Origin of the sequence: Kitasatospora acidiphila, from assembly GCF_006636205.1 — a bacterium.
In the GTDB taxonomy this organism is placed as follows: Bacteria; Actinomycetota; Actinomycetes; order Streptomycetales; family Streptomycetaceae; genus Kitasatospora; species Kitasatospora acidiphila.
On sequence record NZ_VIGB01000003.1, the window covers coordinates 6,345,123 to 6,402,793 of the forward strand.

Annotated in this window: 40 protein-coding genes and 2 pseudogenes (2 of these 42 cut by a window edge); 21 read left to right on the forward strand and 21 right to left on the reverse strand. The window is 72.6% G+C overall.

Annotated features, from left to right (window positions below):
* Window positions 1–791: the 5' portion of a site-2 protease family protein gene (locus E6W39_RS30055; protein ID WP_141636166.1), read on the reverse strand. It extends 16 nt beyond the left edge of the window; 791 of the gene's 807 nt are visible here — the first part of the coding sequence; it begins with the start codon at window positions 789–791; its stop codon lies off the left edge, out of view.
* 112 nt (window positions 792–903) lie between these two features.
* Here E6W39_RS30055 and E6W39_RS43745 point away from each other — a divergent pair, with 112 nt between their 5' ends.
* Both E6W39_RS43745 and E6W39_RS30060 read left to right on the forward strand, forming a co-directional pair.
* Window positions 904–1,710, forward strand: a complete 807-nt coding sequence (locus E6W39_RS43745) for an AfsR/SARP family transcriptional regulator (RefSeq protein ID WP_323809107.1) — start codon at window positions 904–906, stop codon at window positions 1,708–1,710.
* A 74-nt stretch (window positions 1,711–1,784) separates the two neighbouring features.
* Window positions 1,785–4,256 (forward strand): ATP-binding protein, encoded by a 2,472-nt coding sequence (locus E6W39_RS30060; protein ID WP_323809164.1) that lies wholly within the window; start codon window positions 1,785–1,787, stop codon window positions 4,254–4,256.
* A gap of 7 nt (window positions 4,257–4,263) precedes the next feature.
* Here E6W39_RS30060 and E6W39_RS30065 read toward each other — a convergent pair whose 3' ends face one another.
* The 3 genes from E6W39_RS30065 to panB all read right to left on the reverse strand — a co-directional run bounded on the left by E6W39_RS30065 (window position 4,264) and on the right by panB (window position 7,206).
* Window positions 4,264–5,076: an ABC transporter permease gene (locus E6W39_RS30065; RefSeq protein ID WP_141636167.1), complete on the reverse strand. Its 813-nt coding sequence runs from the start codon at window positions 5,074–5,076 to the stop codon at window positions 4,264–4,266.
* A 73-nt stretch (window positions 5,077–5,149) separates the two neighbouring features.
* On the reverse strand, window positions 5,150–6,187 hold the full coding sequence (locus E6W39_RS30070; RefSeq protein ID WP_141636168.1) for an ATP-binding cassette domain-containing protein: 1,038 nt from the start codon (window positions 6,185–6,187) through the stop codon (window positions 5,150–5,152).
* 107 nt (window positions 6,188–6,294) lie between these two features.
* Window positions 6,295–7,206 (reverse strand): 3-methyl-2-oxobutanoate hydroxymethyltransferase, encoded by a 912-nt coding sequence (gene panB, locus E6W39_RS30075; protein WP_141636169.1) that lies wholly within the window; start codon window positions 7,204–7,206, stop codon window positions 6,295–6,297.
* Between the two features lie 348 nt (window positions 7,207–7,554).
* On the opposite strand from panB, the gene E6W39_RS30080 reads away from it, so the two are divergent.
* The 3 genes from E6W39_RS30080 to E6W39_RS30090 all read left to right on the forward strand — a co-directional run bounded on the left by E6W39_RS30080 (window position 7,555) and on the right by E6W39_RS30090 (window position 11,029).
* Complete coding sequence (locus tag E6W39_RS30080) at window positions 7,555–9,168, forward strand: MFS transporter (RefSeq protein WP_141636170.1); 1,614 nt, start codon at window positions 7,555–7,557, stop codon at window positions 9,166–9,168.
* A 23-nt stretch (window positions 9,169–9,191) separates the two neighbouring features.
* The gene (locus E6W39_RS30085; RefSeq protein ID WP_141636171.1) at window positions 9,192–9,887 is read left to right on the forward strand and encodes a TetR/AcrR family transcriptional regulator; all 696 of its coding nucleotides are present in this window, start codon (window positions 9,192–9,194) and stop codon (window positions 9,885–9,887) included.
* A gap of 107 nt (window positions 9,888–9,994) precedes the next feature.
* Entirely contained in the window at window positions 9,995–11,029 is a 1,035-nt protein-coding gene (locus E6W39_RS30090; protein ID WP_141636172.1) for an endonuclease/exonuclease/phosphatase family protein, read from the forward strand.
* 61 nt (window positions 11,030–11,090) lie between these two features.
* Here the strand turns inward: E6W39_RS30090 and E6W39_RS30095 are convergent, their stop codons facing one another.
* Window positions 11,091–12,818, reverse strand: a complete 1,728-nt coding sequence (locus tag E6W39_RS30095) for an NAD+ synthase (RefSeq protein ID WP_141636173.1) — start codon at window positions 12,816–12,818, stop codon at window positions 11,091–11,093.
* 237 nt (window positions 12,819–13,055) lie between these two features.
* On the opposite strand from E6W39_RS30095, the gene glnA (E6W39_RS30100) reads away from it, so the two are divergent.
* The 3 genes from glnA (E6W39_RS30100) (at window position 13,056) to E6W39_RS30110 (ending at window position 19,691) form a co-directional block, all read left to right on the forward strand.
* Entirely contained in the window at window positions 13,056–14,417 is a 1,362-nt protein-coding gene (glnA, locus tag E6W39_RS30100) for a type I glutamate--ammonia ligase (protein ID WP_141636174.1), read from the forward strand.
* 928 nt (window positions 14,418–15,345) lie between these two features.
* Window positions 15,346–16,461 (forward strand): DUF7927 domain-containing protein, encoded by a 1,116-nt coding sequence (locus E6W39_RS30105; RefSeq protein WP_141636175.1) that lies wholly within the window; start codon window positions 15,346–15,348, stop codon window positions 16,459–16,461.
* A 188-nt stretch (window positions 16,462–16,649) separates the two neighbouring features.
* Complete coding sequence (locus E6W39_RS30110) at window positions 16,650–19,691, forward strand: bifunctional [glutamine synthetase] adenylyltransferase/[glutamine synthetase]-adenylyl-L-tyrosine phosphorylase (protein WP_141636176.1); 3,042 nt, start codon at window positions 16,650–16,652, stop codon at window positions 19,689–19,691.
* 82 nt (window positions 19,692–19,773) lie between these two features.
* Here E6W39_RS30110 and E6W39_RS30115 read toward each other — a convergent pair whose 3' ends face one another.
* Window positions 19,774–20,739, reverse strand: coding sequence for a phosphatase PAP2 family protein (locus E6W39_RS30115; protein ID WP_141636177.1), 966 nt, complete (start codon window positions 20,737–20,739; stop codon window positions 19,774–19,776).
* A 333-nt stretch (window positions 20,740–21,072) separates the two neighbouring features.
* Here E6W39_RS30115 and pulA point away from each other — a divergent pair, with 333 nt between their 5' ends.
* The 8 genes from pulA (at window position 21,073) to E6W39_RS30155 (ending at window position 34,384) form a co-directional block, all read left to right on the forward strand.
* On the forward strand, window positions 21,073–26,574 hold the full coding sequence (gene pulA / locus E6W39_RS30120) for a pullulanase-type alpha-1,6-glucosidase (RefSeq protein ID WP_141636178.1): 5,502 nt from the start codon (window positions 21,073–21,075) through the stop codon (window positions 26,572–26,574).
* Window positions 26,575–26,898: 324 nt separating this feature from the next.
* Window positions 26,899–28,290 carry a helix-turn-helix domain-containing protein gene (locus tag E6W39_RS30125; RefSeq protein ID WP_141636179.1) on the forward strand — a complete coding sequence of 464 codons (1,392 nt, stop codon included), beginning with the start codon at window positions 26,899–26,901 and terminating at the stop codon, window positions 28,288–28,290.
* Window positions 28,291–28,386: 96 nt separating this feature from the next.
* On the forward strand, window positions 28,387–29,508 hold the full coding sequence (locus E6W39_RS30130) for a tetratricopeptide repeat protein (protein WP_141636180.1): 1,122 nt from the start codon (window positions 28,387–28,389) through the stop codon (window positions 29,506–29,508).
* A gap of 92 nt (window positions 29,509–29,600) precedes the next feature.
* A complete protein-coding gene (locus E6W39_RS30135; RefSeq protein WP_141636181.1) occupies window positions 29,601–29,939 on the forward strand; it encodes a P-II family nitrogen regulator in 339 nt (112 codons plus the stop codon).
* Between the two features lie 105 nt (window positions 29,940–30,044).
* Window positions 30,045–31,331, forward strand: a complete 1,287-nt coding sequence (locus E6W39_RS30140; protein WP_141636182.1) for an ROK family transcriptional regulator — start codon at window positions 30,045–30,047, stop codon at window positions 31,329–31,331.
* 244 nt (window positions 31,332–31,575) lie between these two features.
* Entirely contained in the window at window positions 31,576–32,607 is a 1,032-nt protein-coding gene (locus E6W39_RS30145) for an alpha/beta hydrolase (RefSeq protein ID WP_228718413.1), read from the forward strand.
* A gap of 279 nt (window positions 32,608–32,886) precedes the next feature.
* Window positions 32,887–33,546 (forward strand): hemerythrin domain-containing protein, encoded by a 660-nt coding sequence (locus E6W39_RS30150; protein WP_181799505.1) that lies wholly within the window; start codon window positions 32,887–32,889, stop codon window positions 33,544–33,546.
* Between the two features lie 157 nt (window positions 33,547–33,703).
* Window positions 33,704–34,384: a hypothetical protein gene (locus tag E6W39_RS30155; protein ID WP_141636185.1), complete on the forward strand. Its 681-nt coding sequence runs from the start codon at window positions 33,704–33,706 to the stop codon at window positions 34,382–34,384.
* A 51-nt stretch (window positions 34,385–34,435) separates the two neighbouring features.
* Here E6W39_RS30155 and E6W39_RS30160 read toward each other — a convergent pair whose 3' ends face one another.
* Window positions 34,436–34,984 (reverse strand): DUF1697 domain-containing protein, encoded by a 549-nt coding sequence (locus E6W39_RS30160; RefSeq protein ID WP_141636186.1) that lies wholly within the window; start codon window positions 34,982–34,984, stop codon window positions 34,436–34,438.
* Complete coding sequence (locus E6W39_RS30165) at window positions 34,981–35,340, reverse strand: ArsC/Spx/MgsR family protein (RefSeq protein ID WP_141636187.1); 360 nt, start codon at window positions 35,338–35,340, stop codon at window positions 34,981–34,983. The genes E6W39_RS30160 and E6W39_RS30165 overlap by 4 nt, the downstream gene beginning before the upstream one ends.
* Before the next feature lie 475 nt (window positions 35,341–35,815).
* Between E6W39_RS30165 and E6W39_RS42125 the strand changes: the two are divergent.
* Window positions 35,816–36,627: pseudogene (locus E6W39_RS42125) on the forward strand (PP2C family protein-serine/threonine phosphatase).
* Window positions 36,628–36,702: 75 nt separating this feature from the next.
* On the opposite strand, the gene E6W39_RS30175 reads toward E6W39_RS42125, so the two are convergent.
* The 4 genes from E6W39_RS30175 to glnA (E6W39_RS30190) all read right to left on the reverse strand — a co-directional run bounded on the left by E6W39_RS30175 (window position 36,703) and on the right by glnA (E6W39_RS30190) (window position 41,769).
* Entirely contained in the window at window positions 36,703–38,313 is a 1,611-nt protein-coding gene (locus E6W39_RS30175; protein WP_141636189.1) for a DUF2079 domain-containing protein, read from the reverse strand.
* Between the two features lie 508 nt (window positions 38,314–38,821).
* A complete protein-coding gene (locus tag E6W39_RS30180) occupies window positions 38,822–39,175 on the reverse strand; it encodes a glycosyltransferase family protein (RefSeq protein WP_141636190.1) in 354 nt (117 codons plus the stop codon).
* Window positions 39,160–40,065, reverse strand: coding sequence for a glycosyltransferase 87 family protein (locus E6W39_RS30185; protein WP_141636191.1), 906 nt, complete (start codon window positions 40,063–40,065; stop codon window positions 39,160–39,162). Before E6W39_RS30185 ends, E6W39_RS30180 begins: the two co-directional genes overlap by 16 nt.
* Window positions 40,066–40,356: 291 nt before the next feature.
* A complete protein-coding gene (gene glnA, locus E6W39_RS30190; RefSeq protein ID WP_101380010.1) occupies window positions 40,357–41,769 on the reverse strand; it encodes a type I glutamate--ammonia ligase in 1,413 nt (470 codons plus the stop codon).
* A 281-nt stretch (window positions 41,770–42,050) separates the two neighbouring features.
* On the opposite strand from glnA (E6W39_RS30190), the gene E6W39_RS30195 reads away from it, so the two are divergent.
* Window positions 42,051–42,518: an RDD family protein gene (locus E6W39_RS30195; RefSeq protein ID WP_141636192.1), complete on the forward strand. Its 468-nt coding sequence runs from the start codon at window positions 42,051–42,053 to the stop codon at window positions 42,516–42,518.
* 99 nt (window positions 42,519–42,617) lie between these two features.
* Here the strand turns inward: E6W39_RS30195 and E6W39_RS30200 are convergent, their stop codons facing one another.
* From E6W39_RS30200 to E6W39_RS30215, 4 genes are all read right to left on the reverse strand, one after another.
* Complete coding sequence (locus E6W39_RS30200; protein ID WP_141636193.1) at window positions 42,618–43,307, reverse strand: DUF4191 domain-containing protein; 690 nt, start codon at window positions 43,305–43,307, stop codon at window positions 42,618–42,620.
* A gap of 177 nt (window positions 43,308–43,484) precedes the next feature.
* Window positions 43,485–44,438, reverse strand: a complete 954-nt coding sequence (gene lipA, locus E6W39_RS30205; protein WP_101380008.1) for a lipoyl synthase — start codon at window positions 44,436–44,438, stop codon at window positions 43,485–43,487.
* Between the two features lie 133 nt (window positions 44,439–44,571).
* A complete protein-coding gene (gene lipB / locus E6W39_RS30210; RefSeq protein ID WP_141636194.1) occupies window positions 44,572–45,372 on the reverse strand; it encodes a lipoyl(octanoyl) transferase LipB in 801 nt (266 codons plus the stop codon).
* Between the two features lie 76 nt (window positions 45,373–45,448).
* On the reverse strand, window positions 45,449–47,413 hold the full coding sequence (locus E6W39_RS30215; RefSeq protein WP_141636195.1) for a helix-turn-helix domain-containing protein: 1,965 nt from the start codon (window positions 47,411–47,413) through the stop codon (window positions 45,449–45,451).
* Between the two features lie 313 nt (window positions 47,414–47,726).
* Here E6W39_RS30215 and E6W39_RS30220 point away from each other — a divergent pair, with 313 nt between their 5' ends.
* On the forward strand, window positions 47,727–49,505 hold the full coding sequence (locus E6W39_RS30220) for a regulator (RefSeq protein WP_228718414.1): 1,779 nt from the start codon (window positions 47,727–47,729) through the stop codon (window positions 49,503–49,505).
* A 69-nt stretch (window positions 49,506–49,574) separates the two neighbouring features.
* Here E6W39_RS30220 and E6W39_RS42130 read toward each other — a convergent pair.
* A pseudogene (locus tag E6W39_RS42130) lies at window positions 49,575–50,899 on the reverse strand (NAD(P)/FAD-dependent oxidoreductase).
* A gap of 321 nt (window positions 50,900–51,220) precedes the next feature.
* Window positions 51,221–52,144 (reverse strand): TIGR01777 family oxidoreductase, encoded by a 924-nt coding sequence (locus E6W39_RS30235; RefSeq protein ID WP_141636198.1) that lies wholly within the window; start codon window positions 52,142–52,144, stop codon window positions 51,221–51,223.
* Between the two features lie 99 nt (window positions 52,145–52,243).
* Between E6W39_RS30235 and E6W39_RS30240 the strand changes: the two genes are divergently transcribed.
* Window positions 52,244–53,272, forward strand: coding sequence for a DUF2510 domain-containing protein (locus tag E6W39_RS30240; protein WP_181799506.1), 1,029 nt, complete (start codon window positions 52,244–52,246; stop codon window positions 53,270–53,272).
* A gap of 5 nt (window positions 53,273–53,277) precedes the next feature.
* Complete coding sequence (locus E6W39_RS30245; protein WP_141636200.1) at window positions 53,278–53,661, forward strand: hypothetical protein; 384 nt, start codon at window positions 53,278–53,280, stop codon at window positions 53,659–53,661.
* 15 nt (window positions 53,662–53,676) lie between these two features.
* On the opposite strand, the gene E6W39_RS30250 is transcribed toward E6W39_RS30245, so the two are convergent.
* From E6W39_RS30250 to lpdA, 3 genes are all read right to left on the reverse strand, one after another.
* A complete protein-coding gene (locus E6W39_RS30250) occupies window positions 53,677–54,192 on the reverse strand; it encodes a DUF4240 domain-containing protein (RefSeq protein ID WP_141638031.1) in 516 nt (171 codons plus the stop codon).
* Window positions 54,193–54,428: 236 nt separating this feature from the next.
* Window positions 54,429–56,210, reverse strand: coding sequence for a 2-oxoglutarate dehydrogenase, E2 component, dihydrolipoamide succinyltransferase (gene sucB / locus E6W39_RS30255; RefSeq protein WP_141636201.1), 1,782 nt, complete (start codon window positions 56,208–56,210; stop codon window positions 54,429–54,431).
* Window positions 56,211–56,291: 81 nt separating this feature from the next.
* Window positions 56,292–57,671: the 3' portion of a dihydrolipoyl dehydrogenase gene (gene lpdA / locus E6W39_RS30260; protein WP_141636202.1), read on the reverse strand. It continues 9 nt past the right edge of the window; only the last 1,380 of its 1,389 coding nucleotides appear in the window; its start codon lies off the right edge, out of view — the gene reads right to left on this strand; it ends in the stop codon at window positions 56,292–56,294.

Genomic DNA, 57,671 nt, shown 5'->3' on the forward strand with positions numbered 1-57,671 from the left:
CGGAACAGGTGCTGGCCGAAGTAGATGTAGAAGTCGTCCACGCCGAACAGGTTCATGATCTGGTAGACCAGGTTGAAGAACCACTGGTTCACCTGCGACTGCCAGAAGATGATGAAGACCGCCAGCAGGCCGTACGGGGCGAACGGCTCGACCGCCCGCCGGGTCTTCAGCGACAGCCAGGGCTCGATGATGCCGTAGCCGTCCAGGCCCGGGACCGGCAGGAAGTTCAGCAGCGCGGCACTCACCTGCAGCAGCGCCAGGAAGGTCAGCGCCGCCGGGAAGGTGTGCACCAGGTACGGGCCGACCTGCGCGGTGCCCGGAGAGCCGTCCAGCCAGCCGGCGCCCACCGGCACCAGCAGCACGACCGCGAAGGCCAGGTTGACCAGCGGCCCGGCCGCCGAGATCAGGCTGTGCTTCAGCCGCCCGCGGATCCGGTGCCGCTCGATGAAGACCGCCCCGCCGGGCAGGCCGATCCCGCCCAGCAGCACGAAGACCACCGGCAGGATGAAGCTGGTCACGGCATTGGCGTACTTGAACGGGTTGAGCGTCAGATAGCCCTTGGCACCGACCGTGATGTCGCCGCCGTGCAGCGCGGTCCTGGCGTGCGCGTACTCGTGCAGGCAGAGCGAGACCATCCAGCCCGCCACCACGAAGAGGAAGACCCCGAAGCCAGCGGCCCCGTACCCCTGCCACACCGCCCATGCCGAGGTGCCCAGTATCGCGAGCAGCACCCAGAAGACCGGGCTGATCCGGCGCTCGTCGCTGGACCGGCGCGCGTCGGCAAAACTCATCACAGCTCCCTGGAGGATGTCGCCTGCTTCATCCCGCGAGCGTATAGGGCCGCCGCGCCGGGCGGAGCCCCCGTCCGGGACGGCCCGGATCCGCAGGCAGCAGAATGGTGCGGTGCACTATGGGATTCTCGGGACCACGACCGCGCAGCACGACGACGGCACCCCGGCGCCGCTGGGCGGTGCCCGGCTGCGTGCGCTGCTCGCCGCACTGGTGCTGCGCCAGGGGCGGCCGGTGCCGGCCGAGGTGCTGGCCGCCGAAGTCTGGGCCGACGAACCGCCCCAGGACCCGGCCGCCGCGCTGCAGACCCTGGTCGGCCGGCTGCGCCGCACCATCGGCCGCGCCGCGGTCGGCTCCGGGCCCGGCGGCTACTGGTTGACGGAGGATCAGAGCGACCTGACCCGCTTCCAGGAGCTGGCCGCCCGCGGCACGGCGGCGCTCGCGGCGGGCGAGGCGGCCACCGCGGCCCCGCTGCTGCGCGAGGCGCTGGCGCTGTGGCGCGGCCCGGCGCTGGCCGACCTGCCCGACCGGGCGGGCAGCGCGGTGCGGCTGGAGGCGCAGCGCACCGAGGCCCACCGGGCCCGGATCGCCGCCGACCTGGCGCTGGGCCGGGCCGCCGAGCTGCTGGCCGAACTCGCAGGGCTGACCGCCGACCATCCACTGGACGAGCCGCTGCAGGTGCTCTGGATCCGTGCGCTGCACGGCGCCGGGCGCACCGCCCAGGCGCTGGAGCAGTACGAGAAGGTGCGCCGCGCGCTCGCCGAGCAGCTCGGCGCGGACCCGGGCGCCGAACTGCGCGCGGTGCACCAGGAGCTGCTGCGGCCCGCCCCCGCCCCGCCCCGCCCCGCCCCGCCCCGGCGCCGAAGCCGGCGGCGACACCCGCACCCGCCGCGCCGGCTGCTGCCGAGCCCGGCAACCTGAAAGCCCGCCTCACCAGCTTCGTCGGCCGCGAGCAGGACCTCGCCGCCGTCGGCGAACTGCTCGGCAGCGCACGGCTGGTGACCCTCACCGGCCCCGGCGGCTCCGGCAAGACCCGCCTCTCGGTGGAGGCCGGCCGGCTGGCCCAGCACGCCGGCAGCTGGCCGGACGGCGTCTGGCAGATCGAGCTGGCCCCGCTGGAGGATCCGGCCGCGGTGCCCGGGGCGGTGCTCACCGCGCTCGGCCTGCGCGCCGTGCTGCACCACTCGGTCGGCTCGGTCACCGAGGGGCCGGTCGACCCGGTGCGGCGAATAGTCGAGCACTGCGCCCGCGCCAAGATGCTGCTGCTGCTCGACAACTGCGAGCACCTGATCCAGAGCGCCGCCGAGTTGGTCGACCTGCTGCTGGCCGAGTGCCCGCAGCTGACCGTGCTGGCCACCAGCCGGGAGCCGCTGGGTGTCCCGGGCGAGGCGGTGCTGCCGGTCGAGCCGCTGCCCGACCCGACGGCCCGCCGGCTGCTCGCCGAGCGCGGCGCGGCGGCGCGGCCCGGTTTCAGCACCGAGCAGGACCCGGACGCCTGCGCCGAGATCTGCCGCCGCCTGGACGGCCTGCCGCTGGCCATCGAACTGGCCGCCGCCCGGCTGCGCTCCCTGACGCCCCGCCAGCTGGCCGACCGCCTGGACGGCCGCTTCGCGCTGCTCACCGGCGGCAGCCGGGTGCTGCTGCCCCGCCAGCAGACCCTGCGCGCGGTGGTCGACTGGAGCTGGGAGCTGCTGGACGAGCGGGAGCGCGCGGTGCTGCGCCGGCTCGCCGTCTTCGCCGGCGGCTGGACCCTGGAGATCGCCGAACAGGTCTGCGCAGACGGCGAGTTGGTGCGTACCGCTGAAGTGGCCGAGCTGCTCGCCTCGTTGGTCGACAAGTCGCTGGTGGTGGCCGGGCTCGACCAGCCCGAGCAGCCCCGCTACTGGATGCTGGAGACCATCCACGAGTACGCGACCGAACGGCTGGCCGAGGCCGGCGAACCGCAGGCCGCGGACCGGCACCTGACCGCCTACCGCGAGCTGGTCCGGATCACCGAGCCGCGGCTGCACGGGCACCAGCAGCTGCCGATGGTCGGTGTGCTGGAGCGCGAGCAGCAGAACATCCGGGCCGCGCTGCGCCATGCGGTGGCGAGCGGCGCGGAGGCGGAGGCGCTGGCGCTGGTGCTCGGCATGACCTGGTTCTGGGTGCTGCGCGACTTCCGCGGCGAGGCCCGCAGTTGGGTCGACCAGGTGTGCGCGATGGCACCGGACCCGTACGGCCCCCACGCCCCCGCGCCGGTGCCGCTCGCCGAGGAACCGCTCGCCCACCCGTTCCCATGGCCGGAGGCAGTGCGCCAGGAGGCCCGCCGCCAGGTGTGGATCTACCATCTGGTGGCCCGCTTCGAGGGGGACATGGCGGTGATCGGGGACCCCGAACTGGTCGAGCGGGCGCCCAGGATCCTCGCCGCCTACAGCCCGGAGCTGCCGCAGTCCTACAACTTCGCGCCGCTGCTGCGGCTCTTCGCCTGCTTCCTGGCCGGCCAGGCGGAGCAGATGCTGGCGCTGCTCGACCAGGCGGTGGACGGCTGCCGCCGGTTCGGCCGGGAGTACGAGTTGGCCTGGACGCTGCAACTGCGCGCCAAGATGTCCAACGACCAGGTCGGCGGCCTGGAACAGGCCCGCCGGGACGGCGACGAGGCGATGGCCATCTACCGTCGGCGCGGCGACAGTTGGGGCATGTCCGAGACGCTGGCCGCGCAGGCCGAGACCTCCGGATTCTCCGGGGACAGCGCCGAGGCAGTGGTCCGCTACCGGCAGGCGATCGAGCTGGCCCTGGAGCTGGGTGCGCCGCAGGAACTGCCGATGCTCCAGGTGCGGTTGGGCGAGGCGCTGCTGGAGCAGGACGAGGCCGAGGGGGAGCGGGTGATCCGGGAGGGGCTGGCGGGCGCCGCCCGGACCGGCCGGTACACGGACGGCGCGCTGGTCTACGGCCACATGGTGCTCGCCGGCCTCCACGCCCACCGGGGGGAAACCGCGGCGGCACTGGCCGAACTCGCCGTCCTGGACGCCTCCCACCAGGTGCTCGAAGCGGCGGCGCCGGGCCTGATGGGCGGCCTGACGGCCTGCGCGGCGGCCCTGATCCTGGCCCGCTGCGGTGACATCGACGCCGGGGTGGCGCGGATGCGCGAGGGGGTGCGGATCCTGCGGGCGGTGCCGCACGCCGCCTCCGTCTTCGCCCAGCACATCACGCTGCAGATGCTTCCGGTGGTCGCCGGGGTGCTGGAGCTGCGGGCCGGACGGGACGACGACCGTGAACTGGCCCGGCTGGCCGCCGTCCTGTCGGGCGCGCACGGTGACCGGATGGGACTGCAGGGCACCTACATGGAGCGGCTGGAGCGGTCCCGGCGCGAGGCCGCGCTGGTCGCGATGCTGGGTCGCGAGGAGTTCGACCGGCTGGTCGAGCAGGGCGGCGGCCTGTCCTGGGACGAGACCACCGCCCTGCTGGATGCGCTGATGGCGGGCGACTGACGCCTCGTCAGGCCACCTTCCGGAACCGGGCCACCGCCAGCGGCGCGGTGACGGCGGTGATCGCCACCGACCAGAGCAGCACCACGGTGACCGAGTGGCCCGCCGGATGGCCGTTGATCAGGTTGCGGCAGGCGTCCGCCAGGTTGGAGAGCGGGTTGTACTTGGTGAACGCCCGCAGCCAGCCCGGCATGGTGCTCGGGGGCACGAAGATCGAGCTGCCGAACTGCAGCGGCATCAGCACCATCATGCCGACGCCCTGCACCGCCTGGGCGTTGTCCAGGGAGAGGCCGAGCAGCATGGAGACCCAGACCAGCGACATCCCGAACAGCAGCGACAGCCCGACCGCCGCCAGCACCCCGGTGATCCCGGTCTTCAGCTGCAGCCCGATGATCAGCGAGAAGACGATCAGCACGGTGTAGGCGACCAGGCCGCGGCAGGCCTCGGCCAGCATCTTGCCGATCAGCACCGAGGCGCGCCCGATCGGCAGGGTCCGGAACCGGTCCATCACCCCGGTCTTCAGGTCCGCGTTGAGGCCGGTGCCGACCGCCATCGCCAGGTTCATCCCGGTGGTGCCGAGCAGGCCGGGGATCAGCCACTGCTTGTAGGCGCCCTGGGTGCCGGAGATGGCGCCGCCGAAGACGTAGACGAAGAGCAGCGTGAAGATGATCGGCATCAGCAGTGCGTCGAACATCGACTCCGGATCGGCCTTGATCCGCATCAGATTGCGCCGGGTCAACGCGCCGATGTGGCGCAGATGGTCGATGAGGCCGATCCGGCGGTCCGCGAAGTCGGCGTCGGGAAAGGTGGTCGCGGTACTCATGCGCCCACCTCGCAGAGCTCGGCGGGGGCATTCGCCCACACGCGCCTTTCGATTATGAGCTTGCTTCGCGCACTCATCGGTCGGCCTCCTCGGCGGTCTGCGCAGCGGTGGGCTTGTTGGTGAGGGCCAGGAAGACCTCGTCCAGGCTGGGGACGACGGTGTCGATGCCGGCGACGCCGAAGCCCCGGCCGCCCAGCACCCCGATCACCTCGGTGAGTTGGGCGTCGCCGGTGATCGGCACGGCCAGCAGCCCGGTGTCGGTGACGGTGGCGGAGATCCCGCGCTCGGCCAAGCAGCCGGCCATCTCCGGCAGTTCGGCCGGGTGGCTGGGCCGGACCTGCAGCGTCTGGCCGCCGACCTGCTGCTTCAGGCCGTCCACCGTGCCGTTGGCGATCACCTGGCCGCGGTCGATCACCGTCAGGTCGGTGGCCAACTGCTCGGCCTCCTCCATGTACTGGGTGGTGAGCAGCACGGTGGCGCCGTCGGCCACCATCCGCTGCACCTCCTCCCACACCTCGTTGCGGGTGCGCGGGTCGAGGCCGGTGGTGGGCTCGTCGAGGTAGAGCACCCGGGGGCGGCCGATCATGCTGGCGGCCAGGTCCAGGCGGCGGCGCATCCCGCCGGAGTAGGTCTTGGCCGGGCGCCCTGCGGCCTCGGTGAGCGAGAAGCGCTCCAGCAGCTCCGCGGCCCGGGCCTTGGCCTGCTTGGCCGGCAGGTCCAGCAGCCGGCCGATCAGGTAGAGGTTCTCGGCGCCGGAGAGCAACTCGTCGACCGAGGCGTACTGCCCGGTCAGGCCGATGGTGCGGCGCAGCTGCTTGGGCTGGCGCAGCACGTCGTAGCCGCCGACCACGGCGGTGCCCGCGTCCGGCTTGAGCAGCGTGGAGAGGATCCGGATCAGCGTGGTCTTGCCGGCCCCGTTGGGCCCGAGCACGCCCAGCACGGTGCCCTGGCGGACCGTCAGGTCGACGCCGTCCAGGGCCTTGGTGGCACCGAAGTGCTTGACGATGCCGCGGGCCTCGACGGCGTTGCCCGATCCGGCGTTGTCCGATTCCGGGGCCCGACCGGCCTGTTGCCCCGAGCCCTTCGGGGCGGGTGCGATCTGCGTTGTCATGACACCAGACTGTCCGGCGCCGCTGTCAGGCCCCGGGCATCCGGCCGTCAGTGCTGTCGGCCCGCTGTCACCGGATGACAGCGGGCCGACAGTGCCTGCTCAGAGGGCTACTTGAAGGAGTGCTCCGGCGCCGGGAAGGTGGCGCCGCGCACCTCCTCGGCGTACTCGCGGGCCGCGTCGCCGAGCACGGCGCGCAGGTTGGCGTACTGCTTGACGAACTTCGGCACCCGGCCGGCCGTCATCCCGGCCATGTCCGTCCAGACCAGCACCTGGGCGTCGCAGCCCACCCCGGCGCCGATGCCGACGGTCGGGATGGCCATCGTCTCGGTGACGTGCGCCGCCAGCTCGGCCGGCACCGCCTCCAGCACCACCGCGAAGGCGCCCGCGTCCTGCACCGCCTTGGCGTCCCGCTGCAGTCGGTGGGCCGCCTCGTCGCCGCGCCCCTGCACCGGGTAGCCGCCGAGCGCGTGCACCGACTGCGGGGTGAGGCCGATGTGCGCCATCACCGGCACCCCGGACTCGGTGAGCAGCTCGATGGTGCGGGCGCTGCGCTCGCCGCCCTCCAGCTTGACCGCGCCGACCCCCGCCTCCTTCATCAGCCGGGCCGCGTTGCGCAGCGCCTGGGCGGGGGACTCCTGGTAGGAGCCGAACGGCAGGTCGCCGACGACCATGGCGCGCTTGGTGCCGCGCACCACGGCGGCCGAGAGGATGGTCATCTCGTCCATGGTGACCGGCACGGTGCTCTCGTAGCCGAGCGCGCAGTTGCCGGCCGAGTCGCCGACCAGCAGGACCGGGATGCCGGCCTCGTCGAAGACACCGGCCGTCAGGGCGTCGTAGGCGGTGAGCATCGCCCACCGCTCTCCGCGCTGCTTGGCGGCGGCCAGGTCCCGGACGGTGACGCGGCGGTTGGTGACCCCGCCGTAGAGCGAGTGCCCGCCGGACGCGGTGACCGCGGCGGCCGGTGCCTGGGTGGATCCCTGGTCCGGCGTCTGGGCAGGCGAAAGCTGAGAAGCGTTCATCGAACAGGCTCCTGATGGGTTGTGGTCTCGTGGCGCCGTGTGGCGTCCCCGGATCTCCTCCATGCTTGCACGGCCGGTGCGCCGCGCAAAGAGCCGGGGCGGGGGCTCCGGTTTTTCCCGAGGTCGCCGGTGCTTCACAGGGCCGGCCTCGGCCGTTTCCGAGACCGCAGGCTGCGTGCCCCGAGACCGCCGGCCGCCGTTCCCGGGACAGTCCGCGGGCGTTTCCGATACGAGACGTACTCGTATCGGAAATCAGGTACAGTCATGCCTGGGGGATTACGAGACGTGCGCGTCTCGCTGCGCCCGCCGCCAGCCGCTGTTCTCCGCATGGACGGGACATTCACGCACATGACCACCGCGATACCAGGCGCCGCACGACGGGTGCCGGAGCACATCCATCGCCGCCGCTGGGCGATCCTGAGCACGCTGATCCTGGCGCTGCTCGTCGTCGTCCTCGACAACTCGATCCTCAACGTCGCGATGAAGACCATCGCGACCCCGGCCCCGGTCGGCCTCGGTGCCACGCAGAGCGACCTCGAATGGGCCATCAACTCCTACACCCTGGTCTTCGCCGGCCTGCTGTTCACCTCGGGCCTGCTCGGTGACCGGTTCGGCCGCAAGAAGGCGCTGCTCAGCGGCATGCTGGTGTTCGGCGTCGGCTCGCTGCTGTCGGCGCTCGCCACCAGCCCGGGCCAGCTGATCGCCTACCGCGGCGTGATGGGCCTCGGCGGTGCCTTCGTGATGCCCGCCACCCTGGCGATCATCATGAACGTCTTCGAGCGCGCCGAGCAGCCCAAGGCGATCGGCGTCTGGGCCGGCGCGGTGGGCCTGGCGATCGCGATCGGCCCGATCACCGGCGGTCTGCTGATCGAGCACTTCTGGTGGGGCTCGGTCTTCCTGATCAACGTGCCGATCGTGGCCGTGGCGCTGGTGGCCATGTTCCTGATGGTGCCGGACTCCAAGGACCCCAACCCGGGCCGGCTCGACCCGGTCGGCGTGCTGCTGTCGATCATCGGCCTGGTGGCGCTGATCTACGGCATCATCAAGGGCGGCGACCTGGCCTCCGTCACCGCCACCCAGGCCTGGGTGCCGGGCCTGATCGGCGTGCTGGCGCTGGTCGCGTTCGTGCTCTACGAGAAGCGGATCGAGCACCCGGCGCTGAACGTCAGCTGGTTCCGCAACAAGGTGTTCTCCACCTCGGTGGCCGTGGTCGGCGTGGTCTTCTTCGCGCTGATGGGCGTCTCCTTCTTCGGCGTCTTCTACACCCAGAGCGTGCGCGGCTACAGCGCCCTGCAGTCCGGCGCGCTGATGCTGCCGCTGGCCTGCGCCCAGCTGGTCTTCGCGCCGCGGGCCCGCCTGGTGGTGGACAAGATCGGCGTCCGGGCCACCTGCGCCGGCGGCATGGCGCTGATCACCATCGCCTTCCTGGGCTACCTGCTGCTCGGCCAGCACACCCCGATCTGGGTGCTGGAGGTGATCGGCTTCGTGATGGGTGCCGGCATGGCGCACGTGATGCCGCCGGTGACCGTGGCCATCATGGGCTCGCTGCCGCGCGAGAAGGCCGGCGCCGGTTCGGCGATCAACAACACCTTCCGCCAGGTCGGCGGGTCGCTCGGGGTCGCGGTGCTGGGCGCGGTGCTCTCCACCGTCTACCGCAACGGCATCGCCGACAAGCTGCCCCCGCAGGCCCGCGACAAGGCCGGCGAGTCGCTGGAGGCCACCCTGGGCTTCATCCAGGCGCACAAGCAGACGGCCGGCGGGCTGGTCCAGCCCGCCTACGACTCCTTCCTGCACGCGATGCACACGGTGGCGGCCCTGTCCGCCGGGATCACCCTGGTCGGCGCGCTGCTGGCCTGGTTCTTCCTGCCGGCGCGGATCGCCGGCCCGGGCGGGGCGCCCGAGCCGGCCGGCGCCGCCGAGCGGGTCGACACGGCTGACGCCGTGCCCTCCGCCAAGGGCTGAGCAGGGCGAAGGAGAATAGGGCCATGGAGACAGATCGCCAGATTCCGCAGCCGACCTCCGAGCCGCCACGCTGTGGGGCGCCGCGTCGCGGGCGTCCCCGCTCGGAGGCGGCGGAGCTGGCGATCTGTCAGGCCGTGGAACGGCTGATGGCCGACGGCGGCACCCTGGCCGACCTCACCATCGAGGGCATCGCCCAGGAGGCCGGCGTAGGCAAGGCCACCATCTACCGCCGCTGGCCCAACAAGGACGCCCTGCTGGTCGATGTGATCGCCCGCCTGGAGGAGCCCGAGCCGGAGCTGCCCGGCACCAGCGTGCGGGACGACCTGGTGGTGATGATCGACTACATGCGCCGCCGCGGCCTGGCCAAGCGTTCGCGCTGGCAGCTGCGCGTCGCCCTGGAGCAGATGAACGCGCTGCCCGCACTCAAGGAGGTCTACTACGACCGGGTGATCCAGCGTCGCCGCTTGATGTCCCGGGCGCTGGTCGAGCGCGGCATGGCCAACGGCGAGATCCGCTCCGACCTGGACTCCGCGTTGATCTCCGAGATGCTGGTCGGGCCGATGCTGATGCGGGCCATGGTCTACCCCGACTCCCCGCTGGACGACCCGGAGCTGCCCGCGCTGATCGTGGACACCCTGCTGGAGGGCCTGGGTGGCCCGGCTCACAGCTCCGCGAATCCGGAACCCGCCGCACCGATGGACGCGTCGCTATCCGCATAGGCTGAGCCGACGAGCCGATCATCTCGGTGCGAACCCGTCCATTCCGGGTGAGCCCGATGAGCCGGGACCGTCGGGCTCGGCGCGGATGACGACGAAGGGGCCAGCGGATGACCCAGGCCGATCAGGTTGGGCTGCCCACGGATGGCGACCAGCCCGCCCCGGAGGCCCCGGCCGGCCGGTGGCGGTGGCGGTGGGGGACGGACTCCCGCGGCCGGAACTGCTGGCGGCGCGGCTGGGTGCTCGCCGTACTGGCCGCCGCCCTGGCCGGGCTGCTGGCCGGCCACCGGCTGGTGCCCGACTCCTTCGGCAACTTCGGCAGCCTGTTCGAGACCTTCCTGCCCTGGGCGGGCCTGCTGGTGCTGCCGCTGCTGGTCCTGGCGCTGCTGCGGCGCTCGGCGACCGCGCTGATCGCCCTGCTGCTGCCAGTCGCCGTCTGGACGCAGCTCTTCGGCGGCCTGCTGGGGGACAAGAGCGGCGGCAAGGGCGACTTCACCGTGGTGCAGCACAACGTCGAGGCCGACAACCCCGATCCGGCGGGCACCGTGCGGCTGCTCAACTCCTCCGGCGCGCAGATCATCGCCCTGGAGGAGCTGACCGGCCGGGCGCTGCAGGTCTACACCGCCGGCCTGGCCGCCAAGTACCCGTACCACGTGGTGGAGGGCACGGTCGGGCTCTGGTCCAGCTATCCGATCAGCGGTACCCGGGTGGTGGACATCAAGATCGGCTGGACCCGGGCGTTCCGCACCCAGGTGGACACCCCGCAGGGTCCGCTAGCCGTCTACGTGGCCCACATGCCATCCGTTCGGGTGAAGTTCGACGGCGGCTTCACGGCGGATCGGCGCAACGTCAGCGCCCAGGCGCTGGGCGACGCGATCCAGGCCGAGCCGCTGCAGAAGGTGCTGCTGCTCGGCGACCTCAACGGCACCATGAACGACCGCAGCCTGGCCCCCGTCACCTCGCAGCTGCGCTCCGCCCAGGGCTCGGCCGGCTCCGGGTTCGGCTTCAGCTGGCCGTCCGACTTCCCGATGGCGCGGATCGACCAGATCATGAGCCGGGGCATGAAGCCCACCGACTCCCGGGTGCTGGCGGCCGACGGCAGCGACCACCGGGCGATCGCTGCCGACTACCGCTACAACCGTTGACGCCGACCGCTGCAACCGCTGGCGCCTGCCGTTACAACCGCTACGCTCCCGCTCCCGCCGGTCAGCCCCGCCGCCAGCCGTTGGTGATCGGCAGCCGGCGGTCGCGGCCGAAGCCCTTCTGGGAGATCTTCGGGCCCGGCGGGTACTGGCGCCGCTTGTACTCGGCGGTGTCCACCAGGCGCCCGACCCGGTCCACCACGGCCGGGTCGAAGCCCTTGGCCACGATCGCCTCCCGGCCCAGGTCGTGCTCGATGTACAGGTCGAGCACCGAGTCCAGCAGGTCGTAGTCGGGCAGCGAGTCGGAGTCCACCTGGTCCGGGCGCAGCTCGGCGCTCGGCGGCTTGAGGATGGTGTTCTCCGGGATCGGCGGAGTCTCGCCGCGCTGCTCGGCCAGCTCGTTGCGCCACTTGGCGAGCCGGAAGATCAGCGTCTTGTAGACGTCCTTGATCGGGCCGAACGCGCCCACCGAGTCGCCGTACAGCGTCGAGTAGCCGACCGCCAGCTCGCTCTTGTTGCCCGGGGCCAGCACGATGTGGCCCTCCTGGTTGGAGATCGCCATCAGCAGCGTGCCGCGCAGCCGGGACTGCAGGTTCTCCTCGGCCAGACCGGTCAGGCCCAGCGACTCCATGTAGGCGTCGAACATCGGGGCGATGGACACGGTACGGAAGTTGAGGCCGGTGCGGTGGGCCAGCTCGGCGGCGTCGTCCTTGGAGTGCTGCGAGGAGTAGCGGCTCGGCATCGACACGCAGTACACGTTCTCGGCGCCGATCGCATCGCAGGCGATGGCCGCCACCAGCGCCGAGTCGATGCCGCCGGAGAGGCCGATCAGCACCGACTTGAAGCCGTTCTTGCGGACGTACGCCCGGGTGCCGGTGACCAGCGCGGCGTAGATCTCGGCCTCGTCGTCCAGCCGCGGGAAGTCCTGCGCCGGGGCCGGCTCGGACTGCTCGACGGGGGCGGTGCCCAGGTCGAGGCGGACCAGGCGCAGGCCGTCGCTGTAGACCGTGCCATCGGGATCCTGGCGGTCGGCGGCCGGCAGCTCCAAGTCCATGACCAGCAGCGCCTCCTCGAACTTCGGTCCGCGGGCCAGGAGTTCGCCGTCCTTGGTCACCACCAGGGTGTCGCCGTCGAAGACCAGCTCGTCCTGGCCGCCGACCATGTTGAGGTAGGCCAGGGTGCAGCCCGCCTCGGCGGCCCGGCGCCGGACCAGCTCCAGCCGCCCGTCGTTCTTGCCCTGCTCGTACGGCGAGCCGTTGACCACCAGCAGCAGCCCGGCGCCCGCCTCGCCCGTCGCGCGCACCCGGCCGCCCTCCTGCCAGATGTCCTCGCAGATGGCCAGGGCGACGTCCACCCCGTCCACCCGCAGCACCGGCAGCTGGTGGCCGGGCACGAAGTAGCGGTACTCGTCGAAGACGCCGTAGTTGGGCAGGAAGTGCTTGGCGAACCGCAGCGCCACCTCGCCCCGGTACAGCACCGCGGCGCAGTTCTGCGGCGACGAGGTCTCCGGCTTGCGCCCCAGGTAGCCGAGCACCACCGGGACCTCGCCAAGCCCCTCCGCGGCGAGCCGCTCGGCGGTCTCCACCAGCGCGGCCCGCGACGCCTCCACGAACGACGTCCGCAGCGCCAGGTCCTCCACCGGGTACCCGGTCAGGGCCATCTCCGGGAACGCCACCAACCGCGCCCCCGCCGCCACGGCCTGCCTGGACCAGCGGATCACCTCGTCAGTGTTGTGCGCGATATCGCCGACCCGCGGGTCGGTTTGGGCCAGGGCAATACGCAGATTCGGCATGGGCCCAGTGTAATCGTCGTTCTGACGCTATGGGGGGTGAGGGGCGCCGATGGACGCCGGGGCCCTCGGTGTTCGACCGGTTCGCACCCCGTTCCCGAGCTGTTCCGCGTCCCGGGTGCCCGGCTGGGGTCGGGATCCGGGATGATGGGGACTGGTCGGTCAGGTGTCCGGTGATCACGCTCGCAGGCGGGGTGCGAACGTAACACGAACGTAAAGAGCAGAGGTGAGACTGTCCCCATGGGCAAGCAGCAGGAGTTCGTGCTTCGTACGCTCGAAGAGCGTGACATCCGGTTCGTCCGGCTGTGGTTCACCGACGTGCTCGGCTTCCTGAAGTCGGTGGCCGTCGCCCCGGCCGAGCTGGAGCAGGCCTTCGAGGAGGGCATCGGGTTCGACGGCTCGGCGATCGAGGGCTTCGCCCGGGTCTACGAGTCCGACATGATCGCCAAGCCGGACCCGACGACGTTCCAGATACTCCCCTGGCGGTCCGAGACCCCCGGCACGGCGCGGATGTTCTGCGACATCCTGATGCCCGACGGCTCGCCGTCGTACGCCGACCCGCGGTTCGTGCTCAAGCGCACCCTGGAGAAGGCCTCCGCCCAGGGCTTCACCTTCTACACCCACCCGGAGATCGAGTTCTTCCTGCTGAAGAACCTCCCGGGCGACGGCACCGTGCCGGAGCCGGCCGACCAGTCCGGCTACTTCGACCACACTCCGCGCGGCGTCGGCCACGACTTCCGCCGACAGGCCATCACCATGCTGGAGTCGATGGGCATCTCGGTGGAGTTCTCCCACCACGAGGGCGCCCCCGGCCAGCAGGAGATCGACCTGCGCTACGCCGACGCGCTCTCCACCGCCGACAACATCATGACCTTCCGGCTGGTCATGAAGGAGGTCGCGCTGGAGCAGGGCGTGTACGCCAGCTTCATGCCCAAGCCGTTCTCCGGATTCCCCGGTTCCGGCATGCACACCCACGTCTCGCTCTTCGAGGGCGACCGCAACGCCTTCCACGAGTCCGGCGCCGAGTACCAACTCTCCAAGATCGGCCGCTCGTTCATCGCCGGCCTGCTCCGCCACGCCGCCGAGACCGCCGCCGTCACCAACCAGTGGGTCAACTCCTACAAGCGCATCTGGGGCGGCTCCCAGCGCACCGCCGGCGCCGGCGGCGAGGCCCCCTCCTACATCTGCTGGGGCCACAACAACCGCTCCGCCCTGATCCGCGTCCCCATGTACAAGCCGGGCAAGCAGGGCTCCACCCGCGTCGAGGTCCGCTCCCTGGACACCGGCTGCAACCCCTACCTCGCCTACGCCGTCACCCTCGCCGCCGGCCTCAAGGGCATCGAGGAGGGCTACGAACTCCCGCCCGGCGCCGACGACGACGTCTGGGCCCTCTCCGACGCCGAGCGCCGCGCCATGGGCATCCAGCCGATGCCGCAGAACCTGGGCGAGGCGATCGACCTGATGCAGCGCAGCGAGCTGGTGGCCCAGACGCTGGGCGAGCACGTCTTCGACTTCTTCTTGCGCAACAAGAAGCAGGAGTGGGAGGAGTACCGCAGCGAGGTCACCCCGTTCGAGCTGCGGAAGAACCTTCAGGTGCTGTAACCGAGTTCAGCGGCCGACCGCGAACACGAGCAGGCCCCGAGCCGGCGGAACGCCTCCGCCGGCTCGGGGCCTCGCGGGTATCCGGGGGTATCCGGGGGTTACGCACCCGCTGTTGCGGTCCAGGCGTGGGCGTTGCGCTGCGCGAACTCCCGGAAGGCGGTCGGCTTGCGACCGGTGACCTTCTCGACGTCCTCCAGCCGAGCGGCCCCACATCCACTGACACCCGGCAGCGGGGCCGTTTGGCGTCTTCTGATGGATGATCAGAATGCCATGTGGAGGAGTGGTGTAGGCGGGATGAGTGAATGGCGGGGGTCATTTGACGGGGGCTCGGCGTGCTCATCGTATTAGCGGACGTGGGCTGCTCATGATCTGAGTCACTGTTGGCTCGGTGTCATGAGGGAGTCCCTGTGAGTAGTCGTCAGGAATCGGCGAGCGGGCCGGTGAGCCGATGAGAGGCGCATGCCGCTGGATCGCCCCGCTCGTGGCACTCGGTGCTGCCAGTGGTGGGTTGCTGTACACCGCGCTGCCGGGCAACGCGCATGTCGGGCACGCGGGCCGGGTGGCGCTGGTGGGTTCGGCTGAGGCAGGGGACTCGCAGACGCCTCGGGACTCGGCTTCGCCTGTGCCGGTCGCCGCGCCTGACATGGCGTCGGAATCGGCGTCGCCGTCCGCTTCCGCGTCGCCGTCCGCGTCTGACCCTGCGTCCGCGTCGCCGTCCGCATCGGATTCCGTGTCGCCGTCCGACACCGCTTCGGCGTCCGCGTCCGACTCGTCCTCCGCGCCTGACTCGGCGCCGGCTTCGCCGTCCGCCGCTGCCTCCGCGTCCGACTCTCCGTCGGACTCCGCCTCTCCGTCCGCGTCGCCGCAGGCCGAGGCGAGCCCCTCGGCGTCCGACGCCGCGTCGCCGCAGGCCGAGGCGAGCCCCTCGGTGTCCGACGCCGCGTCGTCGCCCGCGCCCGAGCAGAGCTCGGCGCCCGTGCAGCAGGGCACCGACGGGCCGGAGCGGTGCCATCTGAAGATCGTCAAGACCGCCGACCGGGACCACTACCTGCCCGGCGAGATGGTCACCTACACCATCACGATCACCAATGACGGCAATCAGATGATCACCGGCGCGGTGGTCGCCGACGACCTCAGCGGCGATCTGCAGGACGGCGTGTACAACGACGACGCCCACGTCGGCACCGGCACGCTGAGCTACGCGCCGCCGATCCTGACCTGGGTCGGCGACCTGAAGCCGGGCGACAGCACCCAGATCGTCTACACCGTCACCGCGAACAACCCGGACAGCGGCCCCAAGCACCTCAAGGACGCGGTGACCGGCCCGGGGTTCAGCAGCTGCCCGACCGGCACCGAGGACGGCTGCCACCTGGACCTGGGCTCGCCGAGCCTGACGGTGAGCAAGGAGGCCGACCGCAAGCAGGCGAAGCCCGGTGAACTGGTCACCTACACCGTGCGGTTCGGCAACTCCGGCAGCGACCGGTTCCCGGACAACGACCTGCCCGTCATCACCGACGACCTGAACCAGGTGCTCCGGCACAGCACGTTCGTGGCCGGTTCACTGAGCTCGACGGTGCCGACCGCGACCTTCGACCCGACGGCCAGGACGATCACCTGGACCGGTGGGTTGGCGGCCGGTGAGGAGGGCTCGTTCAGCTACCAGGTGCAGGTCGACGATCCGTACTCGGGCGAGCGGTTCCTGCACAACACCATCGTGTCGCCGCAGTCGACGGACTGCCAGGAGGGCTCCACCGACGTCCGCTGCAGGGCCCACGTCGAGATCCGCCTGGAGGACCGCACGCCGCCCCCGCCCCACACGCCCGTTCCGACCCCGACCCCCACCCCGGCTCCCGTCCCGCCCCCGGCCCCGGTCCTGGTCCCGCCGGCGCCCGAGCCCCACCACCCGCAGCCCCAGGGCCACCACGAGCTGCCGCACACCGGCGTCACCGGCACCGCGGTACTGGCCGGCTCCGCGCTGGCGCTGCTGCTGGGCGGCGGCGGTCTGCTGATGCTGACCCGCCGACTGCGCAGGCACCGGCGCTGATCACCAGCAGGAACCGACCGGCCTGACGGCTGATGCGGGGCCCGACCACCACCCGGTCGGGCCCCGCACGCCTGCCCGCCGGCGACCGCTGACCCGCACTGACGGCCGACTGCGGCAGGTGCGCCGGGTGATCGACGCGGGTAGGTGCGAGATGATCGAGCCAAGCGCACGGAGCGACGGGAGGGCGCATGTCCGCTGCCGGGAACCGCCTCAGCCGACCGGAGAACCGGTTGGTCCGCCGGGGTTTCACCGACCCCGAGGCCGCCGTCCGCCGGCTGAGCGCACCCGCGCTGGTGGGGCTGGCCGACGACCCGATCCTGCTCGACGCGCTCGGGGCCACCGCCGACCCGGACCTGGCGCTGCTCGGCCTGGCCCGCCTGCTGGAGGCGCTCCCGGACGACGAGCGGCAGGCCCTGCGCGACACCCTGACCGCCTCGAAGCCGCTGCGCGACCGGCTGCTGGGCGTGCTGGGCGCCTCCGCCGCGCTCGCCGACCACCTGGCCACCCACCCCCGGGACTGGCACGCGCTGGTCACCTTCGAGCTGCGCGACATCCACCCGGGCATCGCCGACTTCCGCCGGGAGCTGGAGCAGCAGGTGCGCGACTCGCCGGCCGAGCCCGCCGACGCGCTGCGCGCCGCCTACCGGCGCTGCCTGCTCACCATCGCCGCCCGCGACCTGAGCGACACCGCCGACTTCGAGCAGACCGCGGCCGAACTGGCGGACCTGGCCGGCGCCACCCTGCGCACCGCGCTGCAGATCGCCGCCGAGCAGGAGCCGGCCGCCGCCGACGCCTGCCGGCTGGCCGTGATCGGCATGGGCAAGTGCGGCGGCCGGGAGCTGAACTACGTCTCCGACGTGGACGTGATCTTCGTGGCGGAGGCCCGCGAGGGCGTCGAGGAGAGCCGCGCACTGCAGGCGGCCACCCGGCTGGCCGCGGCGATGATGCGGCTCTGCTCGGACACCACCCGGGAGGGCACCATCTGGCCGGTGGACGCCAATCTGCGCCCGGAAGGCCGCAACGGCCCGCTGGTGCGCACCCTGGCCAGCCACATCGCGTACTACCAGCGCTGGGCCAAGACCTGGGAGTTCCAGGCGCTGCTCAAGGCCCGCCCGGTGGCCGGCGACGCCGAGCTGGGCGAGGCCTATGCGACGGCGCTGGCGCCGATGGTGTGGCAGGCGGCCGAGCGGGAGAACTTCGTCGCCGACGTCCAGCAGATGCGCCGCCGGGTGATCGACGCGATCCCGGTGACCGAGGTGGACCGGCAGCTCAAGCTCGGCCCGGGCGGCCTGCGCGACGTGGAGTTCTCCGTCCAGCTGCTGCAACTGGTCCACGGGCGCACCGACCCCGAGCTGCGCAGCGGCAACACCCTGGCCGCGCTGCGGGCGCTCTCCGCCGGCGGCTACGTGGGCCGGGCCGACGCGGCCGCGCTGGAGAGCGCCTACCGGTTCCTGCGCTCCCTGGAGCACCGGATCCAGCTGCACCGGCTGCGCCGCACCCATCTGATGCCGACCGACCCGGCCGATCTGCGCCTGCTGGCCCGCTCACTGGCCCCGATGATCAACGACGACACCCGGGCCGACCCGGTGGCCGCGCTGAACCGCGAGTGGAAGCGCCATGCGCTGGAGGTCCGGCGGCTGCACGAGAAGCTCTTCTACCGTCCGCTGCTGACCGCGGTCGCCAACCTGTCCGGCGGGGAGGCGCTCACGCCGGGCACGCCCGCGATGACCCCCGAGGCGGCCCAGGCCCGGCTGGAGGCGCTGGGCTTCGCCGACCCGCCGGCCGCGCTGCGCCACCTGCAGGCGCTGGCCAGCGGGGTCAGCCGGAAGGCGGCGATCCAGCGGACCCTGCTGCCGGTGCTGCTGGCCAGGTTCAGCGACTCGGCCGACCCGGATGCCGGGCTGCTGGGGTTCCGCCAGGTCTCCGACGCGCTCGGCCGCACGCCCTGGTACCTGCGGTTGCTGCGGGACGAGAGCGCCGCGGCCGAGGACCTGGCCCGGGTGCTGTCGGCCGGCCGGCTGGCGCCCGACCTGCTGCTGCGGGCGCCCGAGGCGGTGGCGCTGCTGGGCGATCCGCGCGGTCTGGAGGCGCGCGGCCGGCAGGCGCTGGAGGGCGAGATCATGGCGGCGGTGGGCCGGGCGCCGAGCGCCGCCCAGGCGGTGGCGGCGGCCCGCTCGGTGCGCCGCCGCGAGCTGTTCCGCACCTCGGCAGGCGATCTGCTCGGCCGGTTCGGCGACGCAGCGACATCTGAGGGTGGGGCCGAGGCGCTGGAGCTGGCCTCCAACGCGCTCACCGACCTCAACGCGGCCACCCTGTCCGGCGCACTGGCCGGCTGCGTCGCCGACTGGGAGCGCAAGCACGGGGAGCCGCTGCCGGCCCGGATCGCGGTGATCGCGATGGGCCGGTTCGGCGGCCATGAGCTGGGCTACGGCTCGGACGCCGATGTGCTCTTCGTGCACGAGCCGCTGCCGGACACCGAGCACGACGCGGCCGCCGCGGCCCGCTCGGTCTGCAACGAGCTGCGCACCCTGCTGGCCGCCCCGGCCACCGAGCCGCCGCTGCTGGTCGACGCCGACCTGCGGCCGGAGGGGCGGCAGGGCGCCCTGGTCCGCACCCTCGGCTCGTACCGGGCGTACTACCAGCGCTGGTCGCACGTCTGGGAGAGCCAGGCGCTGCTGCGGGCCGAGCCGGTGGCGGGGGACCAGGAGCTGGGGGAGCGGTTCGTCGAACTGATCGATCCGCTGCGCTACCCGCCCGAGGGGGTGTCCGAGACCGATCTGCGGGAGATCCGGCGGATCAAGGCGCGGATCGAGAACGAGCGGCTGCCGCGCGGGGCGGATCCGACCACCCACACCAAGATCGGCCGGGGTGGTCTGGCCGACGTCGAGTGGACGGTGCAGCTGTTCCAGCTGCGGCACGGCCATGAGCTGCCCGGACTGCGCACCACCCGGACCAGGCAGGCACTGCTGGCCGCCGTCCGGGCCGGGCTGCTGAACGCGGAGGACGGCGAGGTGCTGGACACCGCCTGGGTGCTGGCCTCCCGGGTGCGGTCCGCGGTGATGCTGGTGCGCGGCCGCCCGGGGGACAGCTTCCCCAGCGAACCGCGCGAGCTCGCGGGGGTGGCCCGCTACCTGGGGTACGGCGCGGGCCGCACCGGCGAGCTGGTGGACGACTACCGGCGGATCACCCGGCGGGCGCGCTCGGTGGTCGAGCGGGCCTTCTACGGGTGACGGCGCCTATGGCCGGCTGCGGCTGACGGCGCCTACGGCTGACTGCGGGGACGCCGCCTGCGGCTGGGCGGTCAGGGCCGGCTCAGCGGGAGACCTTGACCCCCACCGGGGTGGGCCGCTGCTCCGGCAGGGTGCCGGCCTCGGCCTGCCAGGAGGCCGGGATCTGCGGGAACTGGAAGGCCCAGCGGTGGTACACCAGCCGGGCCACCAGGAAGCCGACGGCCAGGCAGGCCGCGCCGCCGACCGCGTCCATCCAGAAGTGGTTGGCGGTGGCGATGATCACCACCAGGGTGGCGGCCGGGTAGGCCAGGCCCAGGGCCCGCACCCAGGTGCGCTCGGCCAGGAAGAAGATGCTCAGCCCGCACCACATCGACCAGCCGATGTGCATCGAGGGCATCGCCGCGTACTTGTTGGTGACGCTGGCCGCCGCGCCCGAGGCCAGGGAGCCCCAGGTGTGATGGGTGATCACGGTGTCGACGAAGCCGCCGCCGTTCATCAGCCGGGGTGGTGCCAGCGGAAAGAGGTAGAACCCGACCAGGGCGATGATCGTGGTGACGGCGAGCACCAGGCGCGCGGCCGCGTACCGCCCGGGGTGGCTGCGGTAGAGCCAGATCAGCACCGCGAGGGTCACGATGAAGTGCAGCGTGGCGTAGTAGTAGTTCATCCCCGTGATCAACCAACCCACCTTGTCGAGGGTGTGGTTGACCCAGCGCTCGATGGAGATGCCGAAGTCCTGCTCGGTGTGCCACACCCAGGTGGCGTGCCGCTGGGCGATCGCGTCCTGCTGCGGGATCGCGTTGCGCACGATGTTGTACAGCCAGTACGTGATGCCCATCAGGGCGATCTCGAACCAGAGCCGGGGCCGCTTGGGGCGGCGGCGGGCGCGGGCGATCCGGTGGCGCAGCGAGTCGGCCGAACTGACGGCCGTGCTGCCGCCGGTTCCGTTCGCGGCCTCGGCGGCCGCGCCGCCCGGGGTCTGAACGGAATCGCCGTGACGGGGCGCGGCGGTGTCGTCGCTGCCTGGCACATGGATGGTCGATTCCCCCATGGGGAAGAGTCTGCCAGACGTTCTGTGGCCGTCCGATCATCCTTTGGTCGTGGATTCGTCACCGGCTGTCCTCCCGCGGTACTAGGTGACCACCCCCAGTCGGGACGGGGGAGTCGGCACGCTACGCCCGATGGCGACGCGTCGGAGGAACACACATGGATTCCATTGTTACGCCGTCGCCAGGGGCCCGGCCACGCAGGGTCCCTTGCGGGACAAGGGGCTTGGGGATTCCGGACAGGTGGCTGTTTGTCCTTTCTGCATCTTGCTGAAAGATATTTCAGCCGCTAGCGTCCTCGCCACCCGAACGACGACGAGCCCGGCAAGGGAGCCGCTGTGCCCGCTGTTCCGCGCTACCCCAGGAGCGCCACCAGAAGGAGACGGAGCCGGACGGGGGTGCTGCTGGCCGTCGCGCTCACCGCGGCCGCCCTGGGCGCGGTCTCCCCGCTGCCCGCGGCGGCCGCCGCCCCGGCCCCGCCGTCGGACCGGGCCGTGGCCGGCCAGGCCGACCGCCACGACCTCACCAGGGAGCAGTACTACTTCGTCCTCCCCGACCGGTTCGCCAACGGGGATCAGGGCAATGACACCGGCGGCATCACCGGCACCCGGATGCAGAACGGCTTCGACCCCACCGACAAGGGCTTCTACCACGGTGGCGACCTCGCCGGCGTGATCGACAAGCTCGACTACATCAAGGGGTTGGGCACCACCGCGATCTGGCTGGCGCCGATCTTCAAGAACAAGCCGGTGCAGGGCACCGGGGCCAGCGCCTCGGCCGGCTACCACGGCTACTGGATAACCGACTTCACCCAGGTCGACCCGCACTTCGGCACCAACGACCAGCTCAAGGAGCTGATAGCGAAGGCGCACCAGCGCGGGATCAAGGTCTTCTTCGACGTCATCACCAACCACACCGCGGACGTCATCGACTACGCCGAGGGCAGCCACGCCTACCGCTCCACCGGCGCCTACCCGGTGCTGGACAAGAACGGCGCCCCGGTCGACACCACCGCGATCGCGGACGCCAACGCGGCGAACCACACGGCCGGTTACCCGGATCTGACGCCCGACTCGTTCCCGTACACCCCGGTGGTGACCCAGTCAGGCGTGAAGAAGCCGGACTGGCTCAACGACCCCACGCTGTACCACAACCGCGGCGACTCCACCTTCGCCGGCGAGTCCGGCACCGAGGGCGACTTCTCCGGCCTGGACGACCTGGACACCCAGGATCCGCGCGTGGTGCGCGGCTTCGAGCAGGTCTACCAGGACTGGGTGCGCACCACCGGCGTCGACGGGTTCCGGATCGACACCGTCAAGAACGTCAACATGGCGTTCTGGCAGCAATGGGCGCCCGCGCTCAAGCAGTTCGCGGCCAAGCAGGGCAACAAGAACTTCTTCATGTTCGGCGAGGTCTACTCCGCCGACCCGGCCGTCACCTCGCCCTATGTGACCAAGGGCAAGTTGCAGGCCACCCTGGACTTCCCGTTCCAGGACGCGGCCCGGCGCTATGTCTCGCAGGGTGGCTCGGCGCAGGCGCTGGCCGACCTGTACGCGCAGGACTACCGCTACACCTCGGCCGACACCAACGCGTACGAGCTGCCGACCTTCACCGGCAACCACGACATGGGCCGGATCGGCTCGTTCCTGCTCGCCGACAACCCCGGTGCCGATCAGGGCACGCTGCTGGCCAAGGACCAACTGGCCGACCAGCTCCAGTTCCTGACGCGCGGCCAGCCCGTCGTCTACTACGGTGACGAGCAGGGCTTCACCGGGCCGGGCGGTGACAAGGACGCCCGCCAGGACATGTTCGCCACCAGGACGGCCTCCTACGCGGCCGACCCGGTGATCGGCGGGCCCTCCGGCTCGATGGACCGCTACGGCACCAACGGGCCTATCTACCAAGGCATTTCCGACCTCGCCAAACTGCGCGCCGCCAACCCGGCGCTGGCGGACGGCGCCCAGATCCAGCGGTACGCGGCCAACGGGCCCGGGGTGTACGCCTTCTCCCGGATCGACGCCAAGGAGCAGGTCGAGTACCTGGTGGCGGTGAACAACGCGACCACCCCGCAGACCGTCCAACTGGGCACCTATTCGGCCGACATGGGCTTCGAGAAGATCTACCCGGCCACCGGGCAGAGGCTCACCACCGGTGCGGACCGGCAGTTGACCGTCACGGTGCCGCCGCTCTCCTCGGTGGTGTACCAGGCCGCCGCCAAGCTCGCGCCGTCCCCGGCCACACCCGCGATCACGCCGGTCATGCCGGCCGACGGGAGCACCGGCCAGGTCACCCTGGGGGCGCAGGTGTCCGGCGACGGCTTCCACCGGGTCGGCTATGCCGCTCAAATAGGCAACGGCCCATGGCAGTTGCTCGGAACCTCGGACTCCGGTGCCGACAAGGTGACCTGGGACCTGTCCGGCGTGGCCCCCGGCACCGTGGTGCGCTTCAAGGCGGTGGTCGCGGACGACGCCGGCCACCTGCGCGCGGCCACCGGCAGCTTCACCACCGGCACCCCGGCCCCGCAGTCGCCCCCGACCGCCGGTTCGCATCCGTACGCGGTGGTGCACTACCAGCGCGAGGACGGCAACTACGACGGCTGGAACCTCTACGCCTGGGGTGACATCGCCGACGGCGAGCAGACCACCTGGCCCGCGGGGCACCCGTTCATCGGCCGCGACGCCTACGGCGCCTTCGCCTACGTCAAGTTGAACCCTTCCGCCTCCGACGTCGGCTTCATCGTGGAGAACAACGGCACCAAGGACGTCGCGGCGGACCGCCACATCGACGTCGGCAGCACCGGCGAGGTGTGGGTGAAGGAGGGCGATCCGACCGTCTACACCACTAACCCGGCACCGCCGCCGGCGGCCGGGAGCGCGGTGATCCACTACCACCGGGCCGACGGCAACTACGCCGGCTGGGGCCTGCACGTCTGGACCGGTGCCGCCTCGCCCACCGACTGGACCCACCCGCTGCCGCCGGCCCGGCAGGACGCCTTCGGTGACGTCTTCGAGGTCCCGCTGGCCGCCGGCGCCACCAGCCTGAGCTACATCGTGCACAACGGCGACACCAAGGACCTGCCCGACGACCAGTCGCTCAGCCTTGCCACCCATGGCGGCGAGGTCTGGGTGCTCGGCGGCCAGGAGGGCTATCTGCTGCCCGAAGTCGCCACCAGCGGCGCGCAGTTGGACCTGAGCACGGCCAAGGCGCAGTGGCTGGACGCCTCGACGGTCGCGGTACCGGCCGGCTACGGCGCGGGTGACGCGGCCCTGCAGGGCGGCACCAGCGCCCAGCTGGTCTACGACCCGGCGGGAGGGATCTCTCTGAACAAGGGCGTGCTCAGCAAGCCGGGCTACTGGCTGCGGCTCAACCCGGTGGCCGGCGGCCTGACCGACGCCCAGAAGAAGAAGTACCCCAACCTGGCCGGCTACCGCGCCTTCAGCGTCGACCAGCGGGACGCCAAGCGGATCCCGCAGGCGCTGCGCGGTCAGCTGATCTTCACCGAGCACCTGCCGAACGGCGCCGTGCTGTCCGCCACCGGCGTGCAACTGCCAGGCGTGCTGGACGACTTGTACGGCAGCAAGGCCGCACAGGCCAAGCTCGGCCCGGTCTACCAGGACAACCGGGTGACCCTCGCGCTCTGGGCGCCCACGGCGGCGGACGTCGCGGTGCAGCTCTACGGCGGCCCGACCGGCGGCACCCCGCGGACGGTCCCGCTGAAGCGCGACGACGCCACCGGCGTCTGGTCGCTCACCGGCAGCCGGTCCGAACTGGCCGGCAAGTACTACCAGTACCAGGTGAAGGTCTGGGCGCCCAGCGTCCAGCAGCTGGTCACCAACCTGGTGACCGACCCCTACTCGGTGGCGCTCTCACCGGACTCGCAGCGCAGCCTGGTCGCCGACCTGACCGACCGTTCGACCAAGCCGGCCGGCTGGGACACCGACCGGGCTCCGGCGCCGGTGCCGCCCACCAAGCAGCAGATCCAGGAACTGCACGTGCGCGACTTCTCGGCGGCGGACGGCACCGTGCCGGCCGCCGAACGCGGCACCTACCTGGCCTTCACCGAGTCGCAGTCGGCCGGCATGCAGCATCTGCGCGAGCTGGCCAAGGCCGGCGTGACCACGATCCACCTGCTGCCCACCTTCGACATCGCCTCCATCCCGCCGGCCGCCGACCAGAAGCTGCCGCCGTGCGATCTGGCCGCGCTGCCCAAGGACAGCCCCAAGCAGCAGGAGTGCATCGCGACCGTCGCCGACCAGGACGCCTACAACTGGGGCTACGACCCGCTGCACTACACCGTCCCGGAGGGCGCCTACGCCAGTGACCCGACCGGCGTCCAACGCACCGTGCAGTTCCGGCAGATGGTGCAGGCGATCCACCAAGCCGGCCTGCGGGTGGTGCTGGACGTGGTCTACAACCACACGGCAGCCGCCGGGCAGGACCCGCACTCGGTGCTGGACCGGATCGTGCCGGGCTACTACCAGCGGCTCAGCGACACCGGCGCCGTCACCACGGACAGCTGCTGCGCCGACACCGCGCCCGAACACACCATGATGAACAAGCTGGTGGTCGACTCGGTGACCACCTGGGCCGGCCAGTACAAGGTGGACGGCTTCCGCTTCGACCTGATGGGCCTGGATCCCAAGTCGACCATGCTGGACGTGCAGTCGGCCCTGCACAAGCTGACCCTCCAGCACGACGGAGTGGACGGCGCCGCGGAGTTCCTCTACGGCGAGGGCTGGAACTTCGGCGTGGTGGCGAACAACGCCCGGTTCGAGCAGGCCACCCAGCTGAACATGGCCGGCACCGGGATCGCCACCTTCAACGACCGGATCCGCGACGCCGGGCGGGGCGGCACCTTCATGCTCTCCTCCGCGCCGCAGCAGGGCTTCGCCTCGGGGCTGTTCACCGACCCCAACGGCAATGCGGCGAACGGGAGTTCTGATCAGCAGGAGTCGACCCTGCTGCACCAGATGGACCAGATCAAGGTCGGCCTGACCGGCAACCTGGCCGGCTACTCGTTCACCGACAGCACGGGCAAGGCGGTCACCGGGGCGCAGGTCGACTACAACGGCTCGCCCACCGGCTATGCGGCCAACCCCGGTGAGGCGGTGGAGTATCTGGACGCGCACGACAACACCGACCTGTTCGACGCGCTCGCCTACAAGCTGCCGACCGGCACCAGCCCCGCCGACCGGGCCCGGATGCAGGCGCTGGGCCTGTCGCTGACGGCGCTCACCCAGGGCCCCGGCTTCGCGGTGGCCGGCAGCGACCTGCTCCGCTCCAAGTCGCTGGACAGCAACTCCTTCAACTCCGGCGACTGGTTCAACGCGATCCACTGGCAGTGCGCCGACGGCAACGGCTGGGGCCACGGGCTGCCGCCGGCCGCCGACAACCGGTCGATGTGGCCCACCGATGCCGCGCTGCTGGACAACTCGGCGCTCACCATGGGGTGTTCGCAGATCAGCGCGACCGCCGAGCAGTACCGCCAGTTCCTCCAGATCAAGCAGTCCTCCCCGCTGTTCGCCCTGCCCACTGCGGCGGACGTGCAGCGCCGGCTGAGCTTCCCGCTCTCCGGCACGGCGGCCGAGGTGCCGGGCGTGATCACCATGCACCTGGACGGCACCGGCCTGGCGGGCGCCGAGCGCGGTCTGACGGTGGTCTTCAACGCCACCCCGGTCACCCAGACCCAGCGGGTGGACGCACTGCGCGGCACTGCCGAGAAACTGCACCCGGTCCAGGCCAATGGCGCCGACGCGGTGGTCAAGCAGACCGCTTTCCAGTCGGATTCAGGGATCTTCACAGTTCCTGCACGCACGGTGGCGGTGTTCGTACAACAGTGAGTCAGTATCAAGTCAGCACCAGCCAAGTACCAAGTCAGCGACCGACCGCGAGCCGCCTCGGCAGGTGGCAGAACTGGAGTCGCCGCTGATCGGGCCGCTGATCAGCACTAATTGAGGAAGTCGGGTCCGGATAACGGGCCCGACTTTCTGTCAATTGATGCTCCGGCGGACTTGGAGTGGCGTTGTCAATCCTGTAAACAATGGAGTCAAGTTGGCTTCGGGTCGCCCCGCCGGCCGACGGCGAGTTGCGCGCACACCCGCCGCCGACGGGCCTACGCGCACGCGGTCGACCCGGCTTGTGACAACTCGAACGCAAGGACGCGCATGGAATCGGGGCAGGACGCCACCAGTGAGATCGGCCGCCGCCTTCGCGATCTGCGCCGCGAGCGCGGGCTCAAACAGAGCGACCTGGCCGGCGAGGGCCTCTCGGTCAGCTACCTGTCGCTGCTGGAGTCCGGCAAGCGGCCGCTCACCCCGGCGATCCTGCGCCGACTGGCCGGCGAACTAGGCTGCACAGTCGAGTACCTGCGCACCGGACGGGAGAGCAGCCAGGAGCGGGAACGCCAAAGGGAGTTGCTGCTCTGCGTCACGATGGGCGAGCTGGCCCTGCGGGAGGGCGACTACCAGCGGACGCTGACGGCCTGCGAGGCGGTGCTGGCCGAGGAGCCGCCCGCCGAAGGCCCCACCCTGCGGCGGGCCATGATCGCCCGGGCCGACGCGCTGGAGCGGCTCGGTCGGCCCGGCGAGGCGCTCGGCGAGCTGCACCGGCTCTACCGGGAGACCGTGCTGGGGCCCGGCTCGGTGGAGTGGCTGCGGCTGGCCGTCGCGCTCTGCCGCTGCCACCTGCTGGCCGGCGAACCCGGAAGCGCGGTGGAGGCGGGCGAGCACGCCCTGGGCCGACTGGACGCCGTGCTCAGCGAGCCCACCGAGGACCACCTGGGCCTCGGCGTGGTGCTGATCGAGGCGCACCACCGCAACGGCGACCTGCGGGCCGCCCGCTGCCTGGCCGACCGGCTGCTGCCGCAGGCCGAGCAGCCGGCCACGCCCGTGGTGCGCGCCACCGCCTTCGAAGCGGCCAGCCGCCGCGCCCAGTCGGTCGGCAACACCGCGCTCGCCCTCACCCTGGCGGAACGCGCCCTGGCGCTGCCCGCCGAGGACGACGTGGCCCGCTGCCTCGGGCTGCTCAAGGCGGGTTACGGCTCGCTGCTGCTGGACGGGCCGCTTCCCGAGCCGGACCGGGCCAAGAGCTACCTCTCCTCGGCCGGCCGCGAACTCGCCCTGCACGGCCGCCGACTGGACCGGGCCGGCTGCGAACTCAGCCTGGCCCGGGCCGACGTGATGCTCGGCGAGTACGCCCAGGGAGCCGCCCACGCCGAGCGCGCACTGCAGCTGGCCGGCACCGAGCCGACCGGCGTCTGCGTCTGGGCCTGGCTGCAACTGGCCGAGGCCCGCCGGCTGCAGGGCCGCCCGGATCAGGCGGCCGCCTCGCTGCGCACCGCCGAGCGGCTGCTTGACGGCCCCCAGCTGGCCGCCGGGCGCGATCTGGCCGAGGCCTGGCGGGCGCTCGGCGACCTGTGGCTGAACAACCAGGACTCCGAGGCGGCGATGCGGGCCTACCGCCAGGGACTCGCCGCCGCGGGGCTGTCCGGCGCCGCGCCGCTGCCCGCGGCGCTGCGCCCGGCCCTGCCGAGCGCTCACGAAGTTCACCGGCTGTGAGCCTTGACACCCATGGTTGGAATGGAAGTTGACGGGTAGCCTGGGGCGGACCGCCGGTGCCCGCGGCGTCGGTGGCCCGTCACCTTGGGGGGAACCGTGTCACTTCGGCTGGACACCGCATTCGCCGAACTGGCGTTGCGCACCGGCGGGGACACGGCGGCGCTGGCGGTCTTCAGACGGGTGCTGGCCGCGGAGCCGCCGCCCGACCCGGCCATCGCCTGGCGGGCCCGCCGCGGACAGGCCTGGGCGCTGGAGAAGCTGGGACGCCTGGAGGAGGCGATCGCCGAGTACCGGGAGCTGCTGGTCGCGCCCGAGGCCGTGCCGGGCAGCGCGGACTGGGCGCTGCTGACGGTGGGGCTGTGCCGCTGCTACCGGGACGTCGGGGACCATGCGATGAGCATCGACCTGGGGGAGCGGGCGCTGCGCGAGCTGGCCGCCGCCGAGGTCGAGCCGATCCACGAGCACCTGCAGCTCGGCTCCACCCTGATGGGGTGCTACGTGGTGCGCGGCGATCTGACCTCGGCCAAGCTGCTGGCCGAGCAACTGCTGCCGCTCGCCGAGCGTGCCGACTCGCGGGTGGCCCGGGGCGCGGTGGAGTGGAACCGCTCGGTGATCGCCCGGGAGCAGGGCCGCCTCGCGGATGCGCTCGAACTGGCCGAGCGGGCCCTGGTGTTGATGGCCGAGGCGGACAACGAGCGGCACCAGGGCATGCTCCGGGTGAACCTGGCGACGGTGCTGCTGGCCGGCGGCGAGCCGTGCCGCGCCGTCGAGTTGCTCGCCACCGCCCATCCGATCCTGGCGGACCACGCCCAGCTCCACGAGGCCGTGTTCGCGATGGCGCTGCACGCCGAGGCGCTGGTCCAACTCGGCGAGCCGGACGCGGCGCTGGGCTGGGTGGCGCGCGGCCGCGCCCGGTTGGACGGGGGCCGGCAGCCGCACTGGCACTACCGCGCGCAACTCGCCCTGGCCGCGGCCCGGGCCCGGCTGCTGGCCGGCCAGGACGGGCCGGGGGAGACGGAGCTGCGCGGCTGTGCGGCGCTGCTGGGGCGGGCGTCGTCGGCCCGCCCGGTCGCCGTGCTGTGGCGCCAGCTCGGCGACGTCTGGGCCGAGCGGCAGCAGGCGGAGGAGGCGATGACGGCCTACCAGACCGCGCTGACCGTGCTGGGCCTGCCCGCCGCCCCCGTGCCGGTGCCCGGACGGCGGCGGGCACTCTCCTGAGCGCCGTCCGGCGATGTCAATCAGGGTCAAGTGAACTGTAAAGGGCCAGGTGGGCGGCCGAATCGGGCATCGAGCGCCTACCATCACGCGGTATGAAGCTGATCACCGCCGTCCTCAAGCCGTTCAAGCTGGAGGCGGTCAAGGCCGCGCTGCAGGAGCTGGGTGTGCACGGCCTGACCGTCACCGAAGCCACTGGTTACGGCCGCCAGCACGGCCACACCGAGGTCTACCGGGGCGCCGAGTACCGGGTCGACCTGGTGCCCAAGGTGCGCTTGGAGACCGTGGTGGAGGACGACGACGCCGAACGGGTGATGGCCGCCATCGTGCAGGCCGCCCGCACCGGCCGGATCGGCGACGGCAAGGTCTGGGCCCTCCCGGTCGACACCCTGATCCGGGTCCGCACCGGGGAGCGCGGGCCGGACGCGATCTGAGGGTCGGCGGACGCCGTGAAGTGACCCAGTGGGAAGAGCAGTTGGACGGGGGCGGGATGAGCGCCGCGGGGCAGCAATAGAGTGCCGGGGAGGAGGGCGACCATCGTGACCGATCGCAGTGCGCAGCGGGAGCAGCGCAAGCAGCGGCCCCAGGGGCTGATCACCACCGGGCAGCGGGCCGAGTACATGCGGCAGGGGAACGCCTCGGCGGTGCTGCGTGCGGTGCTCGCCTACGGGCCGGTGTCGCGCGCGGAGATCGTCCGGCACACCGGGCTGTCCGCGCCCAGCGTCACCAAGCTGACCGCCGTGCTGATCGAGGCCGGCCTGCTGGCCGAGCTGGCGCCGGCCGAGCCGACCCAGGGGCGGCCGCGGGTGCCGCTGCGGGTGGACGGCGAGCACACGGTGGCGCTCGGGGTGCACATCGACCTGCTGCGCACCACCTTCGGCCTGGTCGGCCTGGGCGGCCGGATCATCGCGGAACGCGAGATCGTGCACCCGGCCGACCCGGCGCGGCTCGGCCCGGGCGAGCTGGTCGGGCGGGCGGCGGAGGCGATCGGGACGTTCCTGCGGGAGCGGCTGGGCGGGCGGCGGCTGGTCGGCACCGGGGTGAGCATCGGGGGCTGGGTGGACGGCGCCCGCGGGCTGGTGGTCGAGCACGGCCCGCTGGGCTGGCGCGACGTGCCGCTGCTCGCCGAGTTCGGCGACCGGCTGCCCGGTCCGGTGGTGCTGGAGCAGACCGTGCGGGCGATCGCGCGGGCCGAGCTGTGGTTCGGCGTCGGGCGCGAGGTCGACGACTTCGTGCTGGTGTTCCTGGGCAACGTGCTGGGCGCCGCGATCGTGGTGGACCGCACCGTGCACCGCGGTCCGGGGGCGGCGGCCGGCGGGATCGAGCACTTGCCGGCCACTGATGACCCGTCAGTTCGCTGCCCGAAGTGCGGGACCGGCTGCCTGAGCGTGGCGGCGAGCGACATCGCGCTGCTGGCCGAGGCCCGCGCGGCCGGTCTGCTGGATGCGGCGGGGCGGCCCGGCACCGGCGGCTCGCTGGACCTGGAGCGGCTGGTGGCGAACGCCCGCCCGGCCGGCTCCGGCAGCGGCGACGAGCGGGCCCAGGAGCTGCTGCGCCGCCGGGCCCGCCGGGCCGGGCGGGCGATCGCCACCGTGGTCGACCTGGTGAACCCGAGCCGGGTGGTGCTGGCCGGCGGGATCCTGGTGGCCGACGAGTACCTGGACGACCTGCGCGCCGAAGTCGCCCGGCGCAGCCATCGCGGCCCCTCGGTGGCCGCCGACATCGTGCCCGCCGACTTCGGCGCCCGGACCCTGGTGCGCTCCTCCGCCGTGCCGGTGCTGGAGCGGGTGATCACCGAGCCGTTCAGCTCGCTCGGACTGCTGTGACCCGGGCCGTCGTCCGAGGGTCCGGCGGGCAGTCGGACGAGGCGCGGCCGCGATGCCAAAGCCCCACCGAAGATTGACTGATGGTCCGCTCGGTCGGAACCGCTGCGGGCCCCGGTGTCGTCATAAGATCTGCACAAGTCGCCGCCCGGTCTCGGGCCGGCGCGGCCCGGGCTCGTTCGGCCCGGGCATCCACCCACCAGCCGGAAGTCCGCCCACCGTGCAGCCGCGCCCCAGTCGTTCCCGTGTGTTTTCGTCCACCGCCGTCGTCCTGGCCCTGGCCACCGCGCTCACGGCCTGCGGCGGTTCCGACGATGGCAAGAAGTCGGCGGCCGATGCGGCCAAGGGGGCCTCGGCGGCAGCGTCGCCGAACGGCTCGGCCGCACCGAGCGGTGCGGCGAGCAGTCAGCCGAGCGCCTCGCCGAGTGCGAGCGACTCCAAGGTGCTGATGCCCACCGGGCCCGCCACCCAGCTGACCAAGGCCCATGACACCGCGGCCGGCCCGATCATGATGACCACGCTGGCCGGGCCCAAGTCCGGTGTGACGGCCAAGGTCTGGATCTGGCTGCCGCCGGAGTACAACGACCCCAAGTACGCCGACTACGGCTTCCCGGTGCTCACCCTCTACGCGGGCGGCCAGAGCAACGGCTACAACACCTGGACCGACGACCAGCTGCCGATCCAGGTCGAGGACGAGCAACTGGTCAAGCAGGGCAAGGCCGCCCCGTTCATCATGGTGATGCCGGTGCAGAACCTGGTGTCCAACGAGCACCAGACCCTGGACTGCAGCGACATCCCCGGCCAGCCGAAGATGGAGACCTGGATGACCCAGGACGTGCCGGACTTCGTGCGCGCCAACTTCCGCACCCTGAAGAGCCGGGACGGCTGGGGGCTGATGGGCGCCTCCACCGGCGCGTTCTGCAGCGCCAAGCTGGCCATGCAGCACCCCGATCAGTACAAGGCCGCGGTGCCGATCGACGGCTACTTCGACCCGGACTCCTCCTTCTGGAAGGGCCACGAGGCCGAGCGGCTCGCCAACAGCCCGGATGTGCTGGTCAGCCAGTCCAAGGCCGACGTGCGGATGCTGGCCACCGCGGGCGGCGCCACCCCGGACGAGGTGAGGCTGGTCAAGAACTGGGTGGCCAAGGCCGCCCCGCCGCTGAAGATCGACTACTACGAGCAGCCCGGCGGCAAGCACCTCACCTCGCACTTCAAGAAGATGATCCCGGACACCCTGCAGTGGCTGACCAAGAACATGGCGGGGCCGTCCGCTCCCTGACCCTGGCCGCGACCGACGAACGGGCGGTGCTGACATCTCGTCAGCACCGCCCTGTTTCGTCCCCGTATGGCCTCTGACCTGCACGGCAATCCAGCATTGATTCGGTTCTGATCGACTGCGGACACGCTGTGGGCCACGGCATCGCGCTACCCGACCAGCACGGGTGGACGTCGACGCCAGGTCCCTCCAGAGTCCGCCCTGAGTGCCGAGAAGAGTGCCATGCAGTCGCATCTGCTTTCCGTCCCCGCCCAGCGCGGCGCCAGTGAGGCGGTTCCAGCCGTGCGTCCCGTCCGATTCGCCGGCCTCCGCCTGGTCCACGCCGCCCTCCGCCGTGACCTGCAGCGGATCCCCACCGCGCTGCGCCTGCTGCAGCCCGATGACGAGGCGAGCGCCGAGGCGCTGCAGCGGCACTGGGACTTCCTCACCGCCATGCTCACCTGCCACCACGAGCAGCAGGACGGGCGGATCTGGCCGATGCTGCGCCGGTTCGCCCCCGAGCTGCGGCTGCTCATCAACTGGCTGGAGGACGACCACCACAACCTGGACCACTCCTTCACCCGGACCACCACGCTGATGCGGATCGGCACCCGGGACCCGGCCAGCGCCTGGCCGGTGGCCTACGCGGTCGAGGAGCTGGCCGCCCGGCTGGAGACCCATCTGCGGATCGAGGAGGAGCAGGTGCTGCCGGTGATGGCGCAGCTGCTCGCCCCGCAGTCCCGGGTCGGCACCCTGGGCGAGCTGCTGGACCTGCTGCGGCTGGCCGACGGGCCCGGCGCACCGGACGCGCTGGCCTGGCTGCTGGAGGGAGTGGCGCCGGAGCAGGTGGACGCGCTGCTCGCCGAGTGCGACGACCTGACCGCCCGCCAGTGGCCGCACTGGCAGGCTGTCTACGCGCGGTGCACCGAGGAGCTGTGGGGCGCGGTGCCGTCCGGGGACTGAACCGGGCGCAGCCGACTTTCGGCGCCCGATCCGTCGCATCCGGAGCAGGAGTTGGCGCACATTCGGGTTACCCGTGGTGCGGTCGGTGACCGTGGGTGGAGAAGGTAGGAACAGGCCGTAACCGGCCTGAGCCAACCTTGGAAGGAACACCACCCTCATGCAGAAGAAGTGGACCTCGGTCCTCGTCACCGGCGCGCTGGCGGGCTCGCTCGCCGTCACCACGGGCATCGCCATCAGCCACGCCGCCGCTGACAACCACCCGATGATCAGCCCGGCTGTGGGGACCCCCACCGCGCCCAAGACCCTCGCGGCGATCGGCGACCTCGGCGCCGTGCTGCACCTGGTCGGCGACCTCGCCGCGACCAGCAGCCCGGTGAACGGGGCCGCGGTCAACCCCACCGCGCTCAAGGACCAGCTGGCCAAGCTGACCGCCGCCGCCGACAAGCTCAAGGCGGAGCTGCCCGCCGAGACCGCCACCACCGCCGACGACCAGTCGGGCGTGCCCGGTGCGCCGGTCGACCCGGCGGGCTTCGCCTCGCCGGCCGGCGCCGCGCAGCCGGGCAGCGTCAACCCCGGCGGCCCCGAGCAGCCCGGCACGGCCGAGGACCCCGGCGGCCCGGTGCAGTTCGGCGGGCCGATCCAGCGGGACACCCAGCCGGCCGCCGCCAAGGGCGTGGCGGAACTGCTGACCGCGCTGCGGCAGCACGCCGGTGTCCTGGTCAGCGCCGCCTCCGCCAAGCAGCCCGACGCCGCGAAGGTGCAGAAGGCGATGGTGCCGCTCTCCACCGACGCGCTCCAGCTGAGCACGGCCGCGGTCAACCGGCTCAGCGCCAAGTGATCAGCCTCCGCGGCTGAGCGGCGTGCACCGCAAGGGCTGACCGGGTGCCGGTCAGCCCTTGCGGGCCGCCGCCAGGATCTTGGCGGTGGTGTGGAAGAAGCGGACGGTCGTCTCGCCGGTCCAGTCCTTGCCGAAGACCGGGTCCGGAGCGCCGACCGGGCGCCCGCCGATGATCCGCCCGACGATGAAGGCCTCGCCCTCGGTGGCGGCGATCACCTCGACGTCGCCCCGCGCCGACCGGGCCGGCAGCGCCAGGGCGGCGGGCAGCGGCTCGGTGAGGAAGGCCACGCAGAGCCGCACGTCCTCGGTGACCGGGACCCCGCGGAACGGGTCGGCCTCGACCACGGCGGCCAGCTCCTCGACGGTGCGCAGCAGCACCGGCACCGGAAAGCCGAGCGCCTCCCGCAGGTGCGCCGAGATCACCCGGGCGAGCTCCGCCCGGTCGCGGCCGGCCGGATCCTGGAAGAAGACGTTGCCGCTCTGGATGTAGCTGCGCACCCCGGCCAGCCCCAGCTCCGCGAAGAGCGCCCGCAACCGCTCCATCCGCACCTGCCGACCGGGCACGTTCACCGCGCGCAGCAGCGCCACCCAGGTGGTCACGACGGCAGCACCGACCGCAGCGCCTCCTCGCTGCGGGCCACCACGGCGTGCCCGTCGTCGGCGGTGATGATCGGCCGCTGGATCAGGATCGGATGCTCCGCCAGCGCGGCGATCCAGCGCGCCCGGGCCGCGTCGCCGCGCTGCCACTCGCGCATGCCCAGCTCCTTGGCCACCGCCTCGTCGAGCCGGGTGATGTCCCACGGCTCCAGGTGCAGCCGGCCGAGCACCGCCTCCAGCTCGGCCACCGACGGCGGGTCCTCCAGGTAGCGGCGGACCGTGTAGTCGAGGCCGGCCGCGTCGAGCTCGGTGAGCGCGACCCGGCACTTGCTGCAGCGGGGATTGATCCAGATCTCCATGGGCTCAGCGTATGTGGTGCAGGTGACCGAAACGGGACCTTGGGCCCGCTCCGCGGGGTCGAACGCCCTCGCACGGGCCTCCGGCGGTTACGCGACCATGGATGGCATGCCCACTCAGACCAGGACCCAGAGGAGCCCCGCCGTGCCCGCACCCGCCGAGCCGCGCTGTCCGGCCGGTCCGCGAGCGGTGGCCGAGCCCGGCTCCCCGCCGCGCTGGGTGCGCTGGCTGCCGGTGCTGCTGCTCTTCACCGACCTGGTGATCCAGGCGGTGTTCCCGCAGGCCACCGCGGCGGGGTTCCTGCTCACCGCGCTGCCCGTGCTGGTCGCCTTCGGCTTCGGGCCGTGGCTCACCGCCGCGTCCGGCGCCGGCGCCCTGGTGCTCCAGGTGCTGGTGGCCAGCCATGCCGGGCACCTCTACGAGCACCACCACGTCTGGGTGTACCTGTCCACCGGGCTGGCCGCCCTGGCCGGTGTGATGCTCGCCCTGCAGCGGGTCCGGCAGGCCCGCCACCTGGTGCTGGCGAGCACGGTGAGCGAGGCACTGCGCCGCACCGTGCTGCACCCGGTGCCGGAGCAGGTCGGCGAGCTGCGCACCGCCGGCCGCTACCAGGCCGCCCAGGCGGAGGTGGCGATCGGCGGCGACCTCTACGAGCTGTGCGACACCCCGTTCGGCACCCGGGTGCTGCTCGGCGATGTGCGGGGGAGCGGTCTGGAGGCGGTGCGGGCGGTGGCCGACCTGCTCGGCGCATTCCGGGCCACCGCCCACGAGGTACGCGAACTGGGCGAACTGGCCGAGCTGTTGGACCGCCAGGTGCGCCGCGGGGCGCTGGAGAGCGGCGACGAGGAGCTGTTCATCACCGCCGTGCTGCTGGAGCACCGGCCCGGCGCGGACCGGCTGGACGTGGTCAACCGGGGCCATCTGGACCCGGTGCTGCTCGGGGCGGTGCGGTGCGGACGGTGCACTGCCCGCAGGACCTGCCGCTGGGGCTCGGGCATCTGCGCGGCCAGTCGGCCCCGGCGCCGACCACCATTCCGTTCGCCGCCGGCCAGACGCTGCTGCTGCACACCGACGGCGTCACCGAGGCCCGGGACCGGGCCGGCCGGTTCTACCCGCTGACCGCCCGGCTGGCCACCCGGTTCCACGGCCGCCCCTCGGTCGTGCCCGAGCAGCTGGTCTCGTTCGTCACCGAGGACCTGGCCCGGCACACCGGCCCGGCCCGCGACGACCTGGCCCTGCTGGCACTCACCCCGGCGCCCGTTCGCGGGCAGGCGGCACATCCGGGGTGACGGCCTCTTCGGGGTGACGGCCTTTCGGGGTGACGGCCCTTTTCGGATCAGCCCTTGAGGCTCGGCCGTTGAGGCTCAGCCCTCGAACAGGTTGTGCCCGACGTCCGCCGGCACCACGTCCTGGACCGGCTTGCCGCCGGGCACCGGGACGTGCTCACCGGGAACGGGCTCGCTCTGCCACCGGTGCAGCAGCACGACGCCGTTGCTCCCCCACACCTGCCGGTAGCCGTGGGCCAGCAGCAGCCGGATCCGGTCCCGCTGCTGCTGGTCGGTGGCGAACGGGAACGAGCGCCCGAGGGACCGGATGAGCACGTACTCGCAGCCGCGCGGCGTCTGGTCGACGAGGACCACGTGGTCCCGGGCGGTCAGCCGGGGCGCGATCTGGTTGTCCGCCTCCACCCAGGCGCCGTCCGGGATCAACGCGGTGGCCTTCAGCAACGTGACCTGGCGGGGCCCCGGGGACCACTGCGACGGGATGGCCAGCTCGGCCAGCCCCAGCGGCACGGCGGTGGCCAGACTGACGCCCGCCAAGCCGATGCCGAGCCACTGGACCCGCCGGGGCCGGCCCCGGCCGTGCAGGCGGCCCAGTACCTCGATGGTCGCGGTCAGCAGGATCGGCCACAGGAAGGCGTCGTAGTGCCGGGCGACCGACCAGTGGTTGGGGTTGCTGGAGAGGATCCGCTCGGCCAGCAGCGGCACCGCGCAGAGCGCCGTGGCGGACCGCAGCGGCAGCAGGAACAGGGTGCCGAACAGCCAGAGCAGCAGTAGCGGCTTCAGCGTCTGGTCGGTGGCGGCGCGCAGCAGCACCAGCGGGTCGGTGAGGACGTGCAGGGCCGCGGCGGGAGCATTGGGGCCGACGGCGTCGTAATGCCAGTAGTAGCCGGGTTCCCCACCCATCGTCGGGATCGCCCACTGGACGGTGATCGCGGTGGTCGCGAGCCCGGAGACGAGCAGCCAGCCGCCGGTCTGCCGAGCGGTGCGGGCTGCAGCCGAGCCGCGGCCCCGCCACAGCAGCACCAGGCCGTAGGCGGCGACCACCAGGCCCATGTCCTCCTTGGTGCAGCAGAGCAGCACGGCGGCCAGGACCACCGGGCGGTACTCGCGGGCCATGCCGCGTTCCAGCATCAGCAGGGTCAGCGGCACGGCGAAGCCGACCTCGTGGAACCCGACCTGGGAGGCGACCAGCAGCGGCCAGCCCAGCCCGAAGACCAGCCCGGCCAGATCGCGGGCCCGCCGCCGCACCACGGGTTCGGCGGCGGCGAAGGCGTGGTCGCTGATCCGCCGGACCAGCGGGACGCCGGCGGCGAACAGCAGCGCCTGGCCGAGCAGTAGCGAGCGCGGGTCGTCCCAGACCCAGTACAGCGGGGCCAGCAGCGCCAGGATCGGCGAGAAGTGGTCGCCCAGCAGCGAGAAGCCGGGCGGGAACTCGTGGTGGAAGTACTTCAGCGTGGAGACCGGCAGCCCGAAGTGGGCGTAGCCGCGCACACCCTGGTCGAAGATCCCGAGGTCGAACCCGCCGAGCCCCACCGAGGACCAGGCCCGCAGGTCGGTGCCGAGCAAGGCGGCGAAGCACAGCCCGGTCAGCAGCAGGGTGCGCTGGGTGTCCGAGAGGCGTTGCGGACTGCGGCCCTTCCGGGCCTCAGGCCTGACGGCGGTGGGCTGCGGCGGTGCGGTCTGGATGCTCACGTGGTTCCTTGCTGGCGCTTCACGAGTCGTGCCCCTGCCGGATCCGGCTGCCGGGCGGCTGCTTCTCGTAGCGGTTGTAGCGCCTGTCGTGACGCTGGCAGCACCGGGAAGCGGCCATTCGGTCAAGGTCCAGCCGTTTGAGGGACGCCGTGGACGACGGAGCAGGCAGCGAGACGTTCAGCCCAGACGACTCATCATGAATGCGATGCCCAGTCGAATTCGGGCAGGCGGCCGGTACTTGAACGATCGGCGATGTGAGGCGGCTTACATCTGACGCTCTTTTAACTGCACGTACGTGCGGTTGCTTTGTTCATGGTCGGCCGGCAGTGGGCGTGGAATCCGAGGGCATGGTGTTCGTCGGCTACCAGGAACTCACCCCCGCCTGCCGGCCAACCACCCGAGCTGACCGACCACTTGGTGCCGCCTCGCAAAGCGTGGGCGCCACCGACGTTCTCAGCTCGATGCAGGTGCGCCTCGATCGGGTTCGCCCAGGGCGCGGTGTGGTGCGCTAGTGGATCGACTCCAACTCCGCCTGCTGGAGGATCAGATCGGCCTCCGCAGCGACCGCGGGCAGCTGTCGGGCCTGACGTATCCGCACGCCCAGGTAGATCAGCACCGCGATCAGGACAGGCGCGTAGGGCGCCGACGGCAGCTGCCAGGACAAGGGCACGCCCCGGCCGTCCTGGTTGGGCGCCAGCCACATGGCGTACGACAGGAAGGCCACCGACACCACGGCGAGCAGGCCCCGGGCCGGCCAGCTGCGGGCCTCGGCGGCGAGCAGGACCAGCAGCGGCACGCACCAGACGAAGTGATGGGTCCAGCTGATCGGGGAGACGAGCAGGGCGGTTATCGCGGTGGCCATCGCCCCCAGGCCTCGGCCCGGGGCAGCACGTTCGCCGAACGGCCGGCCGCCACGGCGACCGCCAGCCCCAGCAGCCCGACCAGCACGGCCACCGCCATGACCGCGGTCCCGGGCTGCTCGGTGTGCAGCAGTCGGGCCGCGACACCGCGCAGCGACTGGTTGTCGACCAGCTGGACCTCGCCGACCCGCCGGGTGTCCCAGAGGTAGCGGGTCCAGAAGCTGCCCGAGGCGCCCGGCAGTGCCAGCCAGCCGAGCAGCGCCGCTCCGAGGAAGGTGCCGATCGAGACCGCGGCGGTCCGGAACTGGCGGGTGAGCAGCAGATAGACCACGAACAGGCCGGGCGTGATCTTGATGGCGGTGGCCAGCCCGATGCCGACGCCCTTGTGGGCGCAGGATTCCGAGCGGGTCATGTCCCACAGGACCAGGCAGAGAATGGCCAGATTGACCTGGCCGTACTGCAGGGTGGTGAAGACCGGCTCCAGCCAGACCGCGAAACCGGTCCCGAGCAGCACCGCGGCCGCGTGGTACCGCCGACCCGACCAACCCGCCAGCTTCACCGAGAGGTGGACGGCGAGGGCCAGCAGGCCGATGTTGAGGACCATCACGATGATCCGCAGTGTCGCGGCGTGCACCCAGGCGCTCGGCGCGAAGAGCAGCGCCGCGAACGGCGGGTAGGTGGCGGCCAGGTCCCAGCCCGGCAGCCGCATCGCGTAGAGGTCCTGGCCGTGCACCACCGCCGCGCCCTCGGCCTGGTAGACCAGCATGTCCACCATGGAGTGGTGCTGGTGGTGCCGGAGCGCGATGAAGGCCACCAGGGACAGCAGCGACAGCACGGCGGCCGGCCAGACGAACGACTGCCCGGCGCCGGGAGCGGCGGGTCTGTCGGGCATGCGATCTCGGCCCGGTTTGCCCCAGAATGGCCGATCGCTCGCGTGCACTGGGACGACCCCCCTGTTGAGACGACCCGGACCATCCCTCAGTCCGGACGAGATCTGCAACGATATCCGACCTGTGTGAGTACGCCCTGTGAGGCTGGATTCGCGTGCGATCTTCGAGAGCGCGAATGGCGCTTCGCGATCAGTCCTTCGGGGTCGATATGGGCCAGTGCCCGCAGGGCCCGCCCCTTCGGGCGAGGGGCGGGCCCTGGAGGCGGGTGCGGCCGCGAGACGGGGAGCGGATTCTCAGAGGTCGTAGTAGAGCTCGAACTCGTGCGGGTGCGGGCGCAGGGCGATGGGGGCGATCTCGTTGGTGCGCTTGAAGTCGATCCAGGTCTCGATCAGGTCCGGGGTGAAGACGCCGCCGGCCAGCAGGTACTCGTGGTCGGCCTCCAGGGCCTCCAGTACCGCGGGGAGCGAGGACGGCACCTGCGGGACGCCGGCGTGCTCCTCGGGGGCCAGCTCGTAGAGGTCCTTGTCGACCGGCTGGAGCGGCTCGATCTTGTTCTTGATGCCGTCCAGGCCGGCCATCAGCATCGCGGAGAAGGCCAGGTACGGGTTGGAGGACGGGTCGGGCGCACGGAACTCGATGCGCTTGGCCTTGGCGTTGGAGCCGGTGATCGGGATCCGGATCGCCGCTGAGCGGTTGCGCTGCGAGTAGACCAGGTTGACCGGGGCCTCGAAGCCGGGCACCAGGCGGTGGTAGGAGTTCACCGAGGGGTTGGTGAAGGCGAGCAGCGAGGGGGCGTGCTTGAGCAGGCCGCCGATGTAGTAGCGGGCGGTGTCGGACAGGCCCGCGTAACCCTGCTCGTCGTAGAAGAGCGGCGCGCCCTCGGCCCAGAGCGACTGGTGCACGTGCATGCCGGAGCCGTTGTCACCGAAGATCGGCTTGGGCATGAAGGTGGCGGTCTTGCCGTTCCGCCAGGCCACGTTCTTGATGATGTACTTGAACAGCATCAGGTCGTCGGCGGCGTGCAGCAGGGTGTTGAAGCGGTAGTTGATCTCCGCCTGGCCGGCCGTGCCGACCTCGTGGTGCTGGCGCTCGACCTGCAGGCCGGCCTTGGCCAGCTCCAGGGACATCTCGGCGCGCAGGTCGGCGAAGTGGTCGACCGGCGGGGTGGGGAAGTAGCCGCCCTTGTACTTGACCTTGTAGCCGCGCACGTCGCCCTCGGTGGAGCCGGTGTTCCAGGCGCCGGCCTCCGAGTCGATGTGGTAGTACGACGCGTTGGCGCTGGTGTCGAAGCGCACCGAGTCGAACACGTAGAACTCGGCCTCGGGGCCGAAGAAGGCGGTGTCGGCGATGCCGGACGAGGCCAGGTAGGCCTCGGCCTTCTTGGCGATGTTGCGCGGGTCGCGACTGTAGGCCTCGCCGGTGATCGGGTCCTGGATGAAGAAGTTGATGTTGAGGTGCTTCTCGCTTCGGAACGGGTCCAGTCTGGCGGTGGCCAGGTCGGGCACCAGGGCCATGTCCGACTCGTGGATCGCCTGGAACCCGCGGATCGACGAGCCGTCGAACATCAGCGTCTCGTCGGGATCGAAGGTGGCTGCCGGGACTGCGAAGTGCTGCATGACGCCAGGCAGGTCACAGAACCGCACGTCGACGAACTTGACGTCGTTCTCCGCGATGAACTGCTTGACCTCGTCCGCGTTCTTGAACATCGGAGTCTCCTCTACCCGTCCGTCGGCCGGCCGTCCCAACCGGTTCGGGGTGGGCTCACGATAGGAACAGGCCGTTTCCTCGCGGTGACCCATTCGTTTCCCCCATGTTAAGCAGCCTCCCCCGGACGGATGGCAAAACCGGGCGGGACGGGGCAAATCGTGTCCACGGCAGGGACGTTCCTGCTGGGTGGACTAGACCACTCGGGCTGTCGGCCAAGCGGGATTCACCCGCAGGGGGAGTCGCCGCCGGTGCGCCCGGTAAGCCCGGCTACTGTTGATTCGTGGACAGCAGAGAAGCACTGGGATCGTGGCTGGAGGGCCCCAAGGCCGCAGCCGAGCGCATGGGGGCCGACTTCGGCTACCGCGGTGAGCGGCTGGGCCGCCCGCAGACCGGTTCCGGAGCCGTGGCCGGGCCGGGCCGGCGGATCGGCGCGTTGTTCGTCGACGGCTGGATCGCCAACATCATCGCCCTCGGCCTGCTCGCCCACGGCAACCTGGCCAAGGCCAACATCTACGGGCTGCCGGTCTTCTTCGCCGTCAACGCGGTGCTGCTGGCGACCGCCGGCACCACCTTCGGCAAGCGGCTCTTCGGACTGCGGCTGGTCCGGCTGGACGGCAACCGGGCGACTGTCCCGCAGGTGCTGCTGCGCACCCTCCTGCTCTGCCTGGTGGTGCCGGCACTGATCTGGGACCGGGACCAGCGCGGGCTGCACGACAAGGCGGTCGGCACCGTCGAGGTCCGGAGCTGAAGCGCCGAGAGCGAGAGATCGCACGACGTCGTCGGGAACGTATGAGAGGGGCCCTGCTGCCGACGGCAGCGGGGCCCCTCTCATACGTTCTGCGGAGCCTCAGCGGGCCTGGCCGCCCTTGGGCATCCGGGCGCCCTTGGGCATCGGGCCCTTGGGGATCGGCGCCCGGGAGAGCAGGTCGCCCAGCGCGCGCAGCCGGTCGTTGGTCTCGGTCACCTGCGCCCCGGTGATCGCGCGGGGCAGTCGCATCAGGGTGATCTGCAGCTTCTTCAGCGGCACCTCGCCCTCGCCGTCGCCGACCATGATGTCGTGCACCGGCACATCGGCGACCACACGGGCCATCTTCTTCTTCTCGGCGGCGAGCAGCGGGCGGACCCGGTTCGGGTTGCCCTCGCCGATCAGCGCGATGCCGGCCCGGCCGACCGCACGGTAGACCGCGTCCTGGCTGCGGGTGACCGCGACCGGGGTCGGGTTGGCGGTCCAGCCGCGCCGCAGGTTGTTCAGCACTGCCGCGGCGGCACCCGGCTGGCCCTCCATCTGACCGAACGCGGCCCGCTCGGCCCGGCGGCCGAAGACGATCGCGACGGCCAGGACGGCCACGATGAAGCCCAGGATCCCCAAGTAGATCGGGTGACCGACCAGGAAGCCGATGGCGAGGAACACGCCGAACGTCAGGAGGCCGATGCCCCCGAGGATCAGACCGATCTTGGTGTCGATCTGCTTGGTCATGATGTACGCCTGGCGGATCTGTGCGAGCCGCCCAGGAGTGTCGGATTTTTCCCTCGCCATGAAGGTCATGGTACGTGGCGGGACCTGCAGACGACGAAGCCCGGTCCCGATTCGGTCCGAACCGTAATCCGACGGCCCACCGTGCCCGGCGGAGAGAACCGCAGCGGAAAGGCCGCGGGGCCCGGCCGTTCGCACGACCGAGCCCCGCGGGCCGTCAGGCCCGGGTTACGTGGACCGTCAGGCCTGGGCGGCCGAACGCCGCTCCAGCGCCTGCCGGTAGAGCCGGCCGGCCCGGTAGGAGGAGCGGACCAGCGGGCCGGACATCACACCGGCGAAGCCCAGCTCCTCGGCCTCCTCCTGCAGCTCCACGAACTCCTGCGGCTTGACCCAGCGCTCCACCGGGTGGTGGCGCAGCGACGGGCGCAGGTACTGGGTGATGGTGATCAGCTCGCAGCCGGCGCCGACCAGGTCGGCCAGCGCCTGGCTGACCTCCTCGCGGGTCTCGCCCATGCCCAGGATCAGGTTGGACTTGGTCACCAGGCCGGCCGCCCGGGCCTGGGTGATGACGTCCAGCGAGCGCTCGTAGCGGAACGCCGGGCGGATCCGCTTGAAGATCCGCGGCACCGTCTCGACGTTGTGCGCCAGCACCTCGGGGCGGGACGAGAAGACCTCGGCCAGCTGCTCCGGCACCGCGTTGAAGTCCGGGATCAGCAGCTCGACGCCGGTGCGGCCGGCCGCGCGCTCCGCGGTCATCGCGTGCACCTGGCGGACCGTCTCGGCGTACAGCCAGGCGCCGCCGTCCTCCAGGTCGTCGCGGGCGACGCCGGTGATGGTCGCGTAGTTGAGGTCCATGGTGACGATGGACTCGGCGACCCGGCGCGGCTCGTCACGGTCGAACTCGGCGGGCTTGCCGGTGTCGATCTGGCAGAAGTCGCAGCGCCGGGTGCACTGGTCGCCGCCGATCAGGAAGGTCGCCTCGCGGTCCTCCCAGCACTCGAAGATGTTGGGGCAGCCGGCCTCCTGGCAGACCGTGTGCAGCCCTTCCTTCTTCACCAGCGAGTGCAGCGCGTTGTACTCCGGGCCCATCTTGGCCCGAGTCTTGATCCACTCCGGCTTCCGCTCGATGGGGGTCTCGCTGTTGCGGACCTCCAGGCGGAGAAGCTTCCTGCCGTCGGGTGCGACAGCGGACACGTGCGGCTCCTAGAAGTAGACGGGGTACCCCCAGGGTACGCCTGTGCTTGTACGGTCGGCGCCGGGCCGGTGCCCAGCAATCGCAGGGCAACATCGCTACCGGTCGGTAGATTCCCGGGCCCCTGGGCCTGGCTCAGCGAGCGGCGGCCGGCTCGGGCAGTTCGGCGAGCACCTCGGCGAGGCGCCGCTCCACCGCCGGGATCACCTCGGGCACCGGAACGTCCCGGCTCAGCTCGGAACTGAGCGAGGCCACCCCGGCGTCCCGGATGCCGCACGGGATGATCCGGTCGAACCAGGTCATGTCGGGGTTGCAGTTGAGCGCGAAGCCGTGCATCGTCACGCCGCGCGCCACCCGGACGCCGATCGCGGCCAGCTTGCGGTCGTCGCCGCGCTGCCCCGCGTTGGACGGCGCGTACTCCGGGCCGGCCAGCCGCGGGTCGATGCCCAGCGGCAGGCCCATCCGCAGGGTCAGCTTGCCGATGTCCACCACCTGCGCCGGGTCCACCTGGGCGTCCGGCAGCTCGTCGCCGAGCACCCAGACCCCGCTGCGGCCCTCCACCCGGGTGGTCGGCACGGTGAAATCGGTGCAGGCCCGGATCAGCGCCTCCTCCAGCCGGCGCACGTAGGCCACCACGTCCATCGGCTCGGGCAGCTTGATGATCGGGTAGCCGACCAGCTGGCCGGGCCCGTGCCAGGTGCCCTCGCCACCGCGGTTCACCTGGACCACCGGGGTGTCGTCCAGCGGCAGGTCCTCCGGCTTGGTGCGCTTGCCGGCCGTGAACACCGGCGGGTGCTGGAGCAGCAGCACGGTGTCGGGGATCTGGTCGGCGAGCCGCAGGGCGTGCAGCCGCTGCTGCTCCTCCCAGGCGTCCTGGTACGGGACCAGCTCCTCGCCGTTGCCCAGCCGGACGAACCGCACGTTCTCGCTCACCACTGCTCCTAGCCCAGACGACGCGAGCGAGCGCGACCCGGGGCCGACCCGCCAACCTCGCCACTGTACGCCTGCTCGCTCAACCGTCCGAGAGCAGCGCCAGCCGCAGGGCCAGCTGGAGCTCCAGTGCGCGCTCCGGCCCGTTCCAGTCCCGCCCCAGCAGCGCCTCCACCCGGTCCAGCCGCTGCACCACCGTGTTCACGTGCACATGGAGCTCGTCCTTGGCCCGGGTCAGGCTGCCGCCGCAGGCGAAGTAGGCGCGCACGGTGCGGACCAGCTCGGTGCCGCGCCGGGCGTCGTACTCCAGCAGGGGCCCCAGGGTGTGCGCCACGAAGCCGGCCACGTCGTGCCCGTCGCCGAGCAGCACCCCGAGGAACCCGAGCGAGGCGGCCGAGGCGCCGTCGCCGGTGCGGCCCAGCGCGTGCAGGGCGCGGACGCAGCGCGCCGCCTCCGCATGGGCGGCGGCCAGCGCGGCCGGGCCGGCGGCCGGGCGCCCGGCGCCGACCGTCACCGGCTGCCCGGCCAGCCGGGCCAGCCGCTGCGCCGCGGCGGCCGCCGCCTCGTCCGCCGCCAGGTCCGCACCGGCACCCGGGTCGGCCGGCAGCAGCAGCACCACCGCGTCGTCGTGCTCCGCGCTGACCCAGCGGGCGCCGTCCCCCAGCCTTCGGTCGGAGGGACCCCCAGGCCGGGCGGGCCGGCCGAAGAGGTACTGGGCGGCGGCCCCGGCCAGCCGGGACCGCCCGTGCGGCCCGGTCTCGGCGACCAGCACCAGGTGCGGGCGGGACAGGTCGACGCCCAGCCGGCGGCCCCGGGCCAGCAGCGCGGCCGGATCGCGGTCCGGCGCGGTCAGCAGGTCGGTGAGCAGCTCGCCGCGCACCCGGTGCTCGGCCTCGGCGGCCGACCGGCGCAGCAGCAGGAGCAGCGCGGTGACCACGCCCGCCCGTTCGAAGAGCCGCCGGTCGGCGTCGTCCAGGTCGCCGCGCCCGGACAGCAGCAGCGAGCCCAGCAGCTCCTGCCCGGCCAGCACCGCGCAGACCCAGCCGTCACCGTGCCGCACCGCGCGGCCCTCGGCCCGGGACCGCTCCACCGCGCCGGCCAGGCCCGCCGTGGCGGCCCGCCCGGTGTGGGGGTACCCCTCGGCGTCCTGCGCCGCGATCCGGCCGCCCAGCAGGGTGGCGACCTCGCCGGCCACCTCGGCCAGGTCCGCGCCGCGCAGCACCAGGTCGGTCAGCCGGTCGTGGGCCTCCTCGGCCCGCTGCGCGGCGGCCGCGTTCGCCCGGATCACGGTGTTGGCGGCGTTCAGCTCGGCCAGCGCGGCCCGGGTGTCGGCCAGCGCCCCGGCGGTGTCCAGCGCGATCGCGGCGTGCGCGGCCAGCGAGCAGAGCAGCGCGACCTGGTCGGGGGAGAAGGCGCGCGGCTGCCGGTCGGCCGCGAACAGCACCCCGATCACCTGGCGCCCGAGCAGCAGCGGCACCCCGAGGATCGCCACCAGGCCCTCCTCCGCCACCCCGGCGTCGATCCGCCCGGTGTGCCGGAACCGCTCGTCGGTGCGGTAGTCGGGGGTGGCGTACGGGCGGGCGGTCTGCGCGACCAGGCCGCCGAGGCCGTCGCCCAGGCTGAGCCGGAGGTTCTGGAAGAGCGGCGAGACCGAGCCGTCGGTGACCCGCATGTAGGTGTCGCCGGCCGCCTCGTCCGGCAGCGTCAGATAGGCGGTGTCGGTGCCCAGCAGCAGCCGCGCCCGGTGCACGATCGCCCGCAGCACCTGGTCCAGGTCGCGGGAGGCGGCCAGGTCGGTCGCGGTGTCGAAGAGCGCGGTCAACTCGGCTTCGCGGCGGCGGTGCTGACCGAGCGTGCGATGGACGGTCAGGGCCAGCGCGGTGGCCTCCTCGACCTCGGCGAGCACCTCGGGCCCGGCGCCGTCGCGGCGGGCCCGGGCGGGCACGGCGGCGTAGTCCTCGGCGGCGGCGCCGGCGGCCAGCAGGTCGAGCAGGCGGCGCAGCGCGGGCGCGGCACCCGCGGCGGGGAGTGGTGCGGCGTGGCTCATGGTGCCCGACATGGTGTCAGAACGGCAGCCCGGTACGGAAGATCACGGCATGTGGGTGGCCGCCACAGGTTCGCCGCTAGACATGGTGTTCCCAGCCACCATGGGCTCGGCGCCGAGAACCCGCGCGAACCCAAACCACAAGCGCCCCGGGTTCAGCGGATCGGACGCGTGCCCTTCACCCGTTCGGAGGATTGCCCGGCCATAACCGCCCAGAGCGCCCGAATGCTCGCTACATTCACGCCGATTCCCGACAGGGGCGTCGCGAACGGCACCGGGGGCCCGGACTGCGGCGTCCGAGAGGTGTTGACTGATCATGCCCCAACGGCCTGCAACCGACAGCCCGGCCTACCGTCCGCTCGACCCGACGGACCCGCTGGACCCGCACGAGCGGCAGTCCGACCCGACGCCGCACGGCGCCGCCCTGCCCGGGCCGCGCCAGGACGCCGGACACCAACCGGACGGACCGGACGGGCCGGCCGCCGACGCCGCCGCGCACTCCGAGGCCGGCCGGGCCCAGAACCCGCTGCTGGCCGCGCTGATCGAGGAAGCCGGCTTCTCGCACGCGGGCCTGGCCCGCCGGGTCGACCAGCTGGGCCTGGAACACGGCCTCGACCTGCGCTACGACAAGACCTCGGTGACCCGCTGGCTGCGCGGCCAGCAGCCCCGGGGTGCCACGCCCGCGCTGATCGCCGAGGTGTTCACCCGCCGGCTCGGCCGCCGGCTCTCCGCCCAGGACATCGGCCTGGACGCCTGCGCCCCGGTCTACGCGGGCCTGGAGTTCGCCGAGACCCCGCAGGAGGCCGTCGACATCGTCTCCAGCATGTGGCGCAAGGACACCGGCCCGCAGTCCGAGCTGCGCCGGATCGCCTTCACCCCGGCCGGCCTCGTGGTGCCCAGCCGCGACTGGCTGATCGGGCGCAGCGACGAACAGGTCGCCAGGGACGGCTCGGCGGGCATCTACGTGTCCGGCCCCGACGGCCCGCTGGCCAAGCTGGACCCGGCCCTCGACCACCCCGACCCGGGCGGCCGCGGAGCGCGCGGCACCCCGGCGGGCCGGGTGCCCTCGCAGGCCCGCCGCCCGCTGGTCTCCGGCGCCCGCACGGTGCCGCTGCCCGGCCCGGCGCACGGCGGCGCGGCCGGCCCCGCCGGTCACGACGAACGGCCGCGCTCGCAGCGGCCCGGGCTGCGGGTGGGCCGGGGCGACATCGCCGCGGTGCGCGCGGTCGGCGACCTGTTCCGGGCGCTGGACAACGCCTACGGCGGTGGCCACGCCCGGCAGGCCCTGGTGCGCTACCTGGAGAGCGAGGCCGAGCCGATGCTGCGCGGCCGGTACGGCGAGCAGATCGGCCGGGCACTGTTCGGCGCGGTCGCCGACCTGACCAGACTCGCCGGGTGGACCAGCTTCGACATCGCCGCGCACGGGCTGGCCCAGCGCTACTTCGTGCAGGCGCTGCGGCTCTCCCAGGCGGCGGGCGACCGGGTGCTGGGCGGCTACGTGCTGATCACCATGAGCCAGCAGGCCGTCCACCTGGGCCACGGCCGGGAGGCGGTGCAACTGGCCCGGGTCGCCCAGCAGGGCGTCGGCAGCACGGCGCCGGCCGCCGTGCAGGCGCTGATGCACGCGGCCGAGGCCCGCGGGCACGGGATACTGGGCGACGTCCGCTCCTGCACCGCCGCCCTGGTGCGGGCCGAGCGCTCGCTGGCGCTCGCCAGGACCGGCGACGACCTGCCCTCCTGGGCCAGGTTCTTCGACGAGGCCCAGCTCGCCGACGAGTTCGCGCACTGCTACCGGGACCTCCAGCAGTGGCGCCCGGCCATGCAGCACGCCGAGAAGTCGCTGCGGCTGCGCTCCTCCGGCTACGCCCGCAGCCGGGTGTTCTGCCGGATGGTGCTGGCCGCCGCCCGGCTCGGCATGGGCGAGGTGGACGAGTCCTGCCAGCTGGCCACCGAGGCGCTGCGGGCGGCCGGTGAGATGCGCTCCGCCCGCACCGTCGAGTACCTGCGGGACTTCCACCGCCGGCTGGCCCCCTACCGGGGCAGCCCGGCCGCCCGCGCCTTCGAGGAGGCGGCCCGGCAGGCGGGAGTGCTCTGACGGATCGTCAACTACCCTCTGAGGATGGCGAGGTGTCGGGCCGAACGGCCCGACACCCGCCGGATGCCGTCAAGCCGCCGCGCGGTCCTGGCCGGGCTCGGTGGCGGCGATCCCCAGGTCGCGCAGCACGGCCAGCGCCGCCCGGCGGCCGGAGACCATCGCGCCGTGGGCGCTGCTGGTGTCCCGGTGGTCCCCGCAGACGTAGAGGCCGGCCAGTACCCGGACCGGGCGGTGGAAGTTGTGCGGGGGCGGCATCGCCGGTACGGCGTCCGGGAGGTGACGCACGCTCAGGAACTCCCAGTCTCGGGTCGGTACCTGGTAGAGCTCGGCCAGCCGGGCCCGGACCAGCTGCTCGGCCGCGGCCGGCCCGCCCGCCCAGGCGCGCCGGCCCAGCACCGTGGTGGCGACCAGCGAGCGGCCGGCCGGCGCGTAGGAGGGGTGCACCTGGCTGAGCACCAGGGCGTGCGAGACCGGTGCCGGGCCGACCGTGTGGTCCGCGTCCAGGAGCAGCAGCGGCTCGGCCAACGGGGCGTCGGCGCAGCTGTGGTAGAAGGTCGTCACCGGATGGAAGTCGGGCAGCCGCAGCCCCGGCAGCAGCTCCACGGCGGACCGGGCATCGGTGGCCATCACCACCGCGCGGGCGCCGAGCCAGCCGTGCTCCTCGGTCTGCACCCCGTCGGCGCCGACCGAGGTCACCCGGGTGTTCAGCTGGACGGTCCCGGCCGGCAGCGTGGCGGCCAGCTGCGCGGGCACCGCTCCGGTGCCGGCGGCGGGCAGCGCCAGCCGCCCCCGGGCGTAGCCGCGCAGCACCAGGTCGGCCACCCGGCTGCTGGTGCCGAGCGCCGGATCGCTGAGCAGCGCGGTCAGCAGTGGACGCAGGAAGCCGTCCACCACCCGGTTCGGCAGGCCGCGTTCGGCCAGTGCCCGGGCGGCGGTGGTCTCCGGCCGGGCCAGCAGCTTGGGGACCGGCGCCGCGGCCAGGCGGCTGAGGGTGGCACCGAGCCTGGCCTTCTCCAGCGGGCTGCCCAGCGGCGACCGGGCGGCGACCTGCCGGGTGCCGCCGAGCTGCGGGCTGCCGACCCGGTAGCGCCGGCCGGCGCTGTGCACCAGGACCCCGGGGCCAGCGGGCTCAGTCGCAGGTCGGCCAGGTCGAGCCGGCGGGCCAGCTCGGGGAATCCGGTGTTGAGCAGCTGGCTGCCGTGCTCCAGCCGGTATCCGTCCAGCTGGTGGCCGGCCATCCGGCCGCCGATCCGGTCGGTCGCCTCCAGGATCCGCACCTGGAGTCCGGCCCGGTCCAGCGCCCTGGCGGCGGTGAGACCGGCCAGTCCGGCGCCGACCACCACCACATCGGGGTCGTCGGACCGGCTGCGGCGGGTGAAGTCGTGTGGGGTCACGGGTGAGCTCCCTCCCTGGTCCCGGGTCTCCGGCCGGCGGACGGCTGCGGGCATGCCGGGATGGTCCAGGGGGTGATGCCCCGTCAGTTGCTTGATCAGGCGGGCAGACCGCTCCGGATCGCCGGCCTCCGCACTGTGGCGGTGGCACGGGCTGGGGGCACGCGATTGCGCCGTGCGCCGTCGCGTGCGCCCCTGCGCCGGGGGTGGCGGGTGCGCGCGCGGTGCTGCGGTCGGGGCCGTGCGCCGCGGGTCGTCAGCGTCCCAACCGTCGGCGTCTCACCGGTCCGCGTCCCAACCGTCCGCGTCTCAACTCTCCGCGCCTCACCCGCCCGCACCGCGGGTCACGGCCGCCCGCAGGGCGTCGGCCACCTGCGGGTGGGCGAACCGGAACCCCGCGGTGAGCAGCTTGTGCGGCAGCACCCGGTGGCTGCCCACCACCTCGATCGCCATGTCGCCCAGCACCAGCCGCAGCGCCCACTCCGGCACCGGCAGCACCGTGGGCCGGCCGAGCACCCGGCCGAGCGCCCGGGTCAGCTCGGCGTTGGTCACCGGCTGGGGTGCCGTCAGATTGACCGGACCGCTCAACTCCTCGCAGTCGATCAGGAATCGGAGCGCGGCGACCTGGTCGGCCAGCGAGATGAAGCTCCAGTACTGCTCGCCGCTGCCCAGCCGACCGCCCAGGCCCAGCCGGAAGAGCGGGAGGAGCCGGGCGCCCGCGCCGCCGTCGGCGCTCAGCACCAGCCCGGTGCGCGGGTGCACCACCCGGATGCCGGCTTCCGCCGCCGGACGGGCCGCACCCTCCCACTCCACGCAGACCCCGGCCAGGAAATCGTCCCCGGGCGGCGCGGTCTCGTCGATCACCCGGTCGCCGGTCTGCCCGTAGTAGCCCACCGCCGAGGCGCTGACCAGGACGGACGGCGGGGTGTCCAGCCGGGGCAGCGCATTGGCCAGGGTGAGCGTGCCCTGCACCCGGCTGTCGCGGATCCGCTGCCGGTAGGCGTCCGTCCAGCGGTGGTCGGCCACCCCGGCGCCGGCCAGGTGCACCACGGCCTCGGTCCCGGCCAGACCGGCCAGGTCGACCTCGCCGCGGACCGGGTTCCACCCCACGCCCACCGACCCGTCCGGCTGCACCCCCAGCCCGGTCCGGTGGCGGACCAGCCGCAGTACGTCATGTCCGTCGGCCAGCAGGGAACGGACGAGGGCGGAGCCGATCAGCCCCGAGGAACCGGTGACAGCGATACGCATGGGGCCATCCTGGCAGCCGGCACCGGGTGGGCGGCGGCTGACCCGCCCTCAGGTCGCCCGCCCTGTCTGGGAGTGGACCCGGCCCGATACGGTGAGCCGGTGAGCACCTCCACCCCTCCCGGTTGGTACCCGGACCCGCGGGCCGCCGGGCACGAGCGCTACTGGGACGGACGCGACTGGACCGGGCAGAGCCGGCCGCCGACCGCACCGGCCGCGGGCCCGGTCCCCGACGCCACCCCGGCGTACGGCCAGCCGGCGATCCCGGAACCGCTGGTGCTCCCCGGCCCGGTCTCCGACGCCTCCCCGGCGTACGGCCACCCGGCCATCCCGGAGTCGCTGGTGCTCTCCGAGCCGCCGGAGCCCGCAGGATACGCCGGCCCGCTGCCCGTCCAGGAGCCCGGCGGCCACCCGTTCGACCCGCCGCAGCAGAAGCGCACCGGGCTGGTCATCGGCCTCACGGTGGGCGCGCTGCTGCTGGTGATGCTCGTGGGCGGGCTCGCCATGATGCTGTCCCGAGGGAGTGCCGCCCGCAGCAGCGACGCGGCGGGCGCCCCCGCACCGGCCCTGGGCGCCGGGCGGCCCACCGACCAGCCGGACGGCGTGCGACCGTTGACCCCCGCGCCGCCCCTGCCGACCAGCGGCGCGCTCCAGGACCAGCAGCACGGCTGGAACGTCCCGCTGCCTCAGGGCTGGCAGGTGGCCGACCCTGGCGACAGCCACACCCTGATGATGGTCACCGGCCACTACGAGTGCGGCACCCCGGGCGGGTGCGTGCGCGGCAACTTCGCCATCGACGCCAAGCCCTCGCGCGGCGGCGACGCCGAGACGGTGGCCCGGCTGACCATGGCCTCGTACGCGCAGCAGACCTACGGCACCCCCGTCGACCACCAGGAGCTGACCTGCGCCCCGATCACCGTGGCCGGCCGGACCGGCTTCGCGGTCCGCTGGCGGGTGGTGCCGCAGCAGGGCACCCCGGCCTATCTGCTGCTGGTCGCCGTCCCCGCCGCCGACGGCGACTTCACCACCGTGGTCGGCGCGGTGGACGACAGCTCGAAGTCGCCCGACCGCACCATCCTGGACCGGATCGCCGCCGGCATCACCGCCGTGGTCCCGGCCGACGCCTCGTAGCCGCCATGACCCGCAACGTCCGCCGGGTCCGGCGCCTGCTGGTGGGGGACGCCGCCTACCGATGGACGGTGGGCCACCAGCGCCGCGTCCGCTCGGCGCCGTGGCCTCCCGGGGAGTGCCACGTGCTCACGCTGCGGCGGGAGGGAACGCACGGGCGGCTCCAGATCGGCTTCCAGAAGCGGCCCGGACACCTGGTGCCCGACGGCTACCTGCCCTCCGGAGCAGTCGGCAGGGCGGGCGGGGCCTGCCTCAACCTGCACCAGCCCGGAACCGTCCGGGCCCTCCTGGACGAGGCGCTCGCCCGCGGCTGGCGGCCGGACCAGCCGGAGCCCGTCCACCTCGACGGCTGGCTCCTCTTCGACGCCGTGGCCGCGCGGCGCCCGGCATGATCCGTAAGAGCGGCCCTAGTCCCCGAACCGCTCCCAGAGCCTGGGAAAGCGCTCGGCCAGTGTCGCGGGGTCGTCGAAGTCGAACGGCTGCCCCGCGGGCCGGCGCGGTTGGCCGGTGCCGAGCTCCGGCAGCGGGAGGCCGGTGAGCTGCTCGTGCGCCTCGTCGGCGGCGTAGCCGATCTCCTCGGCGTCGCCGTCCTCCTCCTCGTCGAAGTCGGGCACCAACTCGGCCAGGTCGTCCGGGTTGTGCACCGCGCCCTCGAAGACCTCCCGGCCCTGGGCGATCAGCCAGCAGCGGAAGTAGTCGAACGCGTCATCCGAGGCTCCGTCCAGCAGCAGCACCGCGGCACCCCACAGCTCCCAGGTGTACGCGCGCTGGAACCGCGCCTCGAACAGCCGGGCGAAGTCGATCACCTCGTCCGGCGTCAACTGCACCAGCCGCTCCACCAGCAGATCGGCCTGGTCCTGCGGATCACCGTCCGCGGCGTCCCGGGACTCGTCGATCAGCTGCCAGAAGTCGGTCTCGTACATCACGCCCACCAGCATCGCCGCTAGGGGGTGCGAATGCATGCCCACGCGCCGGGGGAGCGGGGCGCGCGCTCGCTGGGTTGGGGGAACGCCCTCGCTTCCACAGGGTCCACGGGGTCCACAGGGTCCACGGGGTCCACAGGGTCAATGGGGTCCACAAGGCACGCTCGCTCGGAAGCGGAACGCCGCCGGCCGGCGCCCCGCGAGGGACACCGGCCGGCGGCGTTGACAGCAGACCCTTACAGGCCGAGCTCGACCTCGAACTCGCCCGCCTCCAGGATCTCCTTGACGGCCACCAGGTAGCGGGCGGCGTCGGCGCCGTCCACCAGGCGGTGGTCGTAGGAGAGCGACAGGTAGGTCATGTCGCGGATGCCGATGGCGGTGCCGCCGTCGACCTCGATGACGACCGGGCGCTTCACGGTGGCGCCGATGCCCAGGATGGCGGCCTGGGTCGGCGGCACGATCACGGTGTCGAAGAGCGCGCCGCGCGAGCCGGTGTTGCTGATGGTGAAGGTGGCGCCGGACAGCTCGTCCGGGGTGATCTTGCTCTCGCGCACCTTGGTGGCCAGCTCGGCGGTCTTCTTGGAGATGCCGGCGATGTTGAGGTCGCCCGCGCCCTTGATGACCGGGGTCATCAGGCCCTTCTCGGAGTCCACCGCGATACCGATGTTCTCGGTGTCGAAGTAGGTGATGGTGCCCTCGGCCTCGTTGATCCGGGCGTTGATCACCGGGTGGCTCTTCAGCGCCTGGGCGGCGGCCTTGACGAAGAACGGCATCGGCGACAGCTTGACGCCCTCGCGGGCCAGGAACGAGTCCTTGGCCTTGCCGCGCAGCGACATGATCTTGGTGACGTCCACCTCGACCACGCTGGTCAGCTGGGCCTGCTCGTGCAGGGCCTTCATCATGTTGTCGCCGATGACCTTGCGCATCCGGCTCATCTTGACCGTCTGGCCACGCAGCGGGGACGGCGCGGCGGCGGCCTTCGGCGCGGCGGCAGCGGCGGGGGCGGTGGCCGGGACGGCGGCAGCGGCGGCCTTCGCGGCCTCGGCGGCGGCCAGCACGTCCTGCTTGCGGATCCGGCCGCCGACGCCGGAGCCGGTGATCGCGGAGAGCGCGATGCCCTGCTCGGCGGCGAGCTTGCGGACCAGCGGGGTCACGTAGGCGTCACCCGAGTCGGCGACCGGCGCGGCGGCGACCGGAGCGGCCGGGGCGGCAACCGGGGCCGGAGCGGCGGGAGCCGCGGGGGCGAGCGGAGCCGGAGCGGGGGCCGGGGCAGCCGGGGCGACCGGGGCAGCCGGAGCCGGGGCCGGGGCCGGAGCAGCGGCGACCGGGGCCGGGGCAGCCGGGGCGGCAACCGGGGCCGGAGCGGCAACCGGAGCCGGAGCAGCCGGGGCGGCCGGAGCAGCCGCAACCGCACCCGCGGCGCCGATCAGCGCGAGCTGGGCGCCGACCTCGGCGGTCTCGTCCTCGCCGACCAGGATCTTCACCAGGGTGCCGGCGACCGGCGACGGGATCTCGGTGTCGACCTTGTCCGTCGACACCTCGAGCAGCGGCTCGTCGACCTCGACGGTGTCACCCTCGGCCTTCAGCCAGCGGGTGACGGTGCCCTCGGTGACCGACTCGCCCAGCGCGGGCAGCAGCACCGGGGTGGCGTCGCCGGCGGGGGCGGCCGGGGCCGGAGCGGTGGCGGCCGGAGCCGGGGCAGCCGGGGCCTCGGCAACCGGAGCCGGAGCGGCCGGAGCGGCCTCGGCGACGGGGGCCGGGGCGGCAGCCGGGGCACCGGAGCCGTCCTCGATGATCGCCAGCTCGGCGCCGACCTCGACGGTCTCGTCCTCGGCGACCTTGATCGAGGCCAGGATGCCGGAGGCCGGCGCGGGGATCTCGGTGTCGACCTTGTCGGTCGACACCTCGAGCAGCGGCTCGTCGGCCTCCACTCGCTCACCCTCGGCCTTCAGCCAGCGGGTGACAGTACCTTCGGACACACTCTCGCCCAGCGCGGGCAGCGTTACTGAGACCGCCATGGTTTCAGCGACTCCTATCAAGTCTTGCGTTCAGGGAAGTCCGTGTGAATGGACCGGATAAGTGGTGCGGGGCGAGAGGGCTCAGTCGTGCGCGTGCAGCGGCTTGCCGGCCAGCGCCAGGTGCGCCTCGCCGAGCGCCTCCGACTGGGTCGGGTGCGCGTGGATCAGCTGGGCGACCTCGGCGGGCAGCGCCTCCCAGTTGTAGATGAGCTGGGCCTCGCCGACCTGCTCACCCATCCGGGCGCCGACCATGTGGACGCCGACCACGGCGCCGTCCTTGACCTGGACCAGCTTGATCTCACCGGCGGTCTTGAGGATCTTGCTCTTGCCGTTGCCGGCCAGGTTGTACTTGAGGGTGACGACCTTCTCCTTGCCGTACAGCTCGACCGCCTTGGCCTCGCTGATACCCACCGAGGCGACCTCGGGGTTGGAGTAGGTCACGCGCGGCACGCCGTCGTAGTCGATCGGCACGGCCTTGAGGCCGGCCAGCCGCTCGGCGACCAGGATGCCCTCGGCGAAGCCGACGTGGGCCAGCTGCAGGGTCGGGACCAGGTCGCCGACGGCCGAGATGGTGGGCACGTTGGTGCGCATGTACTCGTCGACCAGGACGTAGCCGCGGTCCATCGCGACCCCGGCCTCCTCGTAGCCCAGGCCCTGCGAGACCGGGCCGCGGCCGATCGCGACCAGCAGCAGGTCGGCGTCGATCTGCTTGCCGTTCTCGGTGGAGACCCGCACACCGGTCTCGGTGTACTCCACGCCCGAGAAGCGGGCCTTGAGCTCGAACTTGATGCCCCGCTTGCGGAAGGCGCGCTCCAGCAGCTTGGAGGAGTTCTCGTCCTCCAGCGGAACCAGGTGCGGCAGGGCCTCGACGATGGTGACGTCGACGCCGAAGGACTTCCAGACGGAGGCGAACTCGACACCGATCACACCGCCGCCGAGGATGACGGCCGACTTCGGGATCCGGTCGAGCTTGAGGGCGTGGTCGGAGGAGATGATCCGGTCGCCGTCGATGGTCAGGCCGGGCAGCGACTTCGGGACCGAGCCGGTGGCCAGCACGATGTGGCGGCCCTCGACCCGCTGGCCGTCGACATCCACCGAGGTGGCCGAGGAGAGCCGGCCCTCGCCCTGGATGAAGGTGACCTTGCGGGAGGCGACCAGGCCCTGCAGGCCCTTGTACAGGCCGGCGATCACGTCGTCCTTGTACTTGTGGACGCCGTTGATGTCGATGCCCTGGAAGGTCGCCAGCACACCGAAGTCGGCGGCTTCCTTGGTCTCGTCCGCGATCTCGGCCGCGTGCAGCAGCGCCTTGGTCGGGATGCAGCCGCGGTGCAGGCAGGTGCCGCCCAGCTCGCCCTTCTCGATCAGGGCCACGCTCAGCCCGAGCTGGGCGGCGCGGAGCGCCGCGGCGTAGCCGCCGCTTCCGCCTCCGAGGATGACTACGTCGAAAACGGTGCTGGCGTC

Excerpts from the sequence above, each read along its gene's own strand:
- E6W39_RS30185 (WP_141636191.1), bottom strand. The coding sequence starts at position 40,065 with ATGCCCGACAGACCCGCCGCTCCCGGCGCCGGGCAGTCGTTCGTCTGG.
- E6W39_RS30200 (WP_141636193.1), bottom strand. The coding sequence starts at position 43,307 with ATGGCGAGGGAAAAATCCGACACTCCTGGGCGGCTCGCACAGATCCGC.
- E6W39_RS30135 (WP_141636181.1), top strand. The coding sequence starts at position 29,601 with ATGAAGCTGATCACCGCCGTCCTCAAGCCGTTCAAGCTGGAGGCGGTC.
- glnA (WP_101380010.1), bottom strand. The coding sequence starts at position 41,769 with ATGTTCAAGAACGCGGACGAGGTCAAGCAGTTCATCGCGGAGAACGAC.
- E6W39_RS30090 (WP_141636172.1), top strand. The coding sequence starts at position 9,995 with ATGACCCAGGCCGATCAGGTTGGGCTGCCCACGGATGGCGACCAGCCC.
- sucB (WP_141636201.1), bottom strand. The coding sequence starts at position 56,210 with ATGGCGGTCTCAGTAACGCTGCCCGCGCTGGGCGAGAGTGTGTCCGAA.
- E6W39_RS30080 (WP_141636170.1), top strand. The coding sequence starts at position 7,555 with ATGACCACCGCGATACCAGGCGCCGCACGACGGGTGCCGGAGCACATC.
- E6W39_RS30155 (WP_141636185.1), top strand. The coding sequence starts at position 33,704 with ATGCAGAAGAAGTGGACCTCGGTCCTCGTCACCGGCGCGCTGGCGGGC.
- E6W39_RS30070 (WP_141636168.1), bottom strand. The coding sequence starts at position 6,187 with ATGACAACGCAGATCGCACCCGCCCCGAAGGGCTCGGGGCAACAGGCC.
- panB (WP_141636169.1), bottom strand. The coding sequence starts at position 7,206 with ATGAACGCTTCTCAGCTTTCGCCTGCCCAGACGCCGGACCAGGGATCC.
- glnA (WP_141636174.1), top strand. The coding sequence starts at position 13,056 with ATGGGCAAGCAGCAGGAGTTCGTGCTTCGTACGCTCGAAGAGCGTGAC.
- E6W39_RS30125 (WP_141636179.1), top strand. The coding sequence starts at position 26,899 with ATGGAATCGGGGCAGGACGCCACCAGTGAGATCGGCCGCCGCCTTCGC.
- E6W39_RS30235 (WP_141636198.1), bottom strand. The coding sequence starts at position 52,144 with ATGCGTATCGCTGTCACCGGTTCCTCGGGGCTGATCGGCTCCGCCCTC.
- E6W39_RS30250 (WP_141638031.1), bottom strand. The coding sequence starts at position 54,192 with ATGTACGAGACCGACTTCTGGCAGCTGATCGACGAGTCCCGGGACGCC.
- E6W39_RS30110 (WP_141636176.1), top strand. The coding sequence starts at position 16,650 with ATGTCCGCTGCCGGGAACCGCCTCAGCCGACCGGAGAACCGGTTGGTC.
- E6W39_RS30180 (WP_141636190.1), bottom strand. The coding sequence starts at position 39,175 with ATGGCCACCGCGATAACCGCCCTGCTCGTCTCCCCGATCAGCTGGACC.
- E6W39_RS30165 (WP_141636187.1), bottom strand. The coding sequence starts at position 35,340 with ATGGAGATCTGGATCAATCCCCGCTGCAGCAAGTGCCGGGTCGCGCTC.
- E6W39_RS30095 (WP_141636173.1), bottom strand. The coding sequence starts at position 12,818 with ATGCCGAATCTGCGTATTGCCCTGGCCCAAACCGACCCGCGGGTCGGC.
- E6W39_RS30065 (WP_141636167.1), bottom strand. The coding sequence starts at position 5,076 with ATGAGTACCGCGACCACCTTTCCCGACGCCGACTTCGCGGACCGCCGG.
- E6W39_RS30245 (WP_141636200.1), top strand. The coding sequence starts at position 53,278 with ATGACCCGCAACGTCCGCCGGGTCCGGCGCCTGCTGGTGGGGGACGCC.
- E6W39_RS30220 (WP_228718414.1), top strand. The coding sequence starts at position 47,727 with ATGCCCCAACGGCCTGCAACCGACAGCCCGGCCTACCGTCCGCTCGAC.
- E6W39_RS30215 (WP_141636195.1), bottom strand. The coding sequence starts at position 47,413 with ATGAGCCACGCCGCACCACTCCCCGCCGCGGGTGCCGCGCCCGCGCTG.
- E6W39_RS30115 (WP_141636177.1), bottom strand. The coding sequence starts at position 20,739 with ATGGGGGAATCGACCATCCATGTGCCAGGCAGCGACGACACCGCCGCG.
- E6W39_RS30085 (WP_141636171.1), top strand. The coding sequence starts at position 9,192 with ATGGAGACAGATCGCCAGATTCCGCAGCCGACCTCCGAGCCGCCACGC.